The organism is Streptomyces sp. NPDC005181, assembly GCF_040608395.1.
Classification (GTDB): Bacteria; Actinomycetota; Actinomycetes; order Streptomycetales; family Streptomycetaceae; genus Streptomyces.
The window spans coordinates 57,672-113,941 of sequence record NZ_JBEXID010000010.1 but is presented as its reverse complement, the minus strand read 5'-3'; the positions used below and the strand labels follow the sequence as shown (position 1 = coordinate 113,941).

Here is a 56,270-nt window from a genome sequence, read left to right as displayed (position 1 = left end):
CGGTGAACAGCCCGCCGACCCGGTGCAGCGCGTCGTACCCGGTCGTCCCGGCGACGGCCCAGCCCGCCGGCAGCGGCTCGTTGCCGGTGAGGATCTTCTCCACGACCGTCCACCGCCCGCCGGTCGCCTCGCCGAGCCGCTCCAGATAGGAGGCAGGGTCGGCGAGTCCGTCCGGATGGTCGATGCGCAGCCCGTCGACCACACCGTCCCGGATCAGTTCGAGGATCTTGTCGTGGGTGGCGGCGAAGACCTCGGGGTCCTCGACCCGCACCCCGATGAGGTCGGAGATGGTGAAGAACCGCCGGTAGTTCAGCTCGGTACGGGCCAGCCGCCACCAGCCGAGCCGGTAGTGCTGGGCATCCAGCAGCTTCGTCAGCGGCAGACCGGCGGTGCCGGCCCGGAGCGGGAACTCCTGCTCGCCGTAGCGCAGCACCTCCCCGTCGACCCGGAACCGGTCCCTCTCGTCGCCGATCCGGCCGCCGAGCACCGGCAGCAGGACCCTGCCGCCGCCCGCCGCCCAGTCGATGTCGAACCAGCGGGCGTACGGGGACCCGGGGCCCTCGCGCAGGACCTCCCACAGCGCGCGGTTGTGCCGGGGGACAGCGGCCATATGGTTCGGCACGATGTCCAGCACCAGCCCGAGCCCGTGCTCCCGCGCCGTGCGCGCCAGCTGCCGCAGCCCCTCCTCACCGCCGAGCTCGGCCCGGACGCGGCTGTGGTCGACGACGTCATAACCGTGTGTGGATCCGGGCACGGCTTCGAGAACCGGGGACAGATGCAGATGGGAGACGCCGAGCGCGGCGAGGTACGGCACCGCGTGCCCGGCGGCCGAGAACGGGAAGTCGGGCTGGAGCTGAAGCCGGTACGTGGCGGTGGGCGTCATACGAACGTACGTACCCAGCCTGACGCCGACTGTGACACTGCACCCGCCCTATCCATCCGGACGAGCGGTCACCACAGACGGCCGGGCACTCCTGCCAATGCTGCCCCTAGGCCGGGCGCTGCAGCACCGCCATGCTCCGCCCCACCAACGTCACCCGCTCACCCGCCGCCACCTTCGGCCCCGCCCCCGGCCGTACCCCGTCCGGGCTGGCCGTGTCGACCACGATCGACCACTGCCGCCCATGGTTCACCGGAACGGCGAACTCCAGCGTGTCGGCGCTCGCGTTGAACATCAGCAGGAACGAGTCGTCGGAGATCCGCTCACCGCGCGGCCCCGGCTCGGAGATCGCGTGTCCGTTCAGAAAGACCGTCAGCGCCTTGGCGTGCGCCGCCTGCCAGTCCCGCTGTGTCATCTCACTGCCCTCGGGCGTGAACCAGGCGATGTCGGACAGCTCGTCGTGCGTGCCCTCCACCGGCCGCCCGTGGAAGAACCGGCGGCGCCGGAAGACCGGGTGGTCGCGACGGAGCCAGACCATCGCCCGGGTGAACTCCAGGAGACTGCTGGCGGAGACGGAGCCCGCCCCGCCGTCGTCCTCGGTCCCGTCCCCCTCCTCGTCCTGGGCACCGGCCTTGCGCGCCTCCGGCCAGTGCACCCACGACAGCTCGCTGTCCTGGCAGTACGCGTTGTTGTTGCCGCACTGGGTGCGGGCGAACTCGTCGCCGTGACTCAGCATCGGCACCCCCTGCGACACCATCAGTGTGGCGACGAAGTTCCGCATCTGCCGCTCGCGCAGCTCCAGCACCTCCGGCTGGTCCGTCTCGCCCTCCACACCGCAGTTCCACGACCGGTTGTGGCTCTCGCCGTCCCGGTTGCCCTCGCCGTTCGCGTCGTTGTGCTTGTCGTTGTACGAGACCAGGTCGTGCAGCGTGAACCCGTCGTGGCAGGTGGTGAAGTTGATCGAGGCGAGCGGCCGCCGGCCGTCGTCCTGGTAGAGGTCCGAGGAGCCGGTCAGCCGCCCCGCGAATTCGGCGAGGGTCCGCGGCTCGCCGCGCCACAGGTCGCGCACGGTGTCCCGGTACTTGCCGTTCCACTCGGTCCACAACGGCGGGAAGTTCCCCACCTGGTAGCCGCCCTCGCCCACATCCCACGGCTCGGCGATCAGCTTCACCTGGCTGACCACCGGGTCCTGCTGCACCAGGTCGAAGAACGACGACAGCCGGTCCACCTCGTGGAACTGCCGGGCCAACGTGGCCGCCAGATCGAAGCGGAAACCGTCCACATGCATCTCGGTCACCCAGTACCGCAGCGAGTCCATGATCAGCTGGAGCACGTGCGGCGACCGCATCAGCAGCGAGTTGCCGGTGCCTGTGGTGTCCATGTAGTACCGCTGGTCGTCCGCGAGCCGGTAGTACGAGGCGTTGTCCAGTCCCCGGAACGAGAGTGTCGGCCCCAGATGGTTGCCCTCCGCCGTGTGGTTGTAGACGACGTCGAGGATGACCTCGATGCCCGCCTGATGCAGCGCCCGTACCGCCTGCTTGAACTCGCTCACCTGTTCACCGCGGTCGCCGCGGGAGGCGTACGCGTTGTGCGGGGCGAAGAAGCCGATGGTGTTGTAGCCCCAGTAGTTGGCGAGCCCCGCGTCCGCCAGCCGGTGGTCCTGGACGAACTGGTGCACCGGCATCAGCTCGATCGCAGTGACACCGAGCTCCGTCAGATGTGCGATGACCTCCGGGTGGGCCAGCGCCGCATAGGTGCCGCGCAGCTCCTTCGGCAGCCCCGGATGGAGCATCGTCAGGCCCTTCACATGGGCCTCGTAGATCACCGTGCGGTGGTAGTCCGTACGGGGTCGCCGGTCGTCGCCCCAGTCGAAGTACGGGTTGACCACCACCGACGTCATGGTGTGCGGCGCCGAGTCGAGATCGTTGCGCGCGTCGGGGCGGCCGAACGGATAGCCGTACACCGCCTCACCCCACCGGATCTGTCCGGAGACCGCCCGCGCGTACGGATCGAGCAGCAGCTTCGCCGAGTTGCAGCGGGCTCCGCGCTGCGGCTCGTACGGCCCGTGCACCCGGAACCCGTACCGCTGACCGGGCATCACCCCGGGCAGATAGGCATGGCGGACGAAGGCATCGGTCTCTCTCAGCTCCACCGCCGTCTCGGAACCGTCGTCGTGCAGCAGGCACAACTCGATTCTGTTGGCGGCCTCCGAGAAGACCGCGAAGTTGGTGCCGACGCCGTCGTACGTGGCACCGAGGGGATACGCCTGTCCCGGCCAGACCTGCATAGATATGACTCTTCCACTTCTGATCCGGGTGCTGGGGGCACTTGGGACCGACCCGGCCAGATCCTCCCCGAAAGAGTGCCCCGCGCCTAGGACGTCGCCCGGTCCTGTCAACATCGGTCCTCTCCATGTCGCCCGGAACCGGAATCCGAGAACCTGACCGGGGCACACGTCCGGTATGCGGCACCTGACAGGGTGCCCAACCGCTATGAATCCGCTCACTCCGGCTGATCTCGGCGCCGGGAACGGGCTTTACGCATGGGAGAGTTGAGAAAGGAGCCTGTGCATCCGGCTGCACCGGCTCCCGCTCCCGGAGTACCCTTCCTTGATCATTGGTGGGGGAGCGGAAGGCGGTGCGCGGGTGAGCTCGGGAGGGTTCGAGCTGCCCCCAGGTGACCCAGGTCACGAGGGGGAATCCGTCGACGCCCGGCCAGGGGCGGTATCGCTCGCGCAGCCCATGGAGATCGGCGCCGAACTGGACTGGGGCGCGGACGCGTGGAGCGAGGTCCGGACCCGGGCCCAGCGCGCCGGGCGGGCCTACATCTGGCTGAATCTCGTGGAACAGCGGCTGCGCGCCGTGGTCGCCGCGGTGCTGCGGCCCATCTACGAGCCGGTGCACGGCGACGAATGGGTGGTCGCCGCCGCGGGGCCCGCCGGGCAGGAATGGGTGCAGCGCGCCGTCGCGGTGCGCGAGGTCTCCCGCCGCAAGGGCTATCTGCTCGACCCGGCCGACGACAATGTGCTCAGCTTCCTCACGCTCCCGCAGCTGCGGGAGCTGATGATCCAGCACTGGCCGTGCTTCGAGCCGTACTTCGACGACCGACGCGAGGTCGAGCTGGCGCTCGACGAGCTGGAGGTCGCCCGCAATGTGGTCTCCCGCAACCGCGCACTGAACGAAGCGGTCCTCGCCCAGGCCGAGCGGGCCTCGGCGCGGCTCCTGGAGATCCTCGGGAGCGGCGCCGCGGTCCCGTCCGCCGACCGGCTCCCGGTCGACGCCGTCGAGGAACTGGTCGGCGACCGATACGCGGATGTGGTCTCCGTCCACTCGGACCGGGTCCGGCTGCAGCGCCAGCTCCCCGCCGAGGACCTCTTCGGCGGCTCGCGCCGCCTCGACGCAATCGGCATAGGCCTCAATCTGCTGGTGCAGAACTTCTCGGGCCGCAGGCTCGTCCGGCTGGCCGAATCGGGCTGCCGGATCCGGCTGCTCTTCATCAACCCGGCGAGCAGCGCGGTCAAGCGCCGCGAGCGCGAACTGGGCCTCAAGAAGGGCGAGCTGAGCCGGTCCGTGGAGATGAACATCCTCCATATGCGGCGGGTCCGCTCCAAGCTCCGCGATCCGGGCGCCTTCGAGATCCATGTCTTCGACGAGACGCCGCGCTTCACGGCCTATCTGGTGGACGGCGACGGGGCGGACGCGGTGGGCGTCGTCCAGCCGTATCTGCGGCGCGCACGCGGCATGGAGGCGCCGGTGCTGGTGCTGCGGGGCGGAGGCCGGGCGGTGGTCCGGGCGGGGCAGGACAACGAGCACGGGCTGTTCGAGACGTACCGCGAGGAGTTCGAGTCCGTGTGGACGGACTCCCGCCCCGTCTCCTGAGCCAACCGCCCGAGACCGTTGTCAGTGGCGCATGGCAGGGTGGTCATCACCTGGGGGAGAGCACCACGAAGGAGGTACGGGATGAGCTGGCACCGGGAGGCGCTGGTCGGCTTCGACCTGGAGACGACGGGCACGGACCCGCTGGAGGCCCGGATCGTGACGGCTGCGGTCGTCGGCGTCGACGGCAGGGACGGGGAGCCGGTGCGGCAGCGCACCTGGCTGGCGGATCCGGGGATCCGGATCCCCGCACAGGCCTCGGCGATCCACGGCATCAGCAGTGAGCGAGCATCGGCGGAGGGCCGGCCGGCGCGCGAGGTGGCGGACGAGATCGCCGAGACGCTCGCGGGCTACTGGCGCCAGGGGGTGCCGGTCGTCGCGTACAACGCGGCCTTTTATCCACGCACCCAAGTCGCGTCTCAGGTGTCGCATGGCGAAGCACGGCGCCGGCTGGCGGCCCATGCCGGAATTCGGGCCACGTGATGAGCTGGATCAGCGGGCCGTTGGTGGCCTTCGACTTGGAGACCACGGGCACCGACGTCGAGACCGACCGCATCGTGACGGCGGCGGTCGTGCGCCTGGATTCGGCCGGTGCCGTCTCGGCTGAACGGACCTGGCTGCTGAATCCCGGGGTGGCCATACCCGAGCAGGCGTCGGCGATCCATGGCATCTCGACGGAACATGCCCGCGAGCACGGGGTACCGGCTGCTTCCGCTATCGAGGAGATCACGCGGGCCGTCGCCGATGGGCTGCGTCTTGGGACGCCTCTGGTGGTGATGAACGCACGCTACGACCTGTCACTGCTGGACCGCGAGTGTCGGCGGTACGAGGTCGAGTCGATCAGCGAGCGGCTGGGCAGCGTACCTTCGCCCGTCATCGATCCATTGGTGATCGACAAGCATGTCGACAAGTACCGGAAGGGTAAGCGGGCCCTCCACGCGCTGTGTGCTCACTACGGGGTGTCGCTCGATGACGCGCACGATGCGAGAGCGGACGCCGTGGCTGCCGCCCGGGTAGTGCGTCGTATGGGTGAGAAGCATCAGCCCGTCGGGGTGATGCCATTGGCGGATCTGCAGGACCTTCAGGTGCGTGCGGCGGCCGAACAGTCGGTCTCTTTGCAGGCCTATCTGCGGCGTACCGCGGATCCGACGGCAGTCGTCGAGCCGGCCTGGCCGCTCATCCCCCGGAGGCGATGACTGCGCTGGTCAGCGTTCTCCGGGCATGAGAGCCAGCAGGTGGGAGAGGGCGATCCGACGCCGTGGAAGGTCGACGTCCACAATCTTCACGGTGAGGGTGTCTCCGACCTGGACCACGTCCTCGAGTCGGTCCACGTGTCCTTCGGTCAGCTCGGTGAGGTGCACCAGGCCTTCGAGGCCGTCCTCTCTGTCTTCGATACGGACGAAGGCGCCGAACGGTACGAGTTTGGTCACGACGCCATTCGTGATCTGGCCGACCTGCTGTATGAACTGCGGCATCGGGTCCTCTTGCAATGCCTTCAGGGACAGCGACACGCGCTCCCTCACGAGGTCGACGTCGAGGATCTCGGCCGAGATCCTTTGGCCGACACTCACGACGTCGGAGGGGTGATTGAAACGGCGCCAGGACAGCTCCGGAATGTTGATCATCGTGGTAAAGCCGCCGATGTCCACAAAGGTCACACCGAAGCTGGCGATCTCCGTGACCGTGCCAGTGCAGATTTGCCCACGGTGGAGAGTCTTAAGGAAGGCCCAGTTCCGGTCGCTCGGCGTCGGCTCGGTCCTCCACCGCGCGCGCAGGACGCCGTCGCTGTCGGGCAGGACCGCGGTGAACAGCGGGTGGCGTTCGTCGAGGGTCAAGGACAGGGCGGTAGCGGCACGGGCACCTGCCACCAGGGCGGCCAGTTCCGGGTACTCGGACTCGTCGGCGATCGTGCTGGTGATCAGCCCGTTCTCGTCCTCCCAGACGACTTCTACCGAGCCGTCGTCGGGCAGTGTGGCGAGAACCGCATCGACGTCGGTGGACAGATCCGGCCAGACGGTCAACTGGGCACGGGGCGTGAGCCGGGCTCGTACCGCATCGAGGGTGTCTTCGGTGAGGCGGTGCCAGCGGGAGGCGTTGTAGAGGTATCCCTCCTCCAATATCGCTGCCTGCCGCACGGCGATGGACCAGCGCAGACGGGCCCAGAAGTCCTCGTCGGCGGCCCGCTGTACGCCGGGTTCTTCGGAGTCCGCATCGTAGGGCGAGGTCTCCAACCGTTCCGGGAAGAGCCCGAGCGCCCGGGTGCGAGAAAGGGCTCCCTCGCAGGGCTTGTAGCTGCTGACGTAGACGTACTGGTCCCATCCGACGCGCAAGGTGAACACGTCCTCCACCTCCAGGCAGCACCGGGCGCCGTTGTCGCGGAGCATGACCCGGACCAGCTCCAGACCGACGGAGAGGGGCACTTCCGCACCATCGTGGAACCCGCTGAGGCCGGGTGGGAAGAGCCCGACAAGGCCATGGCCGTCGGTCTCCGGCTCCAGGCCGAAGTGGGCAAGGCCGGCGACCCCCGGCTCGCGAATGGCCAGGCGATCGATGCCGGTGTCCTCGGCGAAGGCGGCAATCGCCTGCAGGTAGGCCGCCTCGACCGGTCCGTGGTCGCTGATCGTGTCCTCGGCGCCTATGTAGCTGCCGTGTCCGTCGCGGTCGGCAGGGTCGTACTTGGTGATCCTGTAGACGAAAGGCGGCACATTGCTCCCCGGGGTCGTTGGCGATGCTCGCTCAGCGGTCGATCTCGTGATCGGGAGCGTAGGGCGGGACGGGCCATCACAACACCGCCGATCTGCCTCGCCACCTTCGAGGATGGCCATCGAGATCACCTTCTGCAAGCGGGATACCGTGCCCATCAGGCCGAATAGATCAGCGGCGATTAATGCGCGCGACGCGATCGCTTCCGTCGGCCGCCCTGGAGAGACGCTGATTCTCCAGCGTGAGGAGCTGAACCTGCTGTGCGAGGACGTTGATCGAGGAGCGTAGCTCCCGCACCTCGCGCGCATGCTCTTGGCGGAGCCGGCGCTCGGCTGTCTTGAGGGCCTGGACCTCCTGCCGGAGGGAGGCTGAGGCTACGGCCGCATCCTCTCGATTGGATACGAGGTTTCGGAACTCTGCCAGAACATGCGGGTGCCGGTAGGCGCTCGCTCTGCTGACACCGGCCTCGACGGCGAGAGAGGCGACGGTCAGGGAACCGTCACTACGGGTGGGCTCTCCGAGGAGCAGGCGTTCGCAGGCCGCTCGGAGGGCTGTTTCGGTCGGGTCAGTGGTTGGCACGGTCGATACCCTCGATCACTTTGGTGATGTCCCTGAGGTGGCCTCGCAGAGCCGTTCGCTGGAGATCGGAGAGTCCCACGAAGGCCAGTGCGCGCTCGGTGTCTCCGCGTACCGCTTCCCACCCACTGCGATGCCGGGTCGTGGTGGTCGAGTTCCCACAGCGATCGGGACGGCAGCTGTTGAGCAGCGGTCGGTCCTCGCCGCTCGCCGTGCGGCACAGGGCAGTCTCGGGCTGGTAGTAGCAGTCGTTGAGCGTTCCAATGTGCAGTGTGCGCGCGGAAGCTTTGAGCATGGCGTGCAGGCGCCGCTCATCGACCACCCTGCCTGGGAAGTCCTGGAGCTCTTGCTGTACTCGCGCGAACTCGTTGTCGGTCCGTGGTCCGCCTGGGGAGGTCGAGCGTATGCCTGCCTTGAAATCCTCATAACGCTCCACGACGTCCGCCAAGCGGACCAGCGCCTCCTCAGCAGCCACTTCCGCGCGGAATCCAGAGGAGGAAGTACCTAATGGTGGAGTCGGGTATTGGAACTGTCCGAATGCCTCAGCCACTGCGGACCCAAGCGGTGAAATCATCTGCGAGTCCGGTGGGGTTGGCGCTCTCGGTCCGGCGGGCGATGCCTTCGTAGTACTCCAGTTCGTGGACGAGCACCGGCACGGGTCGACCGACATGTCGTTCGATGAAGCCGGTCGCGTGGAGGCTTCGGGCGAGCTGGCAGCATGCTTGGTTGAACCGGCCCTCGATTTGCGCGGCGAGCGCCCCGACCGAGCTCACCCAGTCGGCTCCGTCGACAGGCTCCTCGTACCAAAGTCCGAGCTGCCTGATCCACTCTTCGCGTGCGGCAGCGCCGGCGGGATCGCTGTTTCGGTCGCCGACCACAGTGAGTTCGTTCTGGAGCCAGAAGGCGTAGTTCCAGCGGGCTTCCGCCGGATCGCTGGCGTTGTGAAGAGTGCGGTCGACTTGAGTTTCCGTGTTGTAGCCGACGGTCAGGACGGGCCGGCGCGAATCGCCGCCCTCGTTGTCGATGAAGAAGGAGAGTGCATAGACGTCGGGTGCCTCAGCAGCGGGGATGGCGGCGATGGCCTCCGCTGTCAGACGTTCCAGGTGATCGGTGAACGTCATGAGAAGTCAAGTTCCTTTTCAGAAAGCATGGTTGGGCCTGGTCACTGAGCCTTTTTCAAGCTCACGCTGACGCCACAAGGTGAAGAGCGAGGACGGCTCGGACGAGGTCGGTGATGCGGTTGGTGCTGCACCGGATCTTGCGCAGGAGGCGCCAGTTCTTCAGGGCGGCCATGGCCTGTTCGCCGACGCACCGGATCTGGGCGTGGGTGGTGTTGTGACGCCGTTGCCACCGCTTGAGTTTCCGGCCCCGGATCGGAACCCGGATGTGTCGACCGGCACCCTGGTATGCGCGGTCGGCCCAGCACTCCAACCCGGCCTCGTCCAGGGCCTCGACGAGGCCGTGCGCACGTGTGGCGGTCAGGTCATGGGTGGCCCCGGGCAGGGCCGGCGAGACCCAGATGATCCGCCCGAAGGGGTCGGTCAGCACCTGGACGTTCATGCCGTGACGCTTGTGTTTCCCGGAGTAGTACGGCCGATCGGCGGCGATGCGGTCCATGGGGAGCAGGGTGCCGTCCAGGATCACAAATGCCTTCCGCCGTGCGGTATTCATCGCCTGTTCCAGCGTGGGAGCGAGGGCGGAGAGCACCTCGACGGCCTCACGTATGTACCGGTAGACCGTCGCGACGCCGATACCGAAGCCCGCGGCGAGCTGCGTGTAGGTGTCACCGCGGCGCAGGTGAGCCAGGGCGAGCCGGGCCTGACAGCCGGCCGGCAGACGCCGCCAACGAGTGCCTATCTCACGGCGCCGCACGACGAGTTGCCTGGTCAGGTAGCGCAAGGTGCGGTTGGACAGATCGATAGACGACGGGTAGACAAGCACGCGGAGCTCCTGGTGGACACAGTGATCTTGGTCGAGAACCCGTCTACCAGGGGCTTCGCTGCACTTTCAACTCAACTGCCAAGCTCACGCGGCAGGTTACGAACCGCTCATCGGTGTGTGGATCGGTAACGCCATGGCGCGCCCGGGCCTACCGAGGAGTGGTGAAGCGGGCCCGCGACAGGTCGCGGAGCAACGCGATCTCGGCCATGTGGTGGATGAATTCGAGGTTGGCCCCCCACAGCACGGAAATGAACGGTTCCTCGGGGTCGGAGCCGTACGGGTACTGCGAGAGGCCGACCGTGTCGAGCTGGTCCTCGGTGAGGGCGCCGACGTCGGCGCGCCAGCGGTCGATCACCGGCCAGAAGCGCTCCAGGGTCAAGGCCGCCGAGGGGGAGAAGTCGATCATCTGCTTCGGGTCCTGCCGCCGTTCGCCGAAGGTCCACTCCCAGTTGCCCGCGAACTCGTAGTGCAGGTGGCCCAGCCGCCATGCGATGGTCGTGACCGGCGTCTCGTCCGGCTCCGGCTCGCCGGTGTGGGCCAAGATCTGCTCGACCCGCTCGACGGTCACGCTCCAGTCCTCGGCGATCTTCTCCACCGACATGCCGCCGGCCGCCTGCCGGGCGACCTCCGCGTACTCGCTCGCCGGGATGTCCGCGGCGCCCAGGTCCAGCAACCACTCGCCTGGCCCGAACGCCCGCGGCGTCGTCGCCTCGGCGCGCCGCCGGAGCGACCAGCAGCCGGGCACCGGCTCCCACAGATACTCCTCGTCGCCGAGCCCCGCCAGCCGCACCCCAGCCATCTCCCTGGCCTTGTCGAACTGGTCGAGCAGCAGGCCCAGCCGGTCGGTCCGTACGCCCTCGATCTCCATGAACGGCTCCCCTTCGCGGTCGTGTGTCGTACCTCACTGCGCTCCGGCAGAGGTTAACGACCCACCTCACGGGGCGCGACCGATTTCCTTGCCCACGAAGCGGTGCAGCACCTCCCGCATCACCGCACTCGTCCAGGCCGTCCTCAACCTCCACGTGACCTGCTCAAGCTGAGGTTGGAAAAGGCTCACTGCTGGAGGCGGAGCCGGACGATGATGAGGTACTCGCTGGGGACTTCGATGTATCCGGCGTCGACCAGGTAGTTGCCCGCTGGGAGGTCGATGCGCAGGTGTTCCTCCGTGGCGATCTCGGTGGATTCGTAGACGGAGTCGAAGAGGACGACCGGCTCCTTGATGGTCCAGGTGGGGCCCGCCTCCCACTCGACCCGTGGCAGAAGGTCGGCGACCAGGGCAGGGAGCTCGGCGTCATCTTCGTCTCCAGCGACTTCTCTGACCAGGACGTCGTACTGGGGAAGGAACGTGGTGCGGGCCGGCATGTCGCCCAGGACGAGTGCCTGCGCGGCTCCAACGTCGATGAGTCCCACGTAGCCGTCGACCGCGCAGGCGCGTCCGTAGTCACCTTCGTCGTCAGGGTAGGTGCGCGGGGCGCCGCCCCAGTGGTGGCAGACAGACTCGGGAATGAGGATCAAGGGGCCGCCGGCCGAGGTCACCCAGGTGTTGTCGCTGTTCATGCCAGTTCCTTGCTATCGAGACGTACTTCGATCTGACGCTGCTGACGGCGGAGTTGCGCAGGCACGGGCTGCCGTCGCTGAGCGACCGGCTCGACGGCGGCGGGATCGGCCCGGTCGTCGACCCGTACACGATCGACCGGGCGGTCGACCGCTACCGCAAGGGCAAGCGGACGCTTGAGGCGGTCTGCGTCGAGTACGGGGTGGTGCACGGCGGCGCCCATGACGCGGGCGCGGACGCGCTGGCCGCGGCACGCGTGGCGTACGCGATAGCCGAACGGCACGGCTCGGTGGCCGCACTGACGGCGGCCGCACTGCACGAGCGCCAGATCGCCTGGTACGCGGACTGGGCGTCCGACTTCCAGTCCTTCCTGCGCCGCAAGGGCACGCCGGACGCGGTGATCGACCCTCACTGGCCCGTGCGGGAACCTGCACAGCTCCCCACCTGAATCCCCGGGAGATTGAGGACGAAGCGGCCGCCGGACGACCCCGGCACCCACCACTAGAACGGATACCACCGCACCTCGGGGTCACCGTCACGCAAGGACGCAACCCTGCGCCGGAACTCCGCGAGCGCCTTCGGGTTGCCCGGCGCATGCTGCGAGACCCACGCACAGCTGGCCGTCTCCCGGGCTCCCCTCAGCACCGCGCAGCCGTCCCACTCCCGGACGTCCCAGCCGTACGCGGCGGTGAACGCGTCATACGCCTCCGCCGCCAGCCCGTACCGGTCGCGGGACAGCGCAAGGACCACCAGATCGTGCTCGCGCAGATCCGCGGAGAATGTCTCGAGGTCCACCAGCACTGGCCCGTCCGGACCGACATGGACGTTGCGCGGCAGTGCATCACCGTGGATCGGCCCCGGCGGCAGATGCGGCACCAATGCCGCCGCGGCTGCCGCGAACCCGTCCCGCCGCTCCCGCAGATACGCGGCGTCGGCCGGATCGATCGCGTCGCCCGCGATCCGCAGCCACCGCTCCACCCCGCCGAGCAGCTCCCGCCGCGGCAGTACGAGTCCGTCCGGGGCGGGCAGTGCGTGGACCAGGGTGAGCAGCGGCGCCAGATCCCGCGGTTCGGCGGGGCGCACCGCGTCGGGGAGCCGGTGCCAGACCGTCACCGGGTGTCCTTCGACGAGCCGCGCCTCCGGCTCCGCCGCCCGCACGACGGGGATTCCCGAAGCGGCGAGCCACTGTGCGACGGCCACCTCGCGCTCGGCCCGGCTCCGCAGTTCCGGGTTCCGTACGGCGTCCCGGCCGACCTTGACCACCAGGTCGTCGACAGCGAACACCGCGTTCTCGCCCAGCGCGATCAGCTCGGCCTCGCCGGACAGCCCGGCAGCGGTCAGCACCTCGCGCGCACGCATCTCGTTCATGGTCCGATTTTCGCATCCGTGCAGGCCACCTTGACGAACCGACGACCCGTCAGCACCATGGCGAGGGCCACCTGAGCGGCCAGAACCGGGTGAAAGCGATCCAATGACGCAAGGGGTCGAATTCATGACGTTGGCGAATGCAACGGTGCAGTCCGGACAGCATGGTCCGCCCGGCAGTCCGCGGTCCCGACAGGGCGGACAGGCTCCGCGGATCAACCGGAACGCCGGCACCTGGTGCTGCCCGCCCTGATCCCGATCCTGATCCTCAGCGTCGGCCCCCTACTCTACGGCGTCGCGCTGGCGTTCACCGATGCCCAGTCCGGCCGCACCCGGTCCACCCAGTGGGTCGGTGGGCTGAACTTCCAGGATCTGCTCCACGACACCCTGTTCTGGGACTCGTTCCGGATCGGCCTGGTCTGGGCGGTCGGCGTCACCGTCCCGCAGTTCCTGCTCGCGCTGGGCCTCGCCCTCCTGCTCAACCAGAACCTGCGGATGCGCTGGCTGGCGCGGGCCCTCGCCATCATCCCCTGGGCCATGCCCGAAGTCGTCGTCGGCATCATGTGGCGGCTCGTCTACAACCCGGACGCGGGCGTCCTCAACGAGACCATCCGCGATCTTGGGCTCGGTGACGGCCGGGACTGGCTGACCGGACTGGCCACCGGGCTGCCCGCCGTGATCGTCGTCGGTGTCTGGGCGGGCATGCCGCAGACCACCGTCGCACTCCTGGCCGGGCTCCAGAACACCCCGCACGAACTCCACGAAGCGGCCGCCCTGGACGGCGCGGGCGCCTGGCGCCGGTTCCGTACCGTCACCTGGCCGGCTCTCAGACCGGTCGCGCTCTCCATCACCGCTCTCAATTTCATCCCGAACTCCTTGCGTGGATACCCCGTGCTTTAGCTCGGGGAGGAAACGCATCCTTGGCCCGGAGCCGCGAAGCGGCGGAGTCCAGGTGCGTATCCGTTCTGACCTCACGAACAGATCTGATAGTTTGTGAGATGTGAAGACCGAGCTGGTGAAGCGGGCGTTCAAGTACCGCTTCCACCCGACGAACGAGCAGGCAGCGGAGCTGTCGCGCACGTTCGGGTGTGTGCGCAAGGTCTACAACCTGGCGTTGGAAGCCCGCACGGTGGCGTGGTTCCAGCGTCAGGAACGGGTGAACTACAACACCACGTCGGCGATGCTGACGCAGTGGAAGAAGACCGAGGAGCTGGCCTTTCTCTGCGAGGTGTCGTCGGTGCCGTTGCAGCAGACGCTGCGGCATCTGCAAGGGGCGTTCTCGAACTTCTTCGAGGGCCGGGCGAAGTACCCCCGGTTCAAGTCGAAGAAGAGGAACCGCCGCTGTGCGGAGTACACCAAGTCGGCGTTCACCTACCGAGACGGTGCGCTGACGCTCGCGAAGATGAAGAGTCCACTCGCGATCGTGTGGTCCCGGCCTCTCCCCGAGGGTGCGGAGCCGTCCATGGTGACCGTGTCCCAGGACAGTGCGGGCCGCTGGTTCGTGTCCATGCTGTGCGAAGATGCATCCGTCAGACCCCTTCCGGCCCTGGACACCGCTGTGGGCATCGACGCGGGGATCACCACTTTGGTGACGCTGTCCACCGGCGAGAAGATCACCAACCCCCGGCACGAACGCCGGGACCGCACGCGCCTGGCCAAGGCCCAGCGGGTCCTGGCGAAGAAGGAGAAGGGCTCCCGCAACCGGGACAAGGCCCGCATCAAGGTCGCCAAGGTGCACGCCCGGATCGCCGACCGGCGCCGGGACTTCCTGCACCAGCTCACCACTCGGCTCGTTCGTGAGAACCAAACGATCGTGATCGAGGACCTGACCGTCCGCAACATGGTCAAGAACAAGAGTCTGGCCCGCGCCATCTCGGACGCGGCCTGGACGGACATGCGGTCCATGCTGGAGTACAAGTGCACGTGGTACGGCAGAAACCTGGTCGCCATCGACCGCTGGTTCCCCTCCACCAAACTGTGCTCCGCATGCGGCACCGTCCAGGACAAGCTGCCGCTGAACGTCCGCGAGTGGACGTGCGGCTGCGGTGCGACGCATGACCGCGACGTGAACGCGGCATGCAACATTCTGGCCGCCGGACTGGCGGTTACAGCCTGTGGAGCGGGTGTAAGACCTCAACGGGAGTCCTCCCGGACGGGGCAACCTGCCGCGAAGCAGGAACCCCTCACTGCGAAGTGAGGAATCCCCCTCGTTCACGAGGGGGAGGATGTCAAGGCCATGCACAAGCGCACACCCCCCGGACCAAGCTGACCGCGGCGATCACCGCGATCACCGCGGTGGCCGCAGTAGCCGGAGTCGCCCTGCTGGGCACGTCCTACGCCGGAGCCGCACCCGCTCCCGCTATGGGAACGGTCTACGGTGCGGACGCGGCGACCGCCGTCTCGGGCAGCTACATCGTGATGCTGGACCAGAAGGCCGACAAGGCGAAGCTCGCCAAGGAGTACGGCGGCAAGCTGAAGCGCACTTACAGCTCCGCCATCAACGGCTTCTCCGCCAGCGGCCTTTCGCAGACCGAGGCCAGGCAGCTCGCGGCCGACCCGGCCGTCTCCAAGGTCGTCCAGAACAAGAAGTTCCACATCGACGCCACCCAGGACAACCCGCCGTCCTGGGGTCTCGACCGGATCGACCAGACCGAGACCGCGGGCGACCATGCGTACACCTACCCGGACAGCGCGGGCGAAGGCGTCACGGCGTATGTCATCGACACCGGTGTCCGTGTCACGCACAAGGAGTTCGAGGGCCGGGCGAGCTCGGGCTACGACGCCGTGGACAACGACGACAGCGCGGATGACGGCAACGGCCACGGCACCCACGTGGCCGGCACCATAGCCGGTGCGACGTTCGGCGTCGCCAAGAAGGCGAAGATCGTCGCCGTCCGGGTCCTCGACGACTCCGGCTCGGGCACCACCGAGCAGGTCGTCGCCGGCATCGACTGGGTCACCGCGCACCACGAGGGCCCGTCCGTCGCCAACATGAGCCTCGGCGGCAGTGCCGACCCGGCTCTCGACGCAGCGGTCCAGAAGGCCATCTCCTCCGGAGTCACCTTCGCGGTGGCCGCAGGAAACGAGTCCGCCGACGCGAGCGAGGGCTCCCCGGCCCGCGTCCCGGAGGCCATCACGGTCGCCTCGTCCACGGTGGACGACGAGCAGTCGTCGTTCTCCAACTACGGCCCGGCCCTGGACATCTACGCCCCCGGTTCGGACATCACCTCGTCCTGGAACGACAGCGACGACGCGACGAACACCATCTCCGGTACGTCCATGGCTACTCCGCACGTCGTCGGTGCCGCCGCCGTCTACCTCGCCGGACACCCGGACGCCACCCCGGCGGAGGTCGCCACGGCCCTCACCGACGGCGCCACCCCCGACGCGATCTCCAACGCGACCGAGGGAACGCCGAACAAGCTGCTGAAGATCGTCGAGTAGCAGGCACCACCGAGACGGCGGCCGCCGCGCTCTCCCCCACGGGGCGCGGCGGCCGCACACCTCCGGCGGATCGTCCTATGGTGTGCCCATGACCACCAGGTACGCGGCGCTGCTGCGCGGGATCAATGTGAGCGGCCACAAGAAGGTCCCGATGGCCGAACTCCGCACGCTGCTCACGGAGCTGGGCCATGCGGACGTCCGTACGTACCTGCAGAGCGGCAACGCCGTCTTCAGCAGCGCGTCGGGCGACGAGGACGCGCTCACCGCGCAGCTGGAGCAGGCCATCGAGGAGCGCTTCGGGTTCGCCGTACCGTGTCTGATCCGGAACGGCCCCTATCTCGCATCGGTCGCCGACGCCTGCCCGTTCCCGGCTGCCGCCCTCGAGGGCAAGCAACTGCACGTCACCTACTTCGACCGGCCGGTGGACGCCACACGCTACGCCGCGATCGACGCCGACACTTTCCGCCCCGAGGAGTTCCGGCTCGGCGACCGTGCGCTCTACCTCTATGCCCCCGACGGACTGGGCCGTTCCAAGCTCGCCGAGGCGCTCCACCGCCCTTCCCTCACCAAGGGCCTCACCGCCACCACACGTAACTGGAACACCGTCGCCAAACTCGTGGAGATGACGCGTGACTGAGCCGCGGCCCGGCGTGGCCGCCGCAGTCGAGGGCGAGCTCAGACTCCTCGATCCGCTGGTGCGCTCCTCCGCCGATCTCCTCGTCCAGGTGCTGCACCCGGAGTTCCGCTAGATCGACACCGCCGGCCGTTTCTGGGACCGCGACGCGATCATCGCCTCGCTGACCGCGGACGAGGCCCCACGGCCCGGACAGCTCACCGCGTCACGGATGCGCGGTGTCCAGCTCGCCGACGAACTCGTCCATCTGACCTTCGACTCCGAGTCCAAGGGGCTCCGGGCCCACCGCAGTTCACTGTGGCGGCTGACCGGGCGCGGCTGGCTCCTCTACTTCCACCAGGCCACGCCGTTCATCGCCGAACCGCCCGACGGCTGACGTCGTCCGTTGGCGATCGACAGCCGTCAGCCGCGCATGACGCGCTGCGCCCGCGCCGTCCACCGGCCGTCCGTACGGGCGATCCGCACCGGATGCCCGAAGCAGTCGCTGACCTGATCCGTGGTCAGCACGTCGTCGGCCGGACCCGAGGCCACACACCGCCCCGCCCGAAGCAGCATCGCATGCGTGGTGGAAGCGGGAAGCTCCTCGAGATGGTGCGTGACCAGGACCGTCGCCGGCTCGGGGTGTTCCTGGCACAAGGTGTCCAGGGAGTCCAGCAACTGCTCACGGGCGGCGAGATCCAGACCTGTGGCCGGCTCGTCGAGAAGCAGCAGCCGCGGCTGCGGCATCAGGGCGCGGGCGATGAGCGTACGGCCCCGCTCGCCCTGCGAGAGCGACGGCCAGCGCGATCCGGTCTTGCCTTGCATGCCCAGCATCTTCAGCAGCCGGTCGGCCTGTTCCCGCTGCCCGGCGCTCGCGGACCAACGCGGCACCGGCTCGACCGAGTTGGTCAGACCCGTGAGCACCACGTCGCGCACCGACAGCGGGGAACGCAGCGGATGACGCGTGTTGACGTGTCCCAGCAGGGTCCGCAGCTCCCGCAGGTCGACCCGTCCGATCGTGCGCCCCAGGACCTCCACCGATCCGTGGGTGGGGTGGGTGACCGCGCCGAGCAGCCCGAGCAGCGTGCTCCTTCCGGCACCGTTGGCGCCGAGCAGGGCCCAGTGCGACCTCCTGACCGGGCCGGAAACCCGGCCGCTGTCGCTTTTCTTCAATACCCGCGCCAGCGGCCGCTCTAGCGTGCTGTGCATGAAGAACGAGCACGCTCACCTGACCGAATGTGCCGCCGAGGCGGCCCGTATCGCCCGCGCCGAACAGCTGGACGCTTCCGCCACGCCCTGCGGCGACTGGGACGTGCGCGGGCTGATCAACCACTGGGTGCTCTACACCTCGTACGGCCTGGAGCACCGTGCCCTGCGCAAGGATCTTCCCGACGAGCTCACCACCCGTGACTTCACTGCGGATGCCGACTGGGCGGAGAAGTACGCGGCGCAACTGGACCGCGCCGTCGCCGCCTGGTCGGACCCGGCGGTCTGGGAGGGGGAGATCGACCTCGGGGGTTCGACGTCCCCGGCGTCCGAGATCGCCGCCATGCTCATCGAGGAGACGGCCCTGCACGGCTGGGACGTGGCCCGGGCAACCGGGCAGGAGTTCCGGCTCTCCGACGCGGTGGCAGCCTTCGTCCTCGATGTCGTCGACGGCTCCGCGGCGCTCTACCGGCAGTACGACGGCTTCGCCGACGAGGTCCCGGTGTCCGATTCGGCGCCGGTGTTCGAACGGGCGCTGGCCCACAGCGGACGCGATCCGCACTGGACCGCCGCCTGAAAGTGGCCCAGTCGAACGAGTGGTGAATGGCCCAGAGTTATATGCCAATGCCTGGATAGGCTCGACGCATGACCACTCACCCCACCCCGGCCACGGGCAGGACCGTCGTCGACTTCTACTTCGACCCGGCCTGCCCGTTCGCCTGGATCACCTCACGCTGGATGCTGGAGGTGGAGCAGCAGCGCGACATCGAGCTCCGTTTCCATGTCATGAGCCTCTTCCTGCACAACGTCGGCAATGAACTCCCCGACTGGTACCGGGAACTGGTCGACAAGTCGATCGGCCCGGTGCGGGTCGCGGTCGCCGCGGCCGCGGGCCACGGCGACCGTGTGCTCCGCGAGCTCTACACCGCCCTGGGAACCCGTATCCACGTACAGAAGAACGCGGACTTCGACGAGGTGGTCGCCCAGGCGCTCGCCGAAGTGGGCCTGCCCGGCGGGCTTGCCGGGGCCGCGCACTCCACGGCGTACGACGAGGCGCTGCGCCGCAGCCACGACGCGGGCAAGGACCCGGAGGCCGACGCTTATGTCGGCACCCCCACCATCCATGTCGACGGCGGCGTCTGGTTCGGCCCGGTTCTCAACTCCGTCCCGCGCGGCGAGGAGGCGGCCAGGCTGTTCGACAGCCTTCGGGTGATGGCCGGCTACCCGGACTTCTTCGAGCTCAAGCGCACCCGCACGGGCAGTCTCGACTTCAGCTGACAGTCACCTGCTCTCGCGGGTACTTGCTGTTCCCGGTCAGGCGGTGAGCGCCGCCACGCGCGGCACGCAGGCCTCGTCGTAGCGTCGCAGCAGCAGCCGTGCCAACTCCGGCGAGGGGCCGAGCACGTCGGCCAGTACGTCCGCCCCCGCCCCCCGGGCACCCGCGGCGATACGGTCCGGGAGGCGGCCGGGCGCGATGACGTACGGTGCCACCGCCACCCGGCGCACGCCCTCGGCCCGCAGGGCCCGTACCGCGTCCTCGGTACGGGGGAACCCCGCGGGAGATGCAGCGGAGGCGAACGCAGGCCGCACGGAACACCAACCGGTGTGCCGCAGCTCCCGCGCGATTTCAGCGATCACTGCGATCGCCTCCGGGTCTGTGGAGCCCGCCGAGGCCAGGACGAGCCCGGTCGAGCTCTTGTCGCCGGGACGGACCCCGGCTTCGTACAGGCGCTGTTCCAGAGCGGAGTTCAGCAGCGGTGACGGGCCGAGCACTTCGGCCTGCCGGATGTGCATCTGCGGCAGTCCGGTCCGGGCCTTGCGCAGCACCGTCGGGATGTCGGACTTGGCGTGGAAGGCCCGGGTGAGGAGCAGGGGGAGCGTGATGACGTCCCTCGTTCCGTCCGCGGCCAGCCGCTGAAGGACCTGCGGCACCGACGGGGCGTTGAAGTCCAGGAAGCCGGTCTCCACCCGTAGCCCCGGCCGCAGCGACCGGACCCGCGTGGTGAGGGCGTGCACGGTCGCCGCGTGCCGCGGATCGCGGCTGCCGTGGGCGATGACAAGGAGAACGGGGGAAGCCATGACGTACTCAGTTCTTGACGAGGAGACCGCGGCTGCGCAGCACCCACCGCTCCAGCGGACTGAAGATGAGCAGGTCGATGGCGATGCCGACGATCAGGATCAGGAGGATCGCGAGGAACACCATGGACATGCTGCTGGTCTCGCGGCCCTGCTCCAGCAACTGCCCCAGACCCACGCCCAGATCGGGCGACGAGGCGATGATCTCGGCGGCCATCAGCGAGCGCCAGGAGAAGGCCCAGCCCTGCTTCAGCCCCGCCAGATAGCCCGGCAGCGAGGCGGGCAGCACAATGTGCCAGGTGCCGCGCAGCCCGGTGGCGCCCAGCGTCTGCCCGGCCCGCAGATGCAGCGGCGGGATCTGGTCGACACCGGAGACGAGACCGTTGGCGATCGACGGGACCGCGCCCAGCAGGATCACCGCGTACATCATCTTGTCGTCGAGCCCCAGCCAGAGGACCGCGGGCGGCACCCATGCCACCGACGGCAGCGACTGGAGACCCGAGAGCACCGGTCCGATCGCCGCGCGCACCACCTTCACGCGCGCCACCAGCAGCCCGAGCGGGGTGCCGATGACGAGCGCCAGCAGGAAGCCGAACAGACCGCGCGAGACGCTCGTCCAGATGTAGTCGAGCAGGGTGCCCTGTGCCCAGGCATTGCTCACCTCGTCCCAGACCTGGGACGGCGGCGGCAGCTTGTAGTCGTCGGTGACCTTCGCCCAGATCAGGATCTGCCAGACGACCAGGACGAGTGCAATGGCCACGACCGGCGGCAGGACCTTCTGCACCAGCACCTGGCGCACCGGGGTGCGGCTCACCCGCACCGCGTCGAGTGCGTCAAGACCCGCCTCGAGGCCGGCCAGGTCCTCGGCCGTGTCCTTGACGGCGTGCTCGGCCGTGGTGGTGTCAGTGCTGGCCATGTCGGCGGATCTCCCCACGCAGTTCTTCGGTGATCTCGACGGACAGCTCCGCCACCGCGGTGTCCTCGATGCGGCGCGGCTGGTCGATCTCGACCGTCCACTCGCGGGCGATCCGGCCCGGCCGCGACGACAGCAGGACGACCCGTTCGGCAAGCCGGACCGCCTCCCGCACGTTGTGCGTGACGAAGAGGACCGAGACGTTCGTCTCGCGCCAGATCCGGGTCAGCTCGTCGTGCAGCACATCCCGGGTGATGGCGTCGAGTGCGGCGAACGGCTCGTCCATCAGCAGCAGTTGACTGTCCTGGGCGAGCGCGCGGGCCATCGCCACCCGCTGACGCATACCGCCCGAGAGTTCGTGCACCCGCTTCCCGTACGCCCCGCCGAGCCGTACGAGTTCGAGCAGCCGCTCCGCTTCCGTGCGGCGGTCGGACTTGGGCACGCCACGCAGCCGCAGCGCGAGTTCGATGTTCTTGCCCGCGGTCAGCCACGGGAAGAGGGCGTGCTCCTGGAACATCAGGGCCGGCCGCCCGCCGGGGGTCTCGATGGACCCCGCGGTCGGGCGGTCGAGTCCGGCCACCAGGTTGAGCAGCGTCGATTTGCCGCACCCGGAAGCTCCCAGGAGGGTGACGAACTCGCCGGGAGCGACATCGAGCGTGATGTCGTCCAGGACGAGCTGCGGCCCCTCCGGTCCGCCGAAGGACTTCGAGACGTGCGCGATACGGGCGGCGTGCCCGGCCGACACACGGTCCTCGGCCTTGGTGAGAGTGGTCGTCGCCATGGTCGTCACCTCCTGGGAGATCCTGGAACGGTCGGGGGTTACTTGACGCCGAGACCGGCGTCGGCAACCTCGGGCTTGCCCGCGGCCTTGAGGATCTTGTTCAGCGGCTTCAGGTCGTAGATGCCCGTCAGGTCCGTCTGCTCCAGCAGACCGGCCTTCACCGCGTGCTTGGCCTCCGTGTCGAGCGTGGCGGCCAGTGGGTCATCGGTGAACTGGACGGACTTCCACGCCGGGTCGAGGACCTCGGGCGGCAGCGCCTTGCCGGACAGCTCCTTGAGCGCGGCGTTGGCGGAGGCCTTCGCCTTGTCCGGGTTGGCGTTGATCCACGCGTTGGTGTTGACCGAACCGCGCAGCACCGCTTCGACGACGTCCGGGTGATCGCTGAGGAACTTCTGCGACACGATGATGTTCGTGATCACGAACTTCTTGTCCGGCCACAGCGTCGACTCGTCGAGGAGCACCTTGGCGCCCTGCGCGACCAGCTTGGAGGCGGTCGGCTCGGGGACCCAGGCACCGTCGATGGAACCGGACTTGTAGGCGTCCGGCGTCACCTTGTTGTCCGTGCGGACCACGGAGACGTCGCCCTTGCCGCTCTGGGCGTCGACCTTCCAGCCCTTCTCGGAGATCCAGTTGAGGAAGGCCACGTCCTGGGTGTTGCCGAGCTGCGGGGTGGCGATCTTCTTGCCCTTGAGGTCGTCCAGGGTCTTGATCTTCTTCGGGTTGACGACCAGCTTCACACCGCCGGACGCCGAACCGCCGATGATCCGCAGGCTCTTGCCCTTGGACTTCGCGAAGCCGTTGATGGAGGGGGAGGGGCCGATGAAGCCGATGTCGATCGACCCCGCGTTGAGCGCCTCGATCTCGGACGGACCCGCGTTGAACGTCGACGGCTTGACCGTCGTGCCCCCGAGCTCCTTGGCGATCAGGCCTTCCTGGATGCCGACCAGGGCAGTGGCGTGCGTGAGGTTCGGGAAGTAGCCGATCTTCACGGTGTCCGCGGAGAGCTTCTTGCCGTCGGCGGAGACGTTCGCCTTCTGGGCGTCGTCGTCCTTCGCCTCGGAGCCGTAGCCGCAGGCGGTGAGCGCCACGGCGAGCAGCGGCAGAGCGGCGGCAGCGGCGAGGCTGCGGCGCAGGGTGATACGGGTGGTAGGCACGGGAGGCTTTCCTCTCGTTGGCCCGGTACTCACGTCCCTCGGCGATTACGGGGACGCGGCCGGGAAGTCGGCATGTCTTCGTCTGAACTGGCGGTACAGGCGGTGCGGTTGGTCCAAGCGGGCGCGCAGGCAGTGCGCGTACGTCATCGCGCACATCGCGCAACCCCGCCCTGGCCGCTGCCGAGGGTGCCGCTGCCGACGCGGCCGCCCTCCTTCGCGAACGTCGCGTAGATGTCGATACTCATCAGAAGTCCCATTCGGCGTCGTCGGCGGCGGCGTCGTCGGCCGTGGCCGCGGCGGCGAACGCCTCGCCCGCCATGCCGGCCGTGAGCGTGGTGCCGTCCGCCGGGTCGATCAGCAGGAACGAGCCGGTGCGGCGCGAGTCCGCGTAGGCGTCGAGCGCGAGCGGTTCGGCGGTACGGACGACGACCCGGCCGATGTCGTTGGCGACGAGCCGGCCGGGCGCCGGGTGCTGCGAGAGGTCGTCCAGCGTCAGCCGGGACGGGATGTCCTTGACGATCGCCTTGACCGTGCGGGTGGTGTGCTTGAGCAGCACGCGCTGGCCGACGGCGAGTGGCTGGTCCGCGACGTGGCAGACGGTCGCCTCGACGTCCTGGGTGACTGCCGGTGCGTCGTCGGCCGGTGCGATCAGGTCACCGCGCGAGACGTCGATGTCGTCGGCCAGCCGGATGGTCACCGACTGGGGCGCCCAGGCGATGTCCACGCTCTCGCCGAGCGCGTCGATCCCGGCGATCGTCGACGTACGGCCGGACGGAAGGACGGTGACGGCCTCGCCCACGCGGAACGCGCCGGCGGCGATCTGGCCCGCGTAGCCCCGGTAGTCGGGGTGCTCGGCGGTCTGCGGCCGGATCACGTACTGCACGGGGAAGCGTGCGTGGCAGGCGGTGAGGTCGTGGCTGACCGGCACCGTCTCCAGGTGCTCCAGCACCGTCGGGCCGCCGTACCAGTCCATGTGGGCGGACGGCTCAACGACGTTGTCACCGGCCAGCGCGGAGATCGGGATCGCGGTGATCTCCGGGACGCCCAGCGAGGCCGCGTACGCGGTGAACTCCTCGGCGATGGCGGCGAATACGGGCTCCAAGTAGTCGACCAGGTCCATCTTGTTGACCGCGAGGACGACGTGCGGCACCCGCAGCAGCGCGGCGACGGCGGCGTGCCGGCGGGTCTGCTCGACGACACCGTTGCGGGCGTCGACCAGGACGACGGCGAGCTCGGCCGTCGAGGCACCCGTCACCATGTTCCGGGTGTACTGCACATGCCCCGGGGTGTCGGCCAGGATGAACCGGCGACGCGGCGTGGCGAAGTAGCGGTAGGCGACATCGATCGTGATGCCCTGCTCGCGCTCGGCCCGCAGCCCGTCGGTCAGCAGCGCCAGGTCCGGCGCCTCCTGGCCCCGGTTGCGCGAGGCGTGCTCGACAGCCTCCAGCTGATCGGTGAGGACCGACTTGGAGTCGTGCAGAAGGCGTCCGACGAGGGTGGACTTGCCGTCGTCGACGGACCCCGCGGTGGCGAACCGCAGCAGGGTCGTGGTCGACAACTGCTCTGCGTGCTGGGTGAATGTGGTCATCCTAGAAGTACCCCTCGCGCTTGCGGTCTTCCATCGCGGCCTCGGACATCTTGTCGTCGGCGCGTGTCGCGCCCCGCTCGGTGAGCCGGGAGGCGGCGATCTCGGTGATCACGGCGGCGAGCGTCGTGGCGTCGGAGTCGACCGCACCGGTGCAGGACATGTCGCCGACGGTGCGGTAGCGCACCTGCCGGGTCTCGACCCGCTCGCCCTCCTTGGGGCCACCCCAGTCACCGGGGGTCAGCCACATCCCGGAGCGGTTGAAGACCTCCCGCTCGTGGGCGAAGTAGATCTCCGGAAGCTCGATGCCCTCGCGCTCGATGTACTGCCAGACGTCGAGCTCGGTCCAGTTGGAGATCGGGAAGACCCGGACGTGCTCGCCGGGGGCGTGCCGGCCGTTGTACAGCTGCCACAGCTCGGGGCGCTGGCGGCGCGGGTCCCACTGGGAGAACTCGTCGCGCAGCGAGAAGACCCGCTCCTTGGCGCGCGCCTTCTCCTCGTCGCGGCGGCCGCCGCCGAACACGGCGTCGAAGCGGTGCTGCTGGATCGCCTCGGTCAGCGGCACGGTCTGCAGCGGGTTGCGCGTGCCGTCGGGGCGCTCGCGGAGCTTCCCGGCATCGATGTAGTCCTGCACGGAGGCCACATGCAGCCGCAGTCCGTGCTCGGCGACCGTGCGGTCGCGGTACTCCAGGACCTCGGGGAAGTTGTGTCCCGTGTCGACATGCAGCAGTGCGAACGGCACCGGCGCGGGCGCGAACGCCTTGAGCGCCAGATGCAGCATCAGGATGGAGTCCTTGCCGCCGGAGAAGAGGATCACCGGCCGCTCGAACTCCCCCGCCACCTCACGGAAGATGTGCACCGCCTCGGACTCCAGGGAGTCCAGATGGCTGAGTGCGTACGGAATGTCGGTGCCTTCCGAAACAGTCGCGACGGTCGTCACGCTGCACCCCTCTCGCTCAGCAGCGCGTACAGCTCCGCCGCGGACTCCTGCACGGTCTGCTGGTGCGACTCGATCCGCAGGTCCGGCGACTCGGGCGCCTCGTAGGGGTCGTCGACCCCGGTGAGCCCGCTGATCTCGCCCGCCGCCTGCTTGGCGTAGAGGCCCTTCACATCGCGTACGGAGCACACCTCGACCGGAGTCGCGACATGCACCTCCAGATACGCGGTGCCCTCGGCCTGATGGCGCTTGCGCACAGCGTCACGGCTGTCCGCGTACGGGGCGATGACCGGAACCAGCACCTTCACGCCGTTGGCGGCCAGGAGTTCGGCGACGAAGCCGATCCGCTGGACGTTGGTGTGCCGGTCCTCGCGGGAGAAGCCGAGCCCCGCGGAGAGGAACTCCCGGATCTCGTCGCCGTCGAGCACCTCCACCCGGTGGCCCTCGCCGCGCATCCGGCCGGCCAGTTCGTACGCGATGGTGGTCTTGCCCGCGCTCGGCAGACCGGTCAGCCAGATGGTGGCTCCCGTCTCCGTCACGCTCATCGAAGTCTCCTGATCAGTCGTCATCAGTCGTGCAGCCCGCACTCGGTCTTGCCCCGTCCGGCCCAGCGGCCGGCGCGCGCGTCCTCGCCCTCCAGCACCCGGCGGGTGCAGGGCGCGCAGCCCACGGAGGCGTAACCGTCCATCAGCAGCGGGTTGGTGAGAACCCCGTGCTCCGCGACATACGCGTCCACGTCGTCCTGCGTCCAGCGGGCGATCGGCGAGATCTTGACCTTCTGCCGCCTCTCGTCCCAGCCGACCACCGGGGTGTCCGCCCGGGTCGGGGACTCGTCGCGACGCAGGCCGGTCGCCCAGGCCGCGTACGAAGTCAGTCCCTTCTCAAGGGGCTTGACCTTCCGCAGCTTGCAGCACAGGTCGGGGTCGCGGTCGTGCAGCTTCGGTCCGTACTCGGCGTCCTGCTCGGCCACGCTCTGACGCGGGGTCAGCGTGATGACATTGACGTCCATCACGGCGTCCACCGCGTCGCGGGTCCCGATCGTCTCCTCGAAGTGGTATCCGGTGTCGAGGAAGACCACGTCGACGCCCGGGAAGGCGCGGGACGCGAGGTGCGCCACGACCGCGTCCTCCATCGAGGACGTGACGCAGAACCGCCTGCCGAAGGTGTCTGCAGCCCACTTCAGGATCTCCAGCGGGGAAGCGTCCTCCAGCTCCCGGCCCGCGCGCTCGGCCAGGCTCTTGAGGTCATCGGTCTGCAGAGTGTCCGTCATGTCCCGTCCCCTTCAACGTCGTTGCGCAGCAGGCCCCGGGTCAGCAGACCCAGGAAATTGAGCTGGAACGCGCGGTTGCAGGATGCACATTCCCAGGCGCCGTGCCCGGTCTCGTGCGGGCGCAAGTCCTCGTCTCCGCAGTACGGGCAGTAGAACGGTGCGGCGCGCTCGCTCATGACAGCGACTCCGCACTGGCCCGCGCCGCCCAGGTCGCGAACCGCTCGCCGTCCTCGCGCTCCTCCTGGAACCGGCCGAGCACCCGCTCGACATAGTCCGGCAGCTCGGCCGAAGTGACCTTCAGGCCACGGACCTTGCGGCCGAAGCCGGCCTCCAGCCCCAGTGCGCCGCCCAGGTGCACCTGGAAGCCCTCGACCTGGTTGCCGTCGGCGTCCAGGACGAGCTGGCCCTTGAGGCCGATGTCCGCCGTCTGAATGCGGGCGCAGGCGTTGGGGCATCCGTTGACATTGATGGTCAGCGGCTCGTCGAAGTCCGGCAGGCGGCGCTCCAGTTCGTCGATCAGGGAGGCGCCGCGCGCCTTCGTCTCGACGATCGCCAGCTTGCAGAACTCGATGCCGGTGCAGGCCATCGTGCCGCGCCGGAACGGCGAGGGCTTCACCTGGAAGTCGAGCGCCTCCAGACCGCCGACCAGGGAGTCCACCTGGTCCCGCTCCACGTCGAGGATGAGCATCTTCTGCTCGACAGTGGTGCGCAGCCGGTCCGAACCGTGCGCGGCCGCCAGGTCGGCGATCTTGGCCAGCGTGGCGCCGTCCACACGGCCGACCCGGGGCGCGAACCCGACGTAGAAGCGGCCGTCCTGCTGCTCGTGGACACCCACGTGGTCGCGCCAGCGGCTGCTCGGCTGCTCGGGGGCGGGCCCGTCGAGGAGCGGGCGCTGCAGATAATCGTCCTCCAGCACCTGGCGGAACTTCGCGGGGCCCCAGTCGGCCATCAGGAACTTCAGCCGTGCGCGGGTGCGCAGCCTGCGGTAGCCGTAGTCACGGAAGATGCCGACGACTCCGGCCCAGACGTCCGGTACCTCGTCGAGGGGCACCCAGGCGCCCAGCCGCTCGGCGAGCCGCGGGTTGGTGGAGAGTCCGCCACCGACCCAGACGTCGAAGCCGGGCCCGTGCTCGGGGTGGACCACGCCGACGAACGCGATGTCGTTGATCTCGTGCACCACGTCCTGCACCGGCGAGCCGGAGATCGCGGTCTTGAACTTGCGCGGCAGGTTGGAGAATTCCTTGCTGCCGATGTAGCGGTCGTGGATCTCGTCGACGGCGGGCGTGCCGTCGACGATCTCGTCGGCGGCGATGCCCGCCACCGGGGAGCCGATGATCACGCGGGGGCAGTCGCCGCACGCCTCGGTGGTGGAGAGCCCGACGGCCTCCAGCTTCTCCCAGATCGCCGGGACGTCCTCGATGCGAATCCAGTGCAGCTGGATGTTCTGCCGGTCGGTGATGTCCGCGGTGCCGCGCGCGTACTCCTGCGAGATCTCGCCGATGACCCGCAGCTGCGCGGTGGTCAGCCGGCCGCCGTCGATCCGCACCCGCAGCATGAAGTACTTGTCGTCCAGCTCCTCAGGCTCCAGCACCGCAGTCTTGCCGCCGTCGATCCCGGGCTTGCGCTGGGTGTACAGACCCCACCAGCGCATGCGTCCACGCAGATCGTTCGGGTCGATCGAGTCGAAACCCCGCTTGGAGTAGATCGTCTCAATGCGTGTCCGCACATTGAGACCGTCGTCGTCCTTCTTGAACTGCTCATTGCCGTTGAGCGGAGTGTGGTGCCCCACGGCCCACTGGCCTTCGCCACGGTGGCGTCCGGCCTTGCGGCGGGCCGTGGTGGTCGCAGGCTGTTCCGGGGTAGCGGCCATGACAGTACGTCCTTCGGGACTGCAGGAGGGCGGCTCTGAACTGCACACTCGCGCTGAGGCGCGGCGGTGCGCAGGAGTTGCAGAGAAAAGGGGATCGCGGCGGTGCTGGGACTCTCAGCCCGCCGGACAGATGGCGCTGGACATGCGGCCGAAGTCGACGTGGCGTCGACTCACCAAGGCAATTCCAGTTCCAGACATGACGGAAGCGTGTCACGCGACTCTCGGGACAGTCCACCACTATCCATGATGTGGACGAGACTGTCCCGATCAGTGAGACGATGTGGTGGTCATCACTCCGACCGTGTGCGCCGCGGCGTCCGTATGCTCCATAGCTTCCGTAATGGAGGTATTGGCCGAAACGTCCTGCTCTACCGGGCGGCGCCGGGCCACGGTCCCGGCGCCGCCACGTCCGCCTCGAGCTCGACCTTGGTGTCGAAGAGCTTGAACCCGCGGCGCAGATAGTTGTCCATGGCGTGCGGGCCGTCCTTGGAGCAGGTGTGCAGCCATACCCGCTTCGTCGGCGGCCGCTCCGGCCAGCGCTCCGCCAGGTCCCAGGCGCGCGCGGCCCCGTATGCGAGCAGATGACCGCCGATCCGGCGCCCCCGGAAAGCCGGGATCAGGCCGAAGTACACGATCTCGACCGCGCCGTCGTCCTGCGGGTCCAGCTCGATGTACCCGGCCGGGGTCCCGTTCTCGTACGCCACCCACGTCTCCGCCCCGGGCCGGTCCAGGGCCTCCTGCCACTCGGCGTACGTCATCGACAGCCGGTCGGTCCACTGGATGTCGCCGCCGACCGCCGTATACAGGAAACGGCTGAACTCCGGCAGCGGCACCGCCGACCGTACGATCCGGACGTCACCCTCGGGGGCCGTGGCGGGCCACAGATCGTCGGGGGAGGTCTGTTCCAGGGACCAGACGGTCACCTCGGCGGCAGGGACGGGCTCAGGGTTGCTCATGCCTGCCAGGGAATCATGCCGTACAGCTCTGGCCAAAGCCTGTCCCGCTGCCCGGACTGCTCGACTCCGGTTACGGTACGCCCGCCCGCCCGACTCCGGTTACGGTACGCCCGCGCGCCCGCCCGACTCCGGTGACCGCCGGACCGCGCGGCCGCCCGACGTGCCGCCCGGGCCGCTGCGACCCGGCTTCCGTCATGTCGCCGTACGGGCCCTGACCACCACCGGCGCCGTCGAGCGCGGCAGCAGATCGCCCGGGTGCTCCGGATGGATCACCTCCACCTCGACGCCCTCACCGAAGCGGTACGGCCGGTGCGCCAGCACCTCGGCCAGATGGCGCCGCAACCGCGAGATCTCCGCCCGCACCGTCACCGTCCTGGTCGCATCGCCGAAGATGTCCTCCGCCAGCTCCGACGCCGTAAGCCCCTCGGGACGCAGCGCCAGGGCGTACAGCAGCTCGGCATGGCGCGGCGAGAGCCGCTGGGTGGACGAGCCGACCGGGCCCGTCACATTGACCGTGAGGCCGGGCGGCCGGCTCAGGTCGAGGACCACCCGGCGCGGCGGCGCGTCCGACGGCTCGTCCGTCACCTGCACCAGCCAGCCACCGGGCAGCGGCTCCACCCGGCACATACCGAGCGACGGCAGCCATACCCGGCCCGCCTGCAGCGACTTCGGCAGCGGCAGCCGGTCGACCGGCGGCATCCCGGTGACCCCGGCCAGCCAGCCGTGCGGGTCCACTGCCAGCGCCCGGCCGCCCAGCCGGGCGAGGAGCGGCGCTGCCACCGAACGCAGCCGGTCGACTGCGACCAGGTGCCGGGTCCGGATCTCGCTCTCGGCGAGCCGGGCCACCGAACCGACCAGCGCCAGCGTCATCGGATGGAACGTGGTCGCGGGGCCGCTGATGTCGACGATGCCGATCAGCCGGCCGTCGCGTGGATCGCGGACCGGGGTCGCGGCACACGTCCAGGAGTGCAGGCTGCGGACGAAATGCTCCGACGAGTGGACCTGGACCGGGGCGCGCGAGGCGAGCGCCGTACCGATCGCGTTCGTACCCGTGATCGTCTCGGCCCAGGCCGCACCCTCCTCCAGACAGATGCCGTCGGCCCGGCGGAGCACCCCCGGATTGCCCTGTCGCCACAGCACCCGGCCCTCGGCATCGGTGACGACCATGATCTGCTGCGCGGAGTCGGCGATGGAGACCAGACCATCGCTGAGCAACGGCATCACCTCGCCCAGCGCGGAACTGCGGCGCCGGTGCTCGATCTCGTCCGACTCCAGCAGCACACTCTGGGTGGACTGCTCGGGGTCGATGCCGCTGCGCAGCACCCGATCCCAGGAGGCACCGATCTCGGCCCGTGGTGCGACCGGCGGGCGGTCGCCCGCAAGTCTCGCCTCCCGGGCCTTGTGCAGCATGCGCGTGGCCCGGTCCGAACCCAGGGCGGCCAGCCGTGTCACCTCGACCGGACTTGTCTCCACCGTCGATCCCCCCAGCTGCCGGGGCCGAGTCCACGGCCCGCGGGTTACATCCTGTCGTGGTGGGGTTCCCGATACCGCGCACTCCACACACTTGTTGCAACCCTTTGCAACTCTGGCGGTCGCGTGTCGGTACATACGAGAGTGGCGTAACACCGCGCGGTGGAGCCTGTGCCCCGCCGTTCGGTGCGCACAGCATGAAGGGTGGTGCCGTGTCGGCGCAGCACCACCCTTCGTCGCTGTTCCTCCTCAGTGCGCGACGGGCCGGGCCCGTTCCACGATCGAGGCCAGGTCCAGGCTGTGCGGCAGCGTCCCGAACGCCGAACCCCAGTCCCCGCCCAGCCGTGACGCGCAGAACGCGTCGGCCACCTCCGGCGGCGCCCAGCGCACCAGCAGCGAACCCTGCAGCACCAGCGCCATCCGCTCGACGAGCCGCCGGGCCCGCGCCTCGATCCCGTTCAGATCGGCCAGCTCGGTCAGCATGTCCTTGATGGCCCCGTCCAGCCGGTGATCCGCGCCGCGCGCCCTGCCGACCTCCTGCAGGAACGCGTTCAGCGCCTGCGGCTCGCGCTGCAGCGCCCGCAGCACGTCCAGCGCCTGTACGTTCCCGGAGCCCTCCCAGATCGAGTTGAGCGGCGCCTCGCGCAGCAGCCGCGGCATTCCGGACTCCTCGACGTAGCCATTGCCGCCCAGACACTCCAGTGCCTCGCCGGCCAACGGCGTGCACCGCTTCGTCACCCAGTACTTCGCCGCCGGCACCGCGATCCGCAGGAACGCCCGCTCCTCCTCCGTATCGGCGTCGTACGCGGCGGCCAGCCGCAGCGCCAGCACCGTCGCCGCCTCCGACTCCAGCGCCAGATCGGCCAGCACATTGCGCATCAGCGGCTTCTCGATCAGTACCCCGCCGAACGCGCTGCGGTACGTGCAGTGGTGGATCGCCTGCGCCACCGCCTGCCGCATCAGCGCCGCCGAACCGATCACACAGTCCAGCCGGGTCGCCGCCACCATGCCGATGATGGTGCGGACCCCACGCCCCTCGTCGCCGACCCGGCGCGCCCACGTCCCGTCGAACTCGACCTCGCTCGACGCGTTGGACCGGTTGCCGAGTTTGTCCTTGAGGCGCTGGATCGCGAACACATTGCGGGTGCCGTCCGGCAGTACCCGGGGGAGCAGGAAGCACGTCAGCCCGCCGGGCGCCTGCGCCAGCACCAGGAACCCGTCGGACATCGGCGCCGAGCAGAACCACTTGTGCCCGGTCAGCAGATACTCGCCGTCGGCCGGCAGCGGCTCGGCCCGCGTCGTGTTGGACCGCACGTCGGAGCCGCCCTGCTTCTCCGTCATGCCCATCCCGAAGAGCACCCCGGCCTTCTGCGCGGGGGGCTGCAGCTCCGCGTCGTACACCGACGACGTCAGGCGCGGCTCCCACTCGGCGGCCAGCACCGGATCGGTCCGCAGCGCGGGCACCGCCGCATGCGTCATCGACAGCGGGCAGCCGTGGCCGCCCTCGGCCTGCGTCCACACCAGGAACCCGGCCGCACGCCGCACATGACCGCCCGGCCGGTCCCAGGCGCCGGTCAGCCCGGCGCCGACCGCGTGCCCCAGCAGCCGGTGCCAGGCCGGATGGAACTCCACTTCGTCGATGCGATGCCCGTACCGGTCATGGGTACGCAGTTTCGGCGGGTACTCGTTCGCCTGTGCACCCCACCGCTGCACCTGCGCGGACCCGGCGGACCGGCCGAGCTCGCCGAGCTCGTCGCGCACACCGGCGAGCAGTTCGGGCGAGAGGTGCCGCTCGACGGCCTCGGTGAGCGCGCGGTCGGCGGCGAAGACGTCATAGCCGACCAGGGGCGGAACCTGGTTGGACACTGTGTGGGTGGTGGCTGCCATGCGGATACGGTAAGGACGTGCAGGCAGCAAATGAAACACCCGAGCGGCCATCGGGTCGGCTCCACCGGGCCCGGGTCCTCTACCGCAACGTATCCAAGCGGCAGATGTGCTGGCAGTTGCTGAAGGACACCGTCAATTCATGCATGGAGTACCGCATTCTGGGACTCGCGGCCGAGGCGGCGTTCTTCACCCTGCTGTCGCTGCCGCCGCTGCTCCTCGGCCTGATCGGACTGCTCGGTTACGTCGACGAGTGGACGAACACCACCACGGTCGCGTCCATCGAGCGCAACATCCTCAACGCGGCGCAGACGGTCCTGTCCGAGCGGGGCGTCAACGACTTCGCCAAGCCGCTCCTGGCGGACGTCTCGACCGGCGCCCGCCCCGATGTCATCTCGCTCGGCTTCGCGATCGCGCTCTGGTCCGGGTCCCGCGCGGTGAACGTCTTCATCGACACGATCACGGTGATGTACGGCCTCGACGGCCAGCGCGGCATCGTCAAGACACGGCTGCTCTCCTTCCTGCTGTACATCGTGGCGCTGCTGCTCGGCGCGGTCGTGCTGCCGCTGCTCGTGGTCGGTCCCGACCGGGTCGTGGAGTTCATCCCCTGGGGCACGGAGGTCATCAGCGTCCTCTACTGGCCGCTGGTGATCCTGCTGTCGATCTCGTTCCTGACGACGCTCTACCACGTGTCCGTCCCGGTCCGTTCGCCGTGGATCGAGGACGTGCCGGGCGCGCTTATGGCGCTCGCGATGTGGGTGGTCGGGAGCTTCCTGCTGCGGATCTATCTGACCAGCACGGTCGAGGGGCCGACGATCTACGGCTCGCTGGCCGCCCCGATCGCCGTGTTGCTGTGGATCGGTATCTCCGCGTTCGCGGTGCTGGTGGGGGCGGCGGTCAACGCCGCCATCGACCGGGTGTGGCCCTCGCTGGCGACGGCGGCCGCGCGTGCGGCCAACGACCGGGTACGGGCAGCCCAGGCCGCGGAGCTCGTGGCACGGGCGCAGGCGGAGAGCGCGGAGGCGGACTGGGACGACATCGACGAGGGCGACACCCCCTATATGCCGTCCGAGTTCCCCGAGCGGTGGTCGAGGTTCCTGCCGCCGGACGATGTGAAGTCCAGGCTGCTGCAGCCGAGCCGCGACAAGGAGACGCCGAAGGACGCGCCCAGGGACGCGGAGCGGGAGGGGAAGGGATCCCCGAAGCCGCGGCCGTGACACCGTTGGCGTCGCCCCGGCTGGCCGGTGGTCTCGAAGCTGAATCGGTTGCCCGACGCCGCCTACGGGACAGCCCGTAGCGTGTGAGGTATGGGCGAAAGGTACGAAGAGCGGGAGTCCCGCCTCGACGGGGCGGTCGTCTGGACGCGGCAGGTCTCGCACGGGCCCGTCCGGCCCGTGCTGCCGGATGGCTGCATGGACCTGCTCTGGATCGACGGCCGGCTGCTCGTCGCCGGGCCCGACACCCACGCGTACGAATCCTCCGAAGTGGCCGGCGGGCGGTTCACCGGCATCAGGTTCGCCCCCGGCACCGCCCCGGCCCTCCTCGGCGTACCGGCGCACGAACTGCGCGACCGGCGGGTCGACCTCGCCGATCTGTGGCCGGGCGCCGAGGTGCGTGTACTCACCGAGCGCGTCGCCGACGCCGCCGACCCCGCCGCCGCACTGGAGTCCCTGGCACTGCGACGGGCGGCCGCCACCGGGCCGCCGGACCCGCTGATGCGGTCCGTCGCGGGTGAGCTCGCGCTGGGGCGGTCGGTCGCGGCCACCGCGCGCACGGCCGGTCTCGGCGCCAGGCAACCGCACCGCCGATCGCTGGCGGCCTTCGGCTACGGGCCCAAGACCCTGGCCCGAGTCCTGCGACTGCAGCGCGCGCTGGCCCTCGTACGGACCGGCATGCCGTACGCCGATGCGGCACTCGCGGCGGGCTGCACCGACCAGGCGCACCTCGCGCGGGAGATGCGCGAACTGGCCGGTACGACCCTGACCGCCTACTGCGAGACGTTGGCGAACAGCGACACCGCGCAGCCGTCCGGGTCGAGGACCACGGCATAACGCTGCCCCCACACGGCGTCCCACGGCTTCAGATGGCCCTGGTACCCCGCGCCGGTCAGATCGCCGTACACCGCGTCCACCTCCGCCGGGCTGTCGCACACGAACGCGAGCCCGACCCGGTCACCTCCACGCGAACCGGCCCACTCGGGGTCGAAGGAGCGGATGACGTCCTCGGTGTCCCACAGGAGGCGCTGTCCGTTCGGCAGAGTCACTTCGACATGGGGTGCGGAGTCCGCGTCGGCGGGGATGTCGAGCCCGAGCCGGCGGTAGAAGGCGAGCGATGCGGCCAGATCCGCGGTGGTGATGCCGATCGCGTCGAGTCGTGGAGTCATGGTCCGACGGTAGAACGCAGCTGCACGGCGGGTCTTGTACGAATCGGTCATGCCCCGGCCCGGCCGCCCGGGCACTCGCGGCGCGGCTGTGTGGGCCGGTGAAAAACCGGTTGAACCGGCGGTGACTCCCGCGCTGGGATGGGGGCCGGCATTGGCGGCATCCACGACCGGGAGACAGCGCATGTCCACAGGTGGTTCGGACGGTCCGTCGATCGGCACGAGGCTGGTGCGACGGCTGCTCGTGGAACAGTTCCCGCAGTGGGCGGATCTGCCGCTCACGCCGGTTCCGGTGTCCGGGATGGACAACGCGACGTACCGGCTGGGCGAGGACATGTCCGTGCGGCTGCCCCGGTACCCCCGGTGGGTCGGGCAGGTGGAGCGGGAGCACCGGTGGCTGCCGCGTCTCGCCCCGCAGTTGCCGCTCCCCGTCTCCGCGCCGCTGGCGAGGGGGAAGCCGGGGAAGGGGTATCCGTTCCCGTGGTCGGTCTACCGGTGGCTGGAGGGTGAGACCGCGACCACCGACGGCCTCGCCGACCCGGCCGGAACGGCGGCCGAACTCGCCGGGTTCATCAGCGCCCTGCAGACGATCGATTCCACCGGCGGCCCGGGCCCCGAGTGGAGCAACGCGTTCCGTGGTGTGCCGATGGGCGACGAGCGCGACTCCGTGGCCTGCGAGGCGCGTGTCCGGCCCAGGATCGCGGCGCTGCGGGGCAGGGTCGACACCGACGCGGTGACGGCGGTGTGGGAGGCCGCACTGGCGGCGCCTGCGTGGGAGGGGCCGCCGGTCTGGATCCACGGGGACCTCGCGGCGGGCAACCTCCTCGTGGTGCGGGGCAGGCTGAGCGCCGTCATCGACTTCGGCACGCTGGCCGTCGGTGATCCCGCAGTCGATTTGCTGCCCGCGTGGCTGTTCCTGCCCTCCGGGGTGCGGGACGTCTTACGGAGAGCGCTCGACATCGACGACGCCACCTGGGCACGCGGGCGGGGCTGGGCCCTGGCGAGTTCCCTGCCCGTGCCCGACGACCCGTACTTCGACGACCCGGCGCGGGCGAGCGCCGCCTGCATCACCTCGACGAACTCGTCGCCGACCTCTAGACCGTCCGGATCGGGCCCGATCGGGCCCGATCCGGACGGTCTAGCCCAGGCAGTCCCCGGGCGCCGTACCCGGGTCCGTCAGCGCCAGCCCCAGCTGGGCACGCTCGGTGATCCAGCGGGCCGGGCGGTAGCGCGGGTCGCCGGTCGTCGTGTGCAGCGCCCGGTGCAGCTCCAGCATCCGGTCCGCGCCGATCCGGTCGCCCCAGGCCAGCGGCCCCACCGGATAGCCGAGACCGGTTGTGACGGCCAGATCGATGTCGGCCGGAGTGGCGAGGGAGCGCTCGGCGATCGACGCGGCGACGGACACGATCGAGGCCAGCAGCCGCTGCGCGACCGAACCCGCCGTGTCGCGCACCACCGACACCGCGTACGGCTCGCCGTCGTCCTCCGCCGCCCGGGCCAGCACCGCACGGGCATCCCGTGCGGCAGCCGGGTCCGCCGCCGCCGTCACGGCCAGCACCCGGCGGCGGCCGGCCGGAGGCAGCGGGTCCACTCCGAAGGTGCGCCCGGCGGGCAGCCGGTGCGCGGCGACCGCGGCGGCCACGGTCGTGCCCCAGACCGGGACCAGCACCAGGGCGTCGGCTGACGGGCCGCCGTCGGTCTCGACGGTGGCGCCCGCCGCGGTCAGCGCCTCTCGCAGCGCGGTCGCGTCGGAGTCCGCCGCGCCCCCCACGACGTACACCGGCCGGTCCGCATCGCCGGTGACCGGTGGCTCCGGAGCGGCGGCGGTCGCGTCGGAGCCGTACGCGAACCAGCCGTGCCCGGTCTTGCGGCCGTGCAGCCCCGCGGCCACCCGGTTCGGGGTGAGGTACGAGGGGCGGAGCCGGTCCGCGTACCGGAAGCCCTCCCAGATCGAGTCGATGACCGCGGCCGTCACATCCAGACCGGTGAGGTCCATCAGCTCGAACGGGCCCATCCGCAGGCCGAGCACGTCACGCGCGATCCGGTCGATGCCCGCCGGGTCGGCGACCGACTCCTCCAGCAGTGCGAGCGCCTCGGTCACCAGACCGCGACCGGCGTGGTTGACGAGGAAGCCGGGGGTGTCGGCGACCGTCACCGCCCGGTGCCCGCAGCCCTCGACGAGTGCGGTGAGGGCCGGCGGGATCTCCGGGCGGGTGGCCGCGCCGGGCACGATCTCGACGATTTTCATCAGCGGCACCGGGTTGAAGAAGTGCAGCCCGGCCAGGCGCGTCGGGTCCTTCAGCGCCGCGGCGATCCGGGTGACCGACAGGGAGGAGGTGTTGGTCGCGAACACGGCCGAGGCGGGCAGTGCCTGCTCCAGGCGGCCGAAGACCTCGGCCTTGGTGCCGAGGTCCTCCCGTACCGCCTCGATGACCAGCTCGACGTCCGGGCCGTCCGCCCACGGCTCATCGAGCGGAACCAGCCGCTCCAGGGTGGCGGCGCAGTCCTCGGCGGACAGCCGGCCCTTCTGTACGGCTCGGTCGAGCATGGACCGTACGAAGTCGAGGGCCGCGGTCACCGCCTCGGTGCGTACGTCGCACAGCTCGACGGTGTGTCCGGCGGTCGCGGCCCACTGGGCGATGCCACGGCCCATGGCTCCGGCGCCGACGATCCTGATACGCATGACAGTGGGGGTCCTCTCGGGGACAGACACGGGTGCGGGTGTGGGTAGCGGGTACGAGTGGTCGTCTCAGCGAAGATAGACGCGTTCGGGGTCGACGTCCTCGCGCAGCAGTCGCAGCTCCTCGGCGGTCGGCGGCGGTACTGTCTCGACCGTGTCGGCGACCGACAGGTCCCAGCCCGTGGCCGCCCGTACCTGCTCGACCGTGACACCCGGCTGGACGGCGACCAGCCGCAGCTCCTCGCCGATGCCCGCACGGGCCAGGATGCCCAGTTCGGTGATGACCCGGGTGACGCCGATGCCCAGCGGCCGGATGCCCTCGGCGAGGGCCCGGTCGGGCCCGGGCGTGGTGCAGAAGTCGAGGGTCCCGGTGAAGGAGCGCGGGGTGTGACGGCGCATCACCACGAAGACCTCACGGGAGTTGGCCATCACCTCGACGCCGCCGCCGGAGCCGGGCAGCCGGACCGCCGGGCTGTCCCAGTCGCCGATCACCGAGGTGTTGAGATTGCCGTGGCGGTCGATCTGCGCGGCGCCCAGGAACCCGACGTCGATATGGCCGCCCTGCAGGACGCATCCGAAGAGCGCCGGCATGGAGAGGACCGCCTCGGCGCCCGTGATGAGGACGGCGTCGGCGATGGTCTCCGGCAGATGGGAGGGGTGGGCGCCACAGACCCCGGACTCGTACACGACCTCGATGTCCGCAGCGACCGTCAGGTGGGCCAGCTCCGTGGCGAGGGTCGGCAGGCCGATCCCGGCGAACACGGTGCGGCGCGCGACCAGTTCGCGCGAGGCGACGACGGAGAGCAGCTCCGACGAGGTGACGGTGGTCATGCCCTGCTCCTTCTTGTGTTCCGTACTCACAGCCGCCGCCCGTAGTTCACCGGTTCACTGAGTGCCTCGCCGACCGCCAGACCCGCCCAGAACTCGCTGCCGAGCCTGTCGACGTACTCGGCATGGTCGGCCGTCCCGTGCACCCACTCGTCCAGCCACTCCTGCAGCCGCTGCGGATCCTTGCTGATCTGCGACCAGGCCCGGTAGAAGGCGTTGTCCCGGTCGTAGTACCCCTGCGCGAACGAGGGGTGCGCGCCGCGCGGGCAGGAGACGACGGCGTCGACCGCATGGGCCGGGACGAGCGTACGGTTCGGGTCCGAGCGGATCACCTCGTCGTCGACGATCTCCTCCACGACGACGATCGCCTTGTCCGCCGCGTACACCGCTTCCGCCTGGATGCCGGTCAGGCCCCATATCTGGGTGTTGCCGCGGCGGTCGGCCCGCTGTGCGTGGATGATCGTGACATCCGGGTTGACGGGCGGCACCACATAGATCTGCTCGGGTTCGCCGTCCGGGCCTGGATAGGGCGAAGTGACCTTCCGCAGATCGCTGTTGACGGACGGCAGATCGCTGCCGCCGTACGAGCGCAGCGGATAGAACGGCAGCCGCTGGGAGCCGGCGAGATAGCGGCAGATCATGCCGTAGTGGCTGTACTCCTCGAAGGCGAGCGGCGCCGGATCGCCGGTCTCGATGCGCCGCCGCAGCTCGCCGAGCGAACCGGCCGAGGAGTTGCCGACGAAGGAGGAGACCAGCCGCGAGACACACCCCGCGGCGATCATCTGGTCGACGACGATGTCGGCGGTCATCCGGACGACGGTGAGGTCGCGGCGGCCCTGGCGGATGATCTCGTGGCCCGCGGCGGTCGGGATGAGATGGGTGAAACCTTCGAGGCAGACGGTGTCGCCGTCGTGGACGAAGGAGGCGATGGCCTCCCTCATCGACAGTGTCTTGTCCGCCCGGTCCGTTGTGGCCACGGTGCTCCTCTGCGTGTGCGTGTGCGTGCGCGTCGCTCCACCGTGTCAGCGGCCATTGATTGCTGTCCAATACCAAATTAAGGTCAAATCAAGACTCCTGATTTATGAATGAGGTAGGGAATGGAGCTGCGTCATCTGTCCGCGTTCATCGCCGTGGCCGAGGAGCTGCACTTCGGCCGGGCCGCCAAGCGCCTGCAGATGGCCCAGCCGCCACTGAGTCAGCAGATCCGGCAGCTGGAGAAGGAGCTCGGCGTCCAGCTCTTCGAGCGCAACACCCGCTCGGTGCGGCTCACCAGTGCGGGGGAGTCGTTCCTCCAGCCGGTGCGGACCGTGCTCGAGGACCTCGACACGGCGGTACGGGCCGCCAGGGCGGCCGGCCGCGGCGAGTACGGGCGGGTCACCATCGGCTTCGCCGGCGCCTCCAGCCGCGAGACACTGCCGCTGCTGACCAGGGCGGTGCGAGCCGCCCATCCCGCCCTGGAGCTGGTCATGAAAGGCCAGACGTACGCGGATGTCGCCCTGGCCGGAGTGGCGGACGGCTCGCTCGACCTCGGCTTCGTCCGGCTGCCGGTGACCCGGCCGGGCGTGCAGTACCGGGTGATCGACGAGGAGGAGCTGCTCTGTGCCCTGCCGTCCGACCACCCGCTCGTCAGGCTGGAGCGGGTCCCGATCGCGGTGCTCGCCGAGGAACCCTTCGTCTCCTTCCCCGCCAACACCGGCTCCACCGTCCGGGCCGCGACCGTCGGGGCGTGCGAGGCGGCCGGGTTCGACCCGCGCGTGGTGCAGGAGGCCCCCGACTCATACACGATCCTGGCCCTGGTCGCCGCGGGCGTCGGCGTGACGCTCACCGTCACCTCCTGCCAGCACATCCAGCAGAACGGCCTGGTCTACCGGCCGCTCGCCGGGCCGCCGATCCGGCTTCAGGCGGCGCTGGCCTGGCGGACCGACAACCCGTCCGCCGCGCTGCGCGCGGTGCTCGCGGTCGCGGAGAGCGCGCTGCCGACCCCGGTCGGCCATTGAGACGCGTGGCGTCTTGAACCAGGGTGAACTGGATATTGGACCGACTCAGTGGCCGGGTGCGAGGGTCGGCGTACCACCACCTGTGCATCTACAACCCCCTGTACGCGCAATCGTCCTCGTCATCCGCCCGTGCCACCGGAAGGTCCCGCCGTGCCCGACCAGCAGCTCGACATCGTCATCTGTGAACCGCTGCGCACCCCCATCGGCCGCTTCGGCGGGGCCTTCGCCCAGCAGACACCGGCCGCGCTGGCCGCACGTGTGATCGCCGAGATCGTCACCCGTACCGGCATCGACCCGGCGAAGGTCGACGAAGTGATCCTCGGCCACGCCTACCCGTCCTCCGACGCCCCGGCCATCGGCCGGGTCGCCGCCCTCGACGCCGGTCTTCCGGAGTCCGTGACCGGCTCCCAGATCGACCGCCGCTGCGGCTCCGGCCTGCAGGCTGTACTCGACGCGGCGATGCAGATCCGGGCCGGCTTCAGCGACGTCGTGATAGCGGGCGGTGTCGACGTGATGAGCGCCGCCCCCTACTACACGCACGACGGCCGCTGGGGCATCAAGGGCCCCGGCCTCCAGCTGCACGACTCCCTGGCCCGGGGCCGGGTCATGGCGGGCGGCGTCAACCATCCGGTCCCCGGCGGCATGATCGAGACCGCGGAGAACCTGCGGCGGGAGTACGCCATCAGCCGCGCCGACCAGGACGTGCTCGCCCTGCGCTCGCAGCAGCGCGCCGCCCGGGCCGCGGCCGAGGGGCGGTACGACGCGGAGACCGTCCCCGTCACCGTACGCACCCGCAAGGGCGAGACGACCGTCACCGCCGACGAGCACCCGCGCCCCGACACCACCGCCGAACAGCTCGCCGCGCTGCGCCCGATCATGCTGAAGTCCGATCCGGACGCCACCGTCACCGCGGGCAATGCCAGCGGACAGAACGACGCGGCCGCCGCCTGCCTGGTGACGAGCGCGGCGACAGCCGAACGCCTCGGACTGACGCCGCTGGCACGGCTGGTCTCCTTCGCCCGCGCCGGAGTCCCGGCCGCGACCATGGGGATCGGCCCCGTCCCGGCGACCCGTGCGGCACTCGCCCGCGCCGGACTCGGCCTCGCCGACCTCGACCTGATCGAGCTCAACGAGGCGTTCGCCGCCCAGGTCCTGGCCTGCACCCGCGAACTGGGCCTCGGCGACACCGACCACGAGCAGCGGATCAACGTCAATGGTTCCGGGGTCTCCCTCGGCCACCCGGTCGGTGCCACCGGCGCCCGCATCCTGGCCACGCTGACCCGGGAGATGTACCGGCGCGAGGCGCGCTACGGCCTGGAGACCATGTGCATCGGCGGCGGCCAGGGCCTCGCCGCGATCTTCGAACGCATTGCGGCCTGACGGGCACCGCGCTCGTCGCACGAACGGCAGCTGACCGGCAGTGAGACGCCCAGCGTCTCACTGCACCAGCAATTCGGTATTGGACCGTTCTAGGTCCCGGCCGGCACCGTAACCGCCACCACACCCCGGCAGCCGTCCCCAGGTCCCTCGCTGCGCTGCCGCCACGGGCGTCTCGGGCGACGCCCCACCATCCGCTTGATCGACGACGTTCACGGGAGCCATGCATGAGTGCGTCCACCGCCACCCCACGAGAGCGCACCAGAGCCGCCACCGCGCCGGATTCGGAGCCTTCATCGGTTCGACCATCGAATGGTTCGACTTCTACATCTACGGCACCGCGGCGGCGCTGGTCTTCGACAAGGTGTTCTTCCCTGAACTCGACGGCCCCATAGGCACCCTGGTCGCCTTCGCGACCTTCTGGGTCGGCTTCCTCGCCCGCCCCATCGGCGGCGTCATCTTCGGCCACTACGGCGATCGCCTCGGCCGCAAGAAGACGCTCACGCCCCGAAGGGCAAGTCGGTGCTGTACGGGGCCTTCGCCGAGCAGAGCTCGCCCGTCGGCAACACCCTCTCCACGCTGAGCTTCCTGGCGATCAGCCAGCTGCCCGACGCGGCGTTCGTCTCCTGGGGCTGGCGCCTGCCGTTCCTCTTCTCCGCCGCCCTCGTCATCCTCGGACTGTTCGTCCGGCTGAAGGTCGCCGAGTCCCCGGCGATGGCGAACCTCATCAAGAAGAAGGAGGTCGTCAAGGTTCCGCTGACCGAAGTCCTGCGCACCCAGCCCATGCTGATCGTCCTCGGCATCGGCGCCTGCACCATCGGCCTGTCGGCAACGTACTTCAAGTCGACGTTCGCCCTGTCCTGGGCCACCTCGTCGCTCGACTTCGACCGCAGCTCGTTCCTGACGATCATCCTGGTCGCCAACATCACGCAGGTCGTCGTCCAGCCGTTCGGCGCACTCGTCGCCACCCGGATGAAGAGCTGGTCCCGGGCGGTGACGGTGATGCTGCTGCCCGAACTGGTCCTGATGCCACTGATGTTCATCCTGATCGGCACCGAGAACTACGGTCTGGCGATGGTCGGTGTCGCCGTCGCGACCATCCCGCACTGCCTCTACTACGCGGCACTCGCCGGCATGCTCGCCAGCCGCTTCCCGGCCCGTCTGCGGTACACCGGCATCTCGCTCTGCTACCAGCTCTGCGGCACGCTCCTCGGCGGAACAACCCCGATCATCGGCCAGTTCCTGCTGAACCGTACCGGCTCGATCACCGCAGTCATCGCCTACGCCGCCCTCCAGGTGGTGCTGACCCTGGGCTGCATGCTGCATGCTGCATGCTGCTCCTGCTCAAGCGCCCCAACCACGACGAACAGGCCGCGGAACCGCTCGTCGCACCGCGCACCGCCCCCGTCACCGCCTGACTCACCTTCCCTGCGAGCAAGAACGGAGCGCGGACCATGCCGCTGACCGTGCACGGCATCCCGGAACTCCTCACCCTCAGCGGGCGCAACCTGGGCCACTCCGCCTGGAAGGAGATCACCCAGGAACTCATCGACGCCTACGCGTACGTCTCCGGGGACCACCAGCGGATCCACACCGACACCGAACGCGCCGCGACGGGCTCGTACGGACGCACCATCGCCCACGGGTACATGGTCCTCAGCTGGGGGATACCGATGTTCGGCGAGCTGCTCCAGGTGCAGGGCGTGGGCCGGGCACTCAACTGCGGGTTCAATAGGCTCCGTTGCCCCGCTCCGGTACCGGTCGGCAGTCGCGTCCGGCTGCATGCGTCGGTCGCCGCGGTGAAGGAGGTCGCGCGGGGCGGCGCAGAGATGACCCGCGCCTTCACCTTCGAACTCGAAGGGTCCGAGAAACCGGCCTGCGTGGCCGAGTCGCTGACGCACTTCTATCCGTAGGCCGTGATCGGCGGAAAGCAACAGGTCCGGTAGGGCAGCCGAGGCTGTCCTACCGGACCTGTTGCTATTTCCCTGTTACGTCAGCTCTGCGCATACGTCAGTTCTGCGAAGCGCGGGCGCGGCGCATCAGCACCGTGCCGCCGAGCAGGAGAGCGGTGCTGGCTCCGGCCGCCAGGCCGAGGCCGGCGGCGCCGGTCTGGGCCAGCTGCGAACCGGGGTCGTTCGCGACAGCAGGCTGCACGAAGCCCTCGGGCTCCAGGGGGGTGTCGGGCTCCGCGGGGATCGGGTCGGGGTCCGGGGCGGTGGTGGGCGGCTCGGGATCCCCGGCGGAGTCGACGGGCGGCACCGTGGTCGGGGGCTCGACGACGGGAGGCTCGAAAACGGGCGGCTCGACGACGGGAGGCTCGAAAACGGGCGGCTCGACGACGGGCGGCTCGACTGTCGACGGCCCGCTCACGTTGGAGCAGTGGTTGCCCATCGTGGGGTTCAGTGCGCCGACGACATCGACCGAGTTGCCGCAGGCGTTGACCGGGACGTCGACAGGAGCCTGGACCAGGTTGCCCGACAGCACCCCGGGGGAGTCGCTGGTGCTGCCGCTGGAGCTCGCGCCCTGGGCGGCGCTGCCGGTCGGGTTGTCGCTCGCGTTCCGGCACTCGTTGCCGAATGCCGGGTTCAGCAGTCCGACCACATTGACGGTGTTGCCGCAGACATTGACGGGAACATGCACCGGCACCTGGACGGCGTTGCCCGAGCCGACGCCCGGCGAGCCGACAGCGGCACCGTCGGCCGAGGCATCCGCGTGCGCGTATCCGCCGGCCGCGGTCAGGATGCCTGACGCCGCCGCCATGACGAGCATGCTCTTACTCAAGGCTTTTCGCATTGGTTGCCCTTCCTTAGGACATTTCGCGCGGGCGGATCGCCCACAGTTCATTCATCAGGCGGTGCAGCTACCGCCGGGGATACCACCCCGGCGGCTCTCCATACGCGATTCGGCAAGCGGCGGTCACGACACAGGGGAACTCATACGAACTCTTCTGGACGCGTCCCGAAAGCGCGCTTGACGACAGCCATAACGACGGGGATTTGGTGGGGGAAACTCAGAAGTTCGTGGAAATTCTGTAACCACCCGGACGGATTACGCACGCGTGTTCGCCATTCCTTGAAAGGGCAGCGCGGCAGGTTCCGCGACGCGCTTTGGTGCGGGCGTCCGTGGCGACCCGGCATTCGGGTGAATGGAGAGAACCAAACGTCGGGCAGCGAGTTGGACAGGGAGCTCCGACGCGGGGCGTCAAGTACGAGAAGGGTTAATCGTGATCAAGAAGGTTCTGGCTACGGGTGCTGTCGCCGCCTCCATCGTCGGCATCTCGGCAACGCTTGCTCCGCAGGCGATGGCCATCGGCAACGACACCGGCACCACCTCGGTCAACGGCAACGGCTCTTCGCAGTCGTTCGGCAACTCCGAGACCCGTGGTGACTGGAGCCCGCAGTTCGCACTTGTCCAGGGCTCGCTCAACAAGCCCTGCGTCGGTCTCCCGGCCAAGGCCAACGTCGGTTCGGTCCTCGGCGTCGTCCCGGTCGCGGTCCAGGACGTCAACGTCCTGTCCTCGCCGCAGAACCAGCAGTGCACCGAGAACTCCACCCAGGCCAAGGGTGACGAGCCGCTGTCGCACATCCTGGACAACATTCCGGTGCTCTCGGGTAACGGCACCGGCAACAGCTGAGCCGGCCCCACCAAGGCCCGGGCCGTCGGCGTTCCTCCCTCCGTGCGGCCCGGGCCTGCTGTTGCCCGTAGGCGCCTCGGCGCATCGGGAAATCGAATGATCCCGGCAGTGGTGTCGAGCGATCAATATTGCATCATTCGGGCGGATTCTCAGGAATCTTCTCCTTGGAGAGTTTCGCTCACCGTCTTAAATCGTTACGAATTGTAGTGGCGGAGTTACGAGCGTTCAGGACTGCGCTCGTGCGGCACGAAAGTCGTGGCCGCTCCGGACTCCGTCAAAGAAAGGGATGAAAGTGAAGTACACCAAGGTTGCCGCCATCGCCGCCGGAACCCTGATGGCGATCGGTGCCGCTACGCCCGCCTTCGCCGACTCCGGTGCCGAGGGTGGGGCTGCGAACTCCCCGGGCGTCCTTTCCGGCAACGTCATTCAGGTTCCGATTCACATCCCGGTCAACGTCTGCGGCAACACGGTGAACGTGATCGGTCTGCTCAACCCCGCGTTCGGCAACGCCTGCCTCAACGACTGAATGCCGGTCGGCTGAGCCCAGCGCTCACTGCCCGTCCGCCCCGGATCGCGTCTCGTGCGCGATCCGGGGCTTTCCTCTTTTGCGCGTGCTCCGTTCCGCGAGTTCACAGAGCTGCCGGATGCGACGGAGCGGCCGAAGCCATTCCGCATCGCCCGAGGCGCAGTGCGCCGGCGGCTGGAGGCGGACACCCGGACAGCTGCGCGGAACGGAGCACCTGACAGTGCACCACTCATTCCCCTCGCGGAACCCCCTGTGACACTCGTTCCGGTGATTAGTCATGCAATCGATCGAGTGGTCCACCAGAAAAGGCAGACCGTGCAGTTGCCCGACCGGAACCGAATCGTTACCCAGGTCGAAAGCGGCAGAAGTCACAGGTAAAGAAGGCTTGTGCGGCGTGGGGACGCGCCCGGAACAGATGCCGCTGCAGAAGGGAACCTGAAAGTGAAGTACGCGAAGACTGCTGCGTTCGTTGCCGGTTCCGTGGTTGCTCTCGGAACGGCTGCTCCCGCCTTCGCCGTTACCACCGCCACGGCCCCCAGCTTCAGCCTCGACGGCGGCGTCAACCAGGTGCTGGCCGCAGCCCCGCAGGGCGTCGACCCGATCGTCGACACCGTCGGTGGCGCCACCGATTCGGTACAGAAGAAGGGCACCGTCACCAAGGTCGCCGGTCAGGCCACCGGTGCGGCCGGGAGTGCGGCTCCGCTGTTCGGCGGCGTGCCCCTCGGCGACTGATCCGTCATAGGGCGGCAGTTCCCCCGCTCATTCGCGGCGTTCGTATCTCTTCGGTACCGCTACCGCGCACTCGGCAACATCCGGAAGGCGGAAGCGCCGTTCGGGTGAAGTGTCACAACCAATTCCCGCCGCAGCGAGTTGATCAAAGCGCTCCGGACAGGCGGGCACAGGAAACCCAGAAGGGCTATTTCGTGATCAAGAAGATTATGGCCTCGGCAGCAGTCGCTGCTTCGATCGTCGGCGTTTGCGCCGCGATCGCCCCGCAGGCCATGGCCATCGGCAACGACACCGGTACGACGTCGGTCAACGGCAACGGTTCCTCGCAGTCGTTCGGCAACTCCGAGACCCGTGGTGACTGGAGCCCGCAGTTCGCGCTTGTCCAGGGCTCGCTCAACAAGCCCTGCGTCGGTCTCCCGGCCAAGGCCAACGTCGGTTCAGCCCTCGGCGTCGTCCCGGTCGCGGTCCAGGACGTCAACGTCCTGTCCTCGCCGCAGAACCAGCAGTGCACCGAGAACTCCACCCAGGCCAAGGGTGACGAGGCGCTGTCGCACGTCCTGGACGACATCCCGGTCCTGTCCGGCAACGGCACCGGCAACAACTAGGGCCCGGCCTCACCGCGCCGGACGCACTTTCCTGATGCCTCCACGGGGCCAGTTCTCACGCGGCAGCCACTCCTCGGCGGCCCGGACGGACTGGCCCCTCGGCATGCCCCGGCCCGCCGGAAACCCTCGATGGAGGGGCCGCGCTGGGCCGGTTGCCGTAGTGACGGCTGCGGATGCCCGCTGCACCGGGTAAAGGCCCGACATGGACCATTACGACAGTCAGCGCCCGCGGGGCCGGCACCGGCACACGGAGGACATCACACCCATCTACGACCGGCTGCTCGCCGAGTGGCAGGCAATTCAGCGGGACCGGCAACAGGCCGTTCCGCGCCCCGAGTCCGATCCGCCCTGCGCGGGTCGCCTCGTTCCCGCGGCGCGCACCTCCGGCGAGACCTTCGGTGGCTGAGCGGACACGACCGAACTCATGCCGGTTCCAACTCATTTGAGTGGTACTGCGGAACCGATGCTTCCGTATCCGGTTGATTCAGTACGTTCCAGAACGGGACGCTCTGAAAGGTGAGGCGTGATGAAGAAGATGATGGCCGGCGCGGCAATGGCCGTATCCCTGGTCGGTCTGTCGGCTGCCGTGGCCCCCGCGGCCATGGCGATCGGCAACGACCAGGGAACCACGTCGGTCAACGGCAATGAGACACAGCAGGAGTTCGGCAACAGCGTGACCCAGGGCGATGGCAGCCCGCAGCTGCAGCTCGTCCAGGGCTCGCTGAACAAGGCGTGCGTCGGCCTGCCGGCCAAGGCCAACGTCGGCTCGGTCGCGGGTCTGCTGGTGCCCGTCGCGGTCCAGGACATCAATGTCCTGCACTCGCCGCAGAACCAGCAGTGCGCCGAGAACTCCACCCAGGCCAAGGGTGACGAGGCGCTCTCGCACATCGTGGACGACGTCCCGGTCCTGTCGGGCAATGGCGCCGGCAACAACTGACGCTGCGTGAGCTGCGGGTGGTCCAGGGGGCACGCCCCCTGGACCACCCGCACTCCCTGGTGGGTCCGAGCACGACGATGCCCACCGCTCAACGGGGGGCGGTGGGCATCGGACGGGCCGGGCCGACGGATCAGCCCAGGGAGCGCACCGGCAGAAGACAGTGGGCGGAGGTCCCGACGACCTCTTCGTCGGCGGCGAAGGAGCGCAGCAACTCCTCGCTGACCGGCCGGCCCGGCACCGCCGCCGGCCACGGGCGGGTGGCGAACATCGCGTACACCTCTCCCTGGTCGCGAGCCGCGACCAGCCACTGAGGGGGGACCCGGTACTGCGCGGTGAAGTGAGGCAGTGTCAGCACGGCCTGGCCGGCCTGGACGAGGAGCTTGACCGGGAGGCCCGGCGTCTCGGCGGCGCGCATGAGACCGGCGCCGACCGGCAGCCCGCAGCGCTCCAGGGCCACGCGCATCGCGGCCTCACCGGCGGCCGGGCCGTCCGTCCCGTCGCCCAGCGAGTAGACGAGAAGGAAGGCGACATCGTGTCCGCCCTCGGGGTGCTCGCCGCTCCACCCGATCAGGGAGAGCGTGCCCAACTGGGCTTGTGTGAACGTGCTGGCGGCGGTCTGGGGTGAGGTCATGCTCGGCACCATAACGGCCATGGACCGGTCGTTGTGCACCTGTATCACCTGATCGAGGGAGACTTCGTGACAACTGCGACGAACGTTCGGGGCCGGTGCGCCCGCCAGGACCTGAGGCAATAAATGCGTTGACGACGTCAGGTGCCCCCCGGCTATCGTGTGCAGCGTTGCGACCGGCGGACATGCTGCCGGTGTCGGCCCGTGCTGTGAACCAGGAGGTGAGGACATTGATGACTGTCGTTGTGATGGGCGCTGCCCACAACCGGAAGTGCATCGTTCTCACCCCCGTGGTCGCCGGCTGACCTTCTCCGTACTTCTCCGCGCCCGAGTGCGCGTTGCCGGGGCCGCCCTCCGAAGGGTTTCCCTTGTCTTTCTCCGCGCTTTCCCCGCTCTCCTCCCTCGCCGGCCCGTCCTCGTCGCATCCGCTGTCGCCGTACGGCTGGGACGACGCCTGGGCGGCCGAGTTCGCACCGCACGCCGCAATGGGTCTCCTGCCCGGACGGGTGGTGCGGGTGGACCGCGGTCAGTGCGATGTCGTCACTCCCGACGGCACCGTCCGCGCCGACACCGCGTTCGTCGTTCCCCGTGACCCGATGCGGGTCATCTGCACGGGCGACTGGGTCGCCGTCGACCCCGAGGGTGATCCGCAGTTCGTACGGACACTGCTGCCGCGGCGCACCGCCTTCGTGCGCTCGACGTCGTCGCAGCGCTCCGAAGGACAGGTGCTCGCCACCAACGTCGACCACATCGCCATCTGCGTCTCGCTCGCCGTGGAGCTCGACCTGGGGCGGGTGGAGCGCTTCCTCGCGCTCGCCATGTCCAGCTCCAGCGGTGACGCGCTGCTGCGGGACGGTGCGTCCCCCACGGACGGCACAGCACAGCCGATCGTGGTGCTGACCAAGGCCGATCTGGTGCCGGACGCCGGCACGCTGTCGTATCTCGTCCAGGACATCGAGGCCATCGCGCCCGGTGTACAGGTGCTGCCCGTCAGTTCCGCCACCGGGGAAGGGCTTGACGTCTTCGGCGCCGTCGTCGCGGGCGGCACGAGTGTGCTGCTCGGAGTGTCCGGCGCGGGCAAGTCGACCCTTGCCAACACACTGCTCGGCGACGACGTGATGGTCGTACAGGTCAACCGTGACGTCGACGGCAAGGGTCGGCACACCACCACGACCCGCAATCTGCTGCTCCTGCCCTCCGGGGGCGTACTGATCGACACCCCCGGACTGCGCGGGGTCGGCCTCTGGGACGCGGAGACCGGAGTCGGTCAGGTCTTCTCGGAGATCGAGGACCTGGCCCGGCGATGCCGGTTCCACGACTGCGCCCATCAGTCCGAGCCCGGCTGCGCGGTACTCGCCGCGATCGACGACGGTTCGCTCTCCGAGCGGCGCCTCGACAGCTTCCGCAAGCTGCTGCGTGAGAATCAGCGCATCGTGGCCAAGACCGACGCCCGGGTACGGTCCGAGATGCTGCGTGAATGGAAGCGCAGGGGGGCCGAGGGCCGGGCGGCCATGGACGTGAAGCGGGGCCGCGTGCGGTAGCGCCGGGGGTGCCGGGTCGACGTCCGAAAACCGCGAGTGCGCCACCGCTCGGTGGCGCACACTGGACGGTGTGATGGACGAACGGACCAGGTACGAGGCGGTGAGCAGCCGCGACGCGCGTTTCGACGGGGAATTCTTCTTCGCCGTCGAGACCACCGGCATCTACTGCCGGCCGAGCTGCCCCGCCGTCACCCCCCAACGGAAGAACGTCCGGTTCTTCCCGACCGCCGCCGCTGCCCAGGGCAACGGCTTCCGGGCGTGCAGGCGCTGCCGCCCGGACGCCGTTCCCGGGTCCGCGGAGTGGAACGTACGGGCCGATGTCGTCGGTCGTGCCATGCGGATGATCGGCGACGGTGTGGTCGACCGGGAGGGCGTGCCGGGGCTTGCCCACCGGCTCGGGTACAGCTCACGCCAGGTGCAGCGACAGCTCAACGCCGAGCTGGGCGCCGGCCCCGTTGCGCTGGCCCGCGCCCAGCGGGCACACACCGCGCGGGTGCTGCTCCAGACGACGGGGCTGCCCGTCACCGAGATCGCGTTCGCGTCCGGTTTCGCCAGCGTGCGCCAGTTCAACGACACGGTCCGGCAGGTCTACGCGCGCACGCCGAGCGCACTGCGGGCCGAGGCCAGGACCGGACTGGGAGCACCGGTACGGGAGGCGCGCACGGCCGGGATTCCGCTCCGGCTCGCCCACCGGGGACAGTACGCCGCCCGGGAGGTCTTCGATCTGCTGGCCGGCGAGACGGTCGCCCGGGTCGAGGAGGTCAGCGGTGAGCCCGGCGCGCGCACCTACCGGCGCACCCTTAGGCTGCCGTACGGCACGGGCGTCGTCGCCGTCGACGAGCGGTCCGCCGGGGCATGGCTGGACGCCAGGATCAACCTTACGGATCTGCGCGATCTGACCACGGCCGTGCAGCGGCTGCGGCGCCTCTTCGACCTGGACGCCGATCCGTACGCCGTCGACGAGCGGCTCGGCGCCGACCCCGGGCTGGCACCGCGCGTCGCGGCCCGCCCCGGGCTGAGGTCGCCGGGCGCCGCGGACCCCGAGGAGTTCGCCGTACGCACACTGGTGGGCCGGGAAGAGGCCGAGCGGCTCGTGGAGACGTACGGGAAGATCCTCGACGTGCCCTGTGGCGGTCTGACGCATGTGTTCCCGGAGCCGGGGGTGCTGGCGGGCGCGGCGGACGACCCGGCGCTGCGGGCGCTCGCGGCCGCGCTCGCGGACGGGACCGTACGCCTCGACGCCGGGGCCGACCGCGACGAGGCCGAGCAGGCGCTGTTGCGGCTGCCGGGGATCGGTCCGGCAGCCGCGGCGCTGATCAGGATGCGGGCGCTCGGTGATCCCGATGTGGATCCGGACGGGTCGCCCGGGTCGGAGCGGTGGCGGCCTTGGCGTTCGTACGCCGTGCGGCATCTGGACTGCCGGTGAGCTCAGCCCCGTCGAGGGCCCGCATGCTTTTCACCCGGCCGGAATTCGGGATCGGCCTCTCAGCAGATCGGCCACTTCCGCCACACAGCGATCGATCTCGAGGGCCTGCCGTTGCAGCATGTCGTAGTCCTCGCCCCAAGGGTCGGGGAACGTGTCGTCGGCAGCGCGGACCGGCCCGTGGCTCCCCCGGGCGGCGGCGGCCGCCGCGATCACCTCGCGCGGCGGCGCGTCCGGCCGGTTTCTGTGCGCCAGCCGGACGAACTCCTTGACGGTGAAGCAGCGCCGTAGAGCCGTCGGGCACAGTCGGGCGGCCGACTCGCGGTGCTCACGCTCCATTCCCAGGACCAGTGATGCGTCCGCGACCAGGCGTGCGGTCAACGGCCGGGTGACGAACCCCGAGCCGTCGCCACCCAGTTCGGTCAGCACGGAGAGGGTCGCGGGGTGCATGCCCTGCCCGTTCGGTGCCTGCGTCCCGGCGCTCGTCACCTGTGCGCCCGGCAGCCGGGGGGCGAGCAGCCGCTCGGCCAGCGGGGAGCGGTGCATGTTCCCGGTGCAGACGAAGAGGACTCTCAGCCGGGCAGTCGCGTCTTCAGCCATGTGTATGTCTCCTCGATGCCCTGGCGCCGGTCGATTCCGACAGCGCCGTCACTCGGACCCACTGAGCGGGACGGTCACAGTGGTGCGCGGACGCGGCGCCGGCAACGGCGGGACGGGCTCGCCGACTCCGTACCCGTATCCGTATCCGTAAGCCCGGTTCCTGGGCTGGGGGGTCATGCTCAGGACCGTGCCGAGGGTGCGTGCGCCCACCGCGTGCAGTGAGTCGGCCGCTGCGCGGATCCGGTCGCGCGGTGTCTTCCCCGCCCTCACCACCAGCAGCGCTCCCTGGGCGAGTGGCCCGAGCCCCACGGTGTCGGCAACGGGCAGCAGCGGGGCGCTGTCCACGATCACTGCCTCGTAGCGCTGGGCGAGTTCGCCCAGGACCTCGCCCATCCGCTTCGAGGCCAGCAGCTCCGCCGGATTGGGCGGAACCGGACCGCTGGTGAGGACGTTGAGCGCGCCCGCGGCCTGCTGCATGACCTCGTCGACCCCGGCGCGCCCGATGAGCACGCTGGTCAGGCCGGCATCCTGCACCAGCCCGAACGCCTGCGCCACCCGCGGGCGGCGCAGGTCACCGTCGACCAGGACCGTGGAGATGCCGGTCTCGGTCAGGGCGAGGGCCAGATTGATGGCTGTGCTCGTCTTGCCCTCGCCGGCGAGTGAGCTGGTCACGATCACGATGCGGGGACGCTCACCGATCTGCGCGAACTGCAGATTCGTCCTCAGGTGCCGGAATGCTTCGGCCCGGGCGGAGTGGGCGGCGGTGCTCATCGTGTCCGTCCGGCGTGTGGCCGACTTGTCGAACGGGATGGCGCCCAGCACGGGAAGCCCGGTGAGCTCGGCGAGTGCGGTCACGTTGTTGACGGTGGTGTCGCACACCTGCCGGGCCACGGCGATACCGGAGCCGATCAGCAGACCGGCAAGCACACCGGCGGAAAGATTGAGTCCGGGGCTGGGGGAGACAGGCTCGCCGGGAACGGCGGCCGTCTCGGTGATCCCGAGCCGGACCGGCGACCGCTTGGAGCCCACGGGGGTCTCCAACTCCTCGACGACCCGGCTGAATCGCCTGGCCACTTCATTGGCGACCGCCGCGCTGCGTTCCGGATCCTCGTCGCTGACCGTGATGTCCACGAGCACCGTGCCGGCCGGTGCCTGTGCGGTGATGCGGCCTGCCAGCTGGTCGGCAGTGAAGGGGAGACCAAGCTCCTGGACGACCGTGTCCGTGACTTGACGGCTGGTCACGATGGCGGCGTACGACTGGACCCGGGCCACCGAGAAGCTGCTGCCCTGGTTGAGTTCGGCTGTACCGCGGCCTGCGGAGGCCGATACGAACAGCTGGGTCCGGGCTTCGTAGACGGGCGTGGTCGAGGCGGTGACCGCCCAGCCCGAGCCTGCTCCCAACAAGGTACAGAAGGCGACAACCGGCCAACTACGGGCCAGCGCCCTCAGGATGCTGCGGAGTTCCACTCAGTACACCTCATCGGGTTGTTCGGCCCCCACCCGGCCAGCCTATGCAGGGTATGGGCATTTATCCGTGAATGATGGTGTTTGTGAGTCAAGGAGTTCGGGTGATGTTGCCCCATGTTGCTGTTCTGATGACCAGTCACAACCGGCGGGAGAAGACCCTGTCGGCACTGCGTGCACTCGACAGGCAGCGCGGGCTGCCCGACCGAACAACTCTCCGAGTCCACCTGGTCGATGCGGGCAGCTCCGACGGCACACCGGAGGCCGTCGGCCGCGGGCATCCGGACGTCGAGGTCGTATCGGTCGGTACGGACGTCTACTGGGGCCACGGGATGCGTGTCGCGAGCCGCTGTGCCGACGACGCCGATGGGCAGGCGGGTACGCGAACGCACCGGTGGACACACCAGCTGTGGCTGAACGACGACGTGGAACTGGCACCGGACGCCGTAGCGGTGCTGCTGGAGACCGCCCGGAGGGTGGGACCGCACGCCGTGATCGTCGGCGCGGTCCGCGGAAGAGGTGGATGCACCACATATTCGGGTCGCCGAGGCAGATCGCTCAGGCTCGTGGAGCCCACAGGCCGGCCTGAGCCCTGCGACACGTACAACGGAAATGTCGTTCTGCTGCCGCGCGCGGTACACGACCGGGTCGGTGATCTCGACAAGGTGTTCCGTCATGGCATGGGCGACTACGACCACGGCTTCCGGGCACGCCGGGCCGGTGTGGCTGCCTTCGTCGCCCCGCACCACGTCGGCGTCTGCGAGAGCAACCAGCGGCTGACCGGTTCGCGCGAGCCGGGCATCGGGGTCGGCGAAGCGCTGCGCCGGCTGACCTCGCAGCGTGAACTGCCGCTGCGCCAGTGGTGGGTGTACTGCCTGCGGCACTCCTGGCCATGGGCCCCGGTGCTGATGTTCTCCCCCTATGTGAAGACAGCGGTACGGGCGGCCCTCGACCGGAGCCAGAGGTGATCGAATGTTGCTCGACCCCACAACCTTGCTGTGGGCAGCGGCGGGGCTGACCGGAGTCGGAGCACTGACCACGGCCCTGTACCGGTGGACGGCATTCGGCCTTGTCCTGTTCGTCGTTGCGCAGATCCATCAGTCGTTCCAGGAGAGCGGGGCGGCAGGGCCGGACGTGCGGGACACCGGCGTCGACGTACTGCCCACCGACGTAGTGGCCGTTTGCCTCCTTGCCGCCGCGGTGCTCCGGATCGTGCACGCGGCCCGCCGAAGCGACGCGGACGGAGCCCCATTGCGGCCCGTCGTGGCCGCCCCGCTGCTCCTGCTCGTCGCCATGACGGCCTGGTCACTGCTCAACGGCGGAATCCTGTTCGGCCTGCCCACCGCCGGCAACGAGGCCAGGACCGGGTTCGTACACCTGCTGTCCGCCGCCCTGTACGTGGCCGTCCTGCCGCCCGGCACGGCGCTGGTCCGTACGGTGACCCGACTGTGGGCCGCCACCGCGGGTGTGCTCGCCGTGTTCGCCGTGCTCTGGTGGCTGCGCGTCGGTATCGGCTCCAACTCCGATCGGGTCATGGTCGACGGGGTGCTCACGGACGCCCGTGCGCTCGGGCCCGAACAGGCCCTGCTCATCGGGCAGGCGGCCGTCGCCCTTCTCTGTCTGGGCGGGAGGGCCCGTGCGGCAGCCTGGCCGCTGCTGGTTGCGGTGGTGCTGATGCAGCACCGCACGGCCTGGGTGGCCACCGGCGTGATGGCAGCGGGCTGGCTTCTCTCCCGCCGCGGCCGCGGCGGATCCCGGGGCACCGCGGTGGCCCTGCTGGCCTGTGGCGTTGCGCTGCTCCTGCCGGTCGCCGCCTACGGCGGTGACGTGGCGGAGAGCCTCGCTTCGTCGGGTGAGGACGACCGCA

General features: G+C 69.5%; 56 protein-coding genes and 5 pseudogenes (2 of these 61 cut by a window edge). 29 read left to right on the top strand and 32 right to left on the bottom strand.

The features are described from left to right. Together treY and glgX are read right to left on the bottom strand one after the other, a co-directional pair. Positions 1–883 carry the start of a malto-oligosyltrehalose synthase gene (treY, locus tag ABZV38_RS10175; RefSeq protein WP_356326319.1) on the bottom strand. It extends 1,517 nt beyond the left edge of the window, so 883 of the gene's 2,400 nt are visible here — the first part of the coding sequence; its start codon is at positions 881–883; its stop codon lies off the left edge, out of view. Between the two features lie 106 nt (positions 884–989). Next, positions 990–3,167, bottom strand: a complete 2,178-nt coding sequence (glgX, locus tag ABZV38_RS10170) for a glycogen debranching protein GlgX (protein WP_356326318.1) — start codon at positions 3,165–3,167, stop codon at positions 990–992. Positions 3,168–3,525: 358 nt separating this feature from the next. Here glgX and ABZV38_RS10165 point away from each other — a divergent pair, with 358 nt between their 5' ends. The 3 genes and pseudogenes from ABZV38_RS10165 (at position 3,526) to ABZV38_RS10155 (ending at position 5,951) form a co-directional block, all read left to right on the top strand. After that, complete coding sequence (locus ABZV38_RS10165; RefSeq protein WP_356326317.1) at positions 3,526–4,758, top strand: SAV2148 family HEPN domain-containing protein; 1,233 nt, start codon at positions 3,526–3,528, stop codon at positions 4,756–4,758. Between the two features lie 81 nt (positions 4,759–4,839). After that, positions 4,840–5,151, top strand: a pseudogene (locus tag ABZV38_RS10160) (exonuclease domain-containing protein); the annotation flags it as partial. Between the two features lie 86 nt (positions 5,152–5,237). Further along, positions 5,238–5,951, top strand: coding sequence for a 3'-5' exonuclease (locus tag ABZV38_RS10155; protein ID WP_356326316.1), 714 nt, complete (start codon positions 5,238–5,240; stop codon positions 5,949–5,951). 9 nt (positions 5,952–5,960) lie between these two features. Here ABZV38_RS10155 and ABZV38_RS10150 read toward each other — a convergent pair whose 3' ends face one another. The 7 genes from ABZV38_RS10150 to ABZV38_RS10120 form a co-directional block, all read right to left on the bottom strand. Further along, complete coding sequence (locus ABZV38_RS10150) at positions 5,961–7,460, bottom strand: S1 RNA-binding domain-containing protein (RefSeq protein ID WP_356326315.1); 1,500 nt, start codon at positions 7,458–7,460, stop codon at positions 5,961–5,963. 169 nt (positions 7,461–7,629) lie between these two features. Beyond that, positions 7,630–8,037 carry a hypothetical protein gene (locus ABZV38_RS10145; RefSeq protein WP_356326314.1) on the bottom strand — a complete coding sequence of 136 codons (408 nt, stop codon included), beginning with the start codon at positions 8,035–8,037 and terminating at the stop codon, positions 7,630–7,632. Beyond that, positions 8,024–8,509, bottom strand: coding sequence for a hypothetical protein (locus ABZV38_RS10140; protein ID WP_356326313.1), 486 nt, complete (start codon positions 8,507–8,509; stop codon positions 8,024–8,026). Before ABZV38_RS10140 ends, ABZV38_RS10145 begins: the two co-directional genes overlap by 14 nt. 67 nt (positions 8,510–8,576) lie before the next feature. Further along, a complete protein-coding gene (locus ABZV38_RS10135) occupies positions 8,577–9,155 on the bottom strand; it encodes a hypothetical protein (RefSeq protein ID WP_356326312.1) in 579 nt (192 codons plus the stop codon). A gap of 61 nt (positions 9,156–9,216) precedes the next feature. After that, on the bottom strand, positions 9,217–9,975 hold the full coding sequence (locus ABZV38_RS10130; RefSeq protein ID WP_356326311.1) for a transposase family protein: 759 nt from the start codon (positions 9,973–9,975) through the stop codon (positions 9,217–9,219). A 148-nt stretch (positions 9,976–10,123) separates the two neighbouring features. Beyond that, positions 10,124–10,843 (bottom strand): DinB family protein, encoded by a 720-nt coding sequence (locus ABZV38_RS10125; RefSeq protein ID WP_356326310.1) that lies wholly within the window; start codon positions 10,841–10,843, stop codon positions 10,124–10,126. Positions 10,844–11,028: 185 nt separating this feature from the next. Then, positions 11,029–11,532 carry an Imm21 family immunity protein gene (locus tag ABZV38_RS10120; RefSeq protein ID WP_356326309.1) on the bottom strand — a complete coding sequence of 168 codons (504 nt, stop codon included), beginning with the start codon at positions 11,530–11,532 and terminating at the stop codon, positions 11,029–11,031. 26 nt (positions 11,533–11,558) lie between these two features. Between ABZV38_RS10120 and ABZV38_RS10115 the strand changes: the two are divergent. Further along, positions 11,559–11,978: pseudogene (locus tag ABZV38_RS10115) on the top strand (3'-5' exonuclease); the annotation flags it as partial. A gap of 53 nt (positions 11,979–12,031) precedes the next feature. Here the strand turns inward: ABZV38_RS10115 and ABZV38_RS10110 are convergent. Continuing rightward, positions 12,032–12,898 (bottom strand): aminoglycoside phosphotransferase family protein, encoded by an 867-nt coding sequence (locus ABZV38_RS10110; RefSeq protein WP_356326308.1) that lies wholly within the window; start codon positions 12,896–12,898, stop codon positions 12,032–12,034. Positions 12,899–13,129: 231 nt separating this feature from the next. On the opposite strand from ABZV38_RS10110, the pseudogene ABZV38_RS10105 reads away from it, so the two are divergent. The 5 genes and pseudogenes from ABZV38_RS10105 to ABZV38_RS10085 form a co-directional block, all read left to right on the top strand. Then, a pseudogene (locus ABZV38_RS10105) lies at positions 13,130–13,756 on the top strand (sugar ABC transporter permease); the annotation flags it as partial. 139 nt (positions 13,757–13,895) lie between these two features. Continuing rightward, positions 13,896–15,092 carry an RNA-guided endonuclease TnpB family protein gene (locus tag ABZV38_RS10100; RefSeq protein ID WP_356326307.1) on the top strand — a complete coding sequence of 399 codons (1,197 nt, stop codon included), beginning with the start codon at positions 13,896–13,898 and terminating at the stop codon, positions 15,090–15,092. Between the two features lie 68 nt (positions 15,093–15,160). Then, entirely contained in the window at positions 15,161–16,339 is a 1,179-nt protein-coding gene (locus ABZV38_RS10095) for a S8 family serine peptidase (protein WP_356326361.1), read from the top strand. Positions 16,340–16,427: 88 nt separating this feature from the next. Beyond that, positions 16,428–16,976, top strand: coding sequence for a DUF1697 domain-containing protein (locus tag ABZV38_RS10090; protein WP_356326306.1), 549 nt, complete (start codon positions 16,428–16,430; stop codon positions 16,974–16,976). Next, positions 16,969–17,349 (top strand): annotated as a pseudogene (locus ABZV38_RS10085) (nuclear transport factor 2 family protein). Before ABZV38_RS10090 ends, ABZV38_RS10085 begins: the two are co-directional and overlap by 8 nt. A gap of 26 nt (positions 17,350–17,375) precedes the next feature. Here ABZV38_RS10085 and ABZV38_RS10080 read toward each other — a convergent pair. Then, positions 17,376–18,161 (bottom strand): ATP-binding cassette domain-containing protein, encoded by a 786-nt coding sequence (locus tag ABZV38_RS10080; RefSeq protein WP_356326305.1) that lies wholly within the window; start codon positions 18,159–18,161, stop codon positions 17,376–17,378. Here ABZV38_RS10080 and ABZV38_RS10075 point away from each other — a divergent pair. Together ABZV38_RS10075 and ABZV38_RS10070 are read left to right on the top strand one after the other, a co-directional pair. Next, complete coding sequence (locus ABZV38_RS10075) at positions 18,160–18,735, top strand: TIGR03086 family metal-binding protein (protein ID WP_356326304.1); 576 nt, start codon at positions 18,160–18,162, stop codon at positions 18,733–18,735. The genes ABZV38_RS10080 and ABZV38_RS10075 overlap by 2 nt on opposite strands. Positions 18,736–18,803: 68 nt before the next feature. After that, positions 18,804–19,436 carry a DsbA family protein gene (locus tag ABZV38_RS10070; RefSeq protein ID WP_356326303.1) on the top strand — a complete coding sequence of 211 codons (633 nt, stop codon included), beginning with the start codon at positions 18,804–18,806 and terminating at the stop codon, positions 19,434–19,436. A 36-nt stretch (positions 19,437–19,472) separates the two neighbouring features. Here the strand turns inward: ABZV38_RS10070 and ABZV38_RS10065 are convergent, their stop codons facing one another. From ABZV38_RS10065 to ABZV38_RS10005, 13 genes are all read right to left on the bottom strand, one after another. Beyond that, on the bottom strand, positions 19,473–20,237 hold the full coding sequence (locus ABZV38_RS10065; RefSeq protein WP_356326302.1) for a sirohydrochlorin chelatase: 765 nt from the start codon (positions 20,235–20,237) through the stop codon (positions 19,473–19,475). A gap of 7 nt (positions 20,238–20,244) precedes the next feature. Next, complete coding sequence (locus ABZV38_RS10060) at positions 20,245–21,150, bottom strand: ABC transporter permease (RefSeq protein WP_356326301.1); 906 nt, start codon at positions 21,148–21,150, stop codon at positions 20,245–20,247. Continuing rightward, entirely contained in the window at positions 21,137–21,928 is a 792-nt protein-coding gene (locus tag ABZV38_RS10055) for an ABC transporter ATP-binding protein (RefSeq protein WP_356326300.1), read from the bottom strand. Before ABZV38_RS10055 ends, ABZV38_RS10060 begins: the two co-directional genes overlap by 14 nt. A gap of 38 nt (positions 21,929–21,966) precedes the next feature. Beyond that, positions 21,967–23,082 (bottom strand): aliphatic sulfonate ABC transporter substrate-binding protein, encoded by a 1,116-nt coding sequence (locus ABZV38_RS10050; protein ID WP_356326299.1) that lies wholly within the window; start codon positions 23,080–23,082, stop codon positions 21,967–21,969. Between the two features lie 244 nt (positions 23,083–23,326). Continuing rightward, positions 23,327–24,670, bottom strand: a complete 1,344-nt coding sequence (locus tag ABZV38_RS10045; RefSeq protein WP_356326298.1) for a GTP-binding protein — start codon at positions 24,668–24,670, stop codon at positions 23,327–23,329. A 1-nt stretch (position 24,671) separates the two neighbouring features. Next, positions 24,672–25,607: a sulfate adenylyltransferase subunit CysD gene (cysD, locus tag ABZV38_RS10040; protein ID WP_356326297.1), complete on the bottom strand. Its 936-nt coding sequence runs from the start codon at positions 25,605–25,607 to the stop codon at positions 24,672–24,674. Beyond that, a complete protein-coding gene (gene cysC / locus ABZV38_RS10035; RefSeq protein ID WP_356326296.1) occupies positions 25,604–26,173 on the bottom strand; it encodes an adenylyl-sulfate kinase in 570 nt (189 codons plus the stop codon). The genes cysD and cysC overlap by 4 nt, the downstream gene beginning before the upstream one ends. Then, positions 26,173–26,874: a phosphoadenylyl-sulfate reductase gene (locus tag ABZV38_RS10030; RefSeq protein ID WP_356326295.1), complete on the bottom strand. Its 702-nt coding sequence runs from the start codon at positions 26,872–26,874 to the stop codon at positions 26,173–26,175. The genes cysC and ABZV38_RS10030 overlap by 1 nt, the downstream gene beginning before the upstream one ends. Next, entirely contained in the window at positions 26,871–27,050 is a 180-nt protein-coding gene (locus ABZV38_RS10025; protein WP_356326294.1) for a hypothetical protein, read from the bottom strand. Before ABZV38_RS10025 ends, ABZV38_RS10030 begins: the two co-directional genes overlap by 4 nt. Beyond that, entirely contained in the window at positions 27,047–28,744 is a 1,698-nt protein-coding gene (locus ABZV38_RS10020; protein WP_356326292.1) for a nitrite/sulfite reductase, read from the bottom strand. The genes ABZV38_RS10025 and ABZV38_RS10020 overlap by 4 nt, the downstream gene beginning before the upstream one ends. Positions 28,745–29,112: 368 nt before the next feature. Next, on the bottom strand, positions 29,113–29,700 hold the full coding sequence (locus ABZV38_RS10015) for a GNAT family N-acetyltransferase (RefSeq protein ID WP_356326291.1): 588 nt from the start codon (positions 29,698–29,700) through the stop codon (positions 29,113–29,115). Positions 29,701–29,892: 192 nt separating this feature from the next. Continuing rightward, a complete protein-coding gene (locus tag ABZV38_RS10010; RefSeq protein WP_356326360.1) occupies positions 29,893–31,110 on the bottom strand; it encodes a GAF domain-containing protein in 1,218 nt (405 codons plus the stop codon). Between the two features lie 309 nt (positions 31,111–31,419). Beyond that, positions 31,420–33,057 carry an acyl-CoA dehydrogenase family protein gene (locus ABZV38_RS10005; RefSeq protein ID WP_356326290.1) on the bottom strand — a complete coding sequence of 546 codons (1,638 nt, stop codon included), beginning with the start codon at positions 33,055–33,057 and terminating at the stop codon, positions 31,420–31,422. A gap of 17 nt (positions 33,058–33,074) precedes the next feature. Between ABZV38_RS10005 and ABZV38_RS10000 the strand changes: the two genes are divergently transcribed. Together ABZV38_RS10000 and ABZV38_RS09995 are read left to right on the top strand one after the other, a co-directional pair. Then, complete coding sequence (locus ABZV38_RS10000; protein WP_356326289.1) at positions 33,075–34,271, top strand: YihY/virulence factor BrkB family protein; 1,197 nt, start codon at positions 33,075–33,077, stop codon at positions 34,269–34,271. Positions 34,272–34,361: 90 nt separating this feature from the next. Beyond that, positions 34,362–35,105: a DUF6597 domain-containing transcriptional factor gene (locus ABZV38_RS09995; protein WP_356326288.1), complete on the top strand. Its 744-nt coding sequence runs from the start codon at positions 34,362–34,364 to the stop codon at positions 35,103–35,105. Here ABZV38_RS09995 and ABZV38_RS09990 read toward each other — a convergent pair. Further along, positions 35,042–35,488, bottom strand: coding sequence for a VOC family protein (locus tag ABZV38_RS09990; RefSeq protein ID WP_356326287.1), 447 nt, complete (start codon positions 35,486–35,488; stop codon positions 35,042–35,044). The two genes, ABZV38_RS09995 and ABZV38_RS09990, sit on opposite strands and share 64 nt — an antisense overlap. Between ABZV38_RS09990 and ABZV38_RS09985 the strand changes: the two are divergent. Next, positions 35,487–36,368, top strand: a pseudogene (locus tag ABZV38_RS09985) (aminoglycoside phosphotransferase family protein); the annotation flags it as partial. The gene ABZV38_RS09990 and the pseudogene ABZV38_RS09985 sit on opposite strands and share 2 nt — an antisense overlap. A gap of 204 nt (positions 36,369–36,572) precedes the next feature. Here ABZV38_RS09985 and ABZV38_RS09980 read toward each other — a convergent pair. The 3 genes from ABZV38_RS09980 to ABZV38_RS09970 all read right to left on the bottom strand — a co-directional run bounded on the left by ABZV38_RS09980 (position 36,573) and on the right by ABZV38_RS09970 (position 39,883). Beyond that, a complete protein-coding gene (locus ABZV38_RS09980; protein ID WP_356326286.1) occupies positions 36,573–38,117 on the bottom strand; it encodes a 3-hydroxyacyl-CoA dehydrogenase in 1,545 nt (514 codons plus the stop codon). Positions 38,118–38,183: 66 nt separating this feature from the next. Then, complete coding sequence (locus ABZV38_RS09975) at positions 38,184–38,945, bottom strand: CoA-transferase (protein WP_356326285.1); 762 nt, start codon at positions 38,943–38,945, stop codon at positions 38,184–38,186. A gap of 26 nt (positions 38,946–38,971) precedes the next feature. Then, on the bottom strand, positions 38,972–39,883 hold the full coding sequence (locus ABZV38_RS09970; protein ID WP_356326359.1) for a CoA-transferase: 912 nt from the start codon (positions 39,881–39,883) through the stop codon (positions 38,972–38,974). 156 nt (positions 39,884–40,039) lie between these two features. Here ABZV38_RS09970 and ABZV38_RS09965 point away from each other — a divergent pair, with 156 nt between their 5' ends. From ABZV38_RS09965 to ABZV38_RS09945, 5 genes are all read left to right on the top strand, one after another. Further along, the gene (locus ABZV38_RS09965; RefSeq protein WP_356326284.1) at positions 40,040–40,939 is read left to right on the top strand and encodes a LysR family transcriptional regulator; all 900 of its coding nucleotides are present in this window, start codon (positions 40,040–40,042) and stop codon (positions 40,937–40,939) included. Positions 40,940–41,089: 150 nt separating this feature from the next. Next, positions 41,090–42,319, top strand: coding sequence for an acetyl-CoA C-acetyltransferase (locus ABZV38_RS09960; protein ID WP_356326283.1), 1,230 nt, complete (start codon positions 41,090–41,092; stop codon positions 42,317–42,319). Positions 42,320–42,539: 220 nt separating this feature from the next. Further along, positions 42,540–42,899, top strand: coding sequence for a hypothetical protein (locus ABZV38_RS09955; protein ID WP_356326282.1), 360 nt, complete (start codon positions 42,540–42,542; stop codon positions 42,897–42,899). After that, entirely contained in the window at positions 42,839–43,780 is a 942-nt protein-coding gene (locus ABZV38_RS09950) for a hypothetical protein (RefSeq protein ID WP_356326281.1), read from the top strand. The genes ABZV38_RS09955 and ABZV38_RS09950 overlap by 61 nt, the downstream gene beginning before the upstream one ends. Then, positions 43,771–44,229 (top strand): MaoC family dehydratase, encoded by a 459-nt coding sequence (locus tag ABZV38_RS09945; RefSeq protein WP_356326280.1) that lies wholly within the window; start codon positions 43,771–43,773, stop codon positions 44,227–44,229. The genes ABZV38_RS09950 and ABZV38_RS09945 overlap by 10 nt, the downstream gene beginning before the upstream one ends. Positions 44,230–44,326: 97 nt before the next feature. On the opposite strand, the gene ABZV38_RS09940 is transcribed toward ABZV38_RS09945, so the two are convergent. Further along, complete coding sequence (locus tag ABZV38_RS09940) at positions 44,327–45,109, bottom strand: chaplin (RefSeq protein WP_356326279.1); 783 nt, start codon at positions 45,107–45,109, stop codon at positions 44,327–44,329. A 430-nt stretch (positions 45,110–45,539) separates the two neighbouring features. On the opposite strand from ABZV38_RS09940, the gene ABZV38_RS09935 reads away from it, so the two are divergent. The 6 genes from ABZV38_RS09935 (at position 45,540) to ABZV38_RS09910 (ending at position 48,747) form a co-directional block, all read left to right on the top strand. After that, on the top strand, positions 45,540–45,950 hold the full coding sequence (locus ABZV38_RS09935) for a rodlin (protein WP_356326278.1): 411 nt from the start codon (positions 45,540–45,542) through the stop codon (positions 45,948–45,950). 292 nt (positions 45,951–46,242) lie between these two features. Further along, positions 46,243–46,476, top strand: coding sequence for a chaplin (locus ABZV38_RS09930; protein WP_356326277.1), 234 nt, complete (start codon positions 46,243–46,245; stop codon positions 46,474–46,476). A gap of 441 nt (positions 46,477–46,917) precedes the next feature. Beyond that, complete coding sequence (locus ABZV38_RS09925; protein ID WP_356326276.1) at positions 46,918–47,208, top strand: hypothetical protein; 291 nt, start codon at positions 46,918–46,920, stop codon at positions 47,206–47,208. A gap of 191 nt (positions 47,209–47,399) precedes the next feature. Then, positions 47,400–47,810, top strand: a complete 411-nt coding sequence (locus ABZV38_RS09920; RefSeq protein WP_356326275.1) for a rodlin — start codon at positions 47,400–47,402, stop codon at positions 47,808–47,810. Positions 47,811–48,012: 202 nt separating this feature from the next. After that, positions 48,013–48,216, top strand: coding sequence for a hypothetical protein (locus tag ABZV38_RS09915; RefSeq protein ID WP_356326274.1), 204 nt, complete (start codon positions 48,013–48,015; stop codon positions 48,214–48,216). A gap of 120 nt (positions 48,217–48,336) precedes the next feature. Then, on the top strand, positions 48,337–48,747 hold the full coding sequence (locus tag ABZV38_RS09910; RefSeq protein WP_356326273.1) for a rodlin: 411 nt from the start codon (positions 48,337–48,339) through the stop codon (positions 48,745–48,747). A gap of 130 nt (positions 48,748–48,877) precedes the next feature. Here ABZV38_RS09910 and ABZV38_RS09905 read toward each other — a convergent pair whose 3' ends face one another. After that, the gene (locus ABZV38_RS09905) at positions 48,878–49,378 is read right to left on the bottom strand and encodes a DUF5949 family protein (protein WP_356326272.1); all 501 of its coding nucleotides are present in this window, start codon (positions 49,376–49,378) and stop codon (positions 48,878–48,880) included. A gap of 365 nt (positions 49,379–49,743) precedes the next feature. On the opposite strand from ABZV38_RS09905, the gene rsgA reads away from it, so the two are divergent. Both rsgA and ABZV38_RS09895 read left to right on the top strand, forming a co-directional pair. Beyond that, positions 49,744–50,916, top strand: a complete 1,173-nt coding sequence (rsgA, locus tag ABZV38_RS09900) for a ribosome small subunit-dependent GTPase A (protein ID WP_356326271.1) — start codon at positions 49,744–49,746, stop codon at positions 50,914–50,916. Between the two features lie 73 nt (positions 50,917–50,989). Next, positions 50,990–52,342, top strand: a complete 1,353-nt coding sequence (locus ABZV38_RS09895; protein WP_356326358.1) for an AlkA N-terminal domain-containing protein — start codon at positions 50,990–50,992, stop codon at positions 52,340–52,342. 30 nt (positions 52,343–52,372) lie between these two features. Here the strand turns inward: ABZV38_RS09895 and ABZV38_RS09890 are convergent, their stop codons facing one another. Continuing rightward, positions 52,373–52,939, bottom strand: coding sequence for a low molecular weight phosphatase family protein (locus ABZV38_RS09890; protein ID WP_356326270.1), 567 nt, complete (start codon positions 52,937–52,939; stop codon positions 52,373–52,375). A 48-nt stretch (positions 52,940–52,987) separates the two neighbouring features. After that, a complete protein-coding gene (locus tag ABZV38_RS09885) occupies positions 52,988–54,406 on the bottom strand; it encodes a polysaccharide biosynthesis tyrosine autokinase (protein WP_356326269.1) in 1,419 nt (472 codons plus the stop codon). Between the two features lie 101 nt (positions 54,407–54,507). On the opposite strand from ABZV38_RS09885, the gene ABZV38_RS09880 reads away from it, so the two are divergent. Then, on the top strand, positions 54,508–55,371 hold the full coding sequence (locus ABZV38_RS09880) for a glycosyltransferase (protein WP_356326267.1): 864 nt from the start codon (positions 54,508–54,510) through the stop codon (positions 55,369–55,371). Positions 55,372–55,375: 4 nt separating this feature from the next. Next, on the top strand, positions 55,376–56,270 hold the 5' portion of the coding sequence (locus tag ABZV38_RS09875; protein WP_356326266.1) for an O-antigen ligase family protein. 509 nt of this gene lie beyond the right edge of the window; the window shows 895 of its 1,404 coding nt (coding positions 1–895); the start codon lies at positions 55,376–55,378; its stop codon lies off the right edge, out of view.

Coding starts and splice junctions, on each gene's coding strand:
- ABZV38_RS10015 (WP_356326291.1), bottom strand. CDS start 29,700: ATGAGCAACCCTGAGCCCGTCCCTGCCGCCGAGGTGACCGTCTGGTCC.
- ABZV38_RS10055 (WP_356326300.1), bottom strand. CDS start 21,928: ATGGCGACGACCACTCTCACCAAGGCCGAGGACCGTGTGTCGGCCGGG.
- ABZV38_RS09910 (WP_356326273.1), top strand. CDS start 48,337: ATGAAGAAGATGATGGCCGGCGCGGCAATGGCCGTATCCCTGGTCGGT.
- ABZV38_RS10080 (WP_356326305.1), bottom strand. CDS start 18,161: ATGCACAGCACGCTAGAGCGGCCGCTGGCGCGGGTATTGAAGAAAAGC.
- ABZV38_RS10005 (WP_356326290.1), bottom strand. CDS start 33,057: ATGGCAGCCACCACCCACACAGTGTCCAACCAGGTTCCGCCCCTGGTC.
- ABZV38_RS09980 (WP_356326286.1), bottom strand. CDS start 38,117: ATGCGTATCAGGATCGTCGGCGCCGGAGCCATGGGCCGTGGCATCGCC.
- cysC (WP_356326296.1), bottom strand. CDS start 26,173: ATGACGACTGATCAGGAGACTTCGATGAGCGTGACGGAGACGGGAGCC.
- ABZV38_RS09975 (WP_356326285.1), bottom strand. CDS start 38,945: ATGACCACCGTCACCTCGTCGGAGCTGCTCTCCGTCGTCGCCTCGCGC.
- ABZV38_RS10060 (WP_356326301.1), bottom strand. CDS start 21,150: ATGGCCAGCACTGACACCACCACGGCCGAGCACGCCGTCAAGGACACG.
- ABZV38_RS09905 (WP_356326272.1), bottom strand. CDS start 49,378: ATGACCTCACCCCAGACCGCCGCCAGCACGTTCACACAAGCCCAGTTG.
- ABZV38_RS09995 (WP_356326288.1), top strand. CDS start 34,362: ATGGGCGAAAGGTACGAAGAGCGGGAGTCCCGCCTCGACGGGGCGGTC.
- ABZV38_RS10110 (WP_356326308.1), bottom strand. CDS start 12,898: ATGAACGAGATGCGTGCGCGCGAGGTGCTGACCGCTGCCGGGCTGTCC.
- ABZV38_RS10070 (WP_356326303.1), top strand. CDS start 18,804: ATGACCACTCACCCCACCCCGGCCACGGGCAGGACCGTCGTCGACTTC.
- ABZV38_RS09945 (WP_356326280.1), top strand. CDS start 43,771: ATGCCGCTGACCGTGCACGGCATCCCGGAACTCCTCACCCTCAGCGGG.
- ABZV38_RS09940 (WP_356326279.1), bottom strand. CDS start 45,109: ATGCGAAAAGCCTTGAGTAAGAGCATGCTCGTCATGGCGGCGGCGTCA.
- ABZV38_RS10120 (WP_356326309.1), bottom strand. CDS start 11,532: ATGAACAGCGACAACACCTGGGTGACCTCGGCCGGCGGCCCCTTGATC.
- ABZV38_RS10065 (WP_356326302.1), bottom strand. CDS start 20,237: ATGGCTTCCCCCGTTCTCCTTGTCATCGCCCACGGCAGCCGCGATCCG.
- ABZV38_RS10030 (WP_356326295.1), bottom strand. CDS start 26,874: ATGACGGACACTCTGCAGACCGATGACCTCAAGAGCCTGGCCGAGCGC.
- ABZV38_RS10020 (WP_356326292.1), bottom strand. CDS start 28,744: ATGGCCGCTACCCCGGAACAGCCTGCGACCACCACGGCCCGCCGCAAG.
- ABZV38_RS09955 (WP_356326282.1), top strand. CDS start 42,540: ATGCATGAGTGCGTCCACCGCCACCCCACGAGAGCGCACCAGAGCCGC.
- ABZV38_RS09970 (WP_356326359.1), bottom strand. CDS start 39,883: ATGAGGGAGGCCATCGCCTCCTTCGTCCACGACGGCGACACCGTCTGC.
- ABZV38_RS10010 (WP_356326360.1), bottom strand. CDS start 31,110: ATGCTGCACAAGGCCCGGGAGGCGAGACTTGCGGGCGACCGCCCGCCG.
- ABZV38_RS10155 (WP_356326316.1), top strand. CDS start 5,238: ATGAGCTGGATCAGCGGGCCGTTGGTGGCCTTCGACTTGGAGACCACG.
- ABZV38_RS10075 (WP_356326304.1), top strand. CDS start 18,160: ATGAAGAACGAGCACGCTCACCTGACCGAATGTGCCGCCGAGGCGGCC.
- glgX (WP_356326318.1), bottom strand. CDS start 3,167: ATGCAGGTCTGGCCGGGACAGGCGTATCCCCTCGGTGCCACGTACGAC.
- ABZV38_RS10045 (WP_356326298.1), bottom strand. CDS start 24,670: ATGACCACATTCACCCAGCACGCAGAGCAGTTGTCGACCACGACCCTG.
- ABZV38_RS10125 (WP_356326310.1), bottom strand. CDS start 10,843: ATGGAGATCGAGGGCGTACGGACCGACCGGCTGGGCCTGCTGCTCGAC.
- ABZV38_RS09915 (WP_356326274.1), top strand. CDS start 48,013: ATGGACCATTACGACAGTCAGCGCCCGCGGGGCCGGCACCGGCACACG.
- ABZV38_RS09895 (WP_356326358.1), top strand. CDS start 50,990: ATGGACGAACGGACCAGGTACGAGGCGGTGAGCAGCCGCGACGCGCGT.
- ABZV38_RS10135 (WP_356326312.1), bottom strand. CDS start 9,155: ATGACGTTCACCGATCACCTGGAACGTCTGACAGCGGAGGCCATCGCC.
- ABZV38_RS09990 (WP_356326287.1), bottom strand. CDS start 35,488: ATGACCGATTCGTACAAGACCCGCCGTGCAGCTGCGTTCTACCGTCGG.
- ABZV38_RS10025 (WP_356326294.1), bottom strand. CDS start 27,050: ATGAGCGAGCGCGCCGCACCGTTCTACTGCCCGTACTGCGGAGACGAG.
- ABZV38_RS09965 (WP_356326284.1), top strand. CDS start 40,040: ATGGAGCTGCGTCATCTGTCCGCGTTCATCGCCGTGGCCGAGGAGCTG.
- ABZV38_RS10090 (WP_356326306.1), top strand. CDS start 16,428: ATGACCACCAGGTACGCGGCGCTGCTGCGCGGGATCAATGTGAGCGGC.
- ABZV38_RS09890 (WP_356326270.1), bottom strand. CDS start 52,939: ATGGCTGAAGACGCGACTGCCCGGCTGAGAGTCCTCTTCGTCTGCACC.